This window comes from Ruegeria sp. P8 (assembly GCF_056534665.1).
The window spans coordinates 56660-114330 of record NZ_JBQERC010000005.1; the positions used below are offsets into that span (position 1 = coordinate 56660).

Here is a 57671-nt window from a genome sequence, read left to right on the forward strand (position 1 = left end):
CAAAAACCAGCCCGAGCGGTTACAATCTGTAACAGACCGTATCCGTACGAAACCGATCTCTGCCGGTGCTGTTGGACCTAGACCTCCGTATCCTCGTCCTGTTCCTTGTGCGGCATTTCTTCGATCAGGCGGGTTTCCAGCAATTGCCCGTTCCGATACAGGATCGGATAGGCCACTGCGGCGATGTGGCTGTTAAATTCACGGAACGCGCGCAGGGTTTCCAGGTGGATATCGCTGGTCTCAAAGCTTTCCGTACTGCCGTGCTGCAAGCGTTTGAGGTGGCGTTTGCGGCTGTCACGCTCGGCCCGTTTGATTTCGGTTTTCTCAAGGCTCAGCAGACGGGCGCTTTCCAGATCATCCGAGATCAGAACGTTTGAGGCCAGTTTGAGGTTGGCCAGGATGCCTTCGTGCATCTCAACCAGTTCCGACCAGCCCTCTTTCGAAAATGAAGCGCCTTTCTTCCGCATGTCGCCCGCCAGAACAGTCAGCCGCTTGGCAACAACGTCGCCCGCAGTTTCCAGGCGGATTGCGTATTCCATCAGGTCGCGCGCCACTTTTGCGTTCTGCTTTCCGAATGTCTCCTCGGGAATGGCGGCCACGAATTTTCGAATACCCGACAGGCAGTCGTTCACATCTTCGTCCATGTCCCTTACGGCGCGTATCTGGTCCTTGTCGCCGCTGCGGTACAATTCCAGTGACGGGCGGAACATCGACTCGACCAGATCGCTCATCCGCAGCAGTTCACGCTTGAGGCTGGACAGCGCCTGAGACGGGCTGCCGGCGGTGCGCACATCCAGCGCGCTGGCCGGGCGACCAGCCTGGGCCAGCGCGTTCGCAGATTTCGGGTCCGGAAAAAACTGCTCGAACGGCGCGCGCAAACGCCCGCAGAACGGCAGTGCCAGCAACAGCAACGAAGCATTGAATGCCAGATGCGCATTGACCAGCATCTGACCGCCCTGCAAATCCCCCAGAACACCGGCACGCAGTGCCGCAGTCGCTGCGAAAAGGGTGACAATCGCCCAGCTGCCGCGCAAGGCCAGGTTGGCAAAGGGTATGCGCCTGGCAGGCATTTCCATCCCCCTGCTCAGCCAAACAGGTATGAAAGCTGAACCGAAATTGGCCCCCAATACCAGCGACAGCCCGGCAGCAAATGGGATTGCGCCGATCTGGACCAGCGTCACACACATCAGGATCGCCGCGACCGAGGAATGCATAACAAAGGCCAGCGCGCCGCCGACCAGAAACGCTGTAATATAGTCGCGCGCCAAATACTCGGCGACGGCAGGCAAAAAAGCACTGTCCCGGATCGGGTCCATGGCTTCGCGCAAAAAGCGCAATGAGATCAGGATGAACGCAATCCCCATCAGGATGCGCCCCAATTGCCGGGGCTTCTTGGCCTCGGTCTTGACAAACAGATACCCACCAACCGCCAGAAGCAACGGTATCAGCCAACCCAGCTGGAACGACAAAACCTGAATGATCAGCGCCGAACCGAGATCAGCGCCCAGCACGATTGCAAGACCGGTGGGAAAGGTCAGGAACCCCCCAGCAGCAAAACCCGATGTCAAAAGGGCAACCGCTGCCGAGCTTTGCAGAACCACCGCCATTACAATGCCGACCATTGAAGCCTGCGCGTAATGGCTTTGGCCCGTCATGAGGCGCTGGAACGAAGCCCCATAGCTGCGCTCGATCCCTGTGCGGACCATCCGCACTGCGTAAAGCAGCAGCATCGTGGCTCCGGCCAGGCTGATGAGAAAGCTTACAATCGCCATGATCCTACCCGTTCACCAAATCCAGCATTTCCCCGTGTAGTTCGGGTGTTGCCGCTGAAATCACCCGGCCGTCAGAGTTCAGGTCAAGCGGCCGACCCTCCCAATCTGTCATCACCCCACCCGCAGCTTCAACCACGGCCATCACTGGCAGGTAGTCATAGGGCTGAAGGTCATAGTCGATCACAGCATCCACATGGCCCGCCGCCAGCAGGGCATGGGGGTAGCAATCATAGGCGAACCGTCTGGTCTGTCCAGACTGCATCAGCCTGTCGAATAACGCCGGATGATCGCGATAGATCTTGTCCCCTTCGTTTACAAAAAGAATGGACTGATCCAGCCGCGTTTGGGCCGAAGTCGTGATCTCACGGCCATTCAACGTGGCGCCCCGGCCAACAACGCCGGTGAAAATTTCATTTATCGCCGGCATGCCGATCACACCGATATCCGGTTTTCCGTCAACCAGATGCCCCAACAGAAATCCAAACAGCGGATGCCCGGACAGGAATGACCGGGTTCCATCGATCGGGTCGATGATCCAAACCTCGCGACAATCCTGACCCTCGAACCCATGTTCTTCGCCAAAGATGCCGTGATCGGGAAAATGCTGTCCAAGATAGGCGCGAACCTGCGCTTCAACACCCCTGTCGGCCTGTGTCACCGGGCTTTCATCCGACTTGAACTCAACCCCCAGCGCGCCACGAAAATACCCCCGCGCTGCTTCGCTGGCCAAGTCAGCTATCTTTACCGCATGAGACAGCAGGTCGGTGCTTTCATCGGTCTGTGACGTCTTTGGATTCAGCATTTGTTTCTATCCTGTTTAACGATGATTGCGATCCCGGAGCGGTTGCAAATCAGGAACGACCATTTGTCGGTCTCGTCTCGATCTCATCTCAACACATCCCACAATAATCCTAAAAATCAACAAAAACTCAAACAAAAAAACCCAAATATCCACGCTTTCACAAAAGTATGTGGATTTTGAAACATGATTCGATTATCAGAACATGCAGGCAAAGGCTGGCTACACGCAAACAGGCGCACCCAAAGGCCAGAGGGCTGCGACGAAAACAAGAGTGAGCTCCTGTGGACGTCCCGGCCCCTACACACTTGAAGACAAAGATTTAACTTATCCAGTAAACAAGTTTCCGGGCATCGTGCCGCCTTTAGCAGCATTTCGGAGCTGAGCAAAACCGCGACCGCCGAAAGCCGTGATTCCGAAGACCGACTCCAGACAGTTAAATACACTGAAATCTACCTAATGAATTGTCATGGAATACACTTCTAGGTAACGCGATCCAGCTATCTGAATTAAGGTCAGCAGTTCCAGGGTTGGCTAAGGTCTCTACATTTCGCTTATCCAGTGATCACTGTAAAGCGGGCCCAGGTCTCGGAGGGTCAGCGTCTTGCCCGACGACAGATCGATAACAGGCTTATCCAAAATAAGTTCTGCACGATCGAGCCCGCGAAAAAAGGACATTGCCATATTCTCATCCCGCGAGTCCCGGTGCCGGGATGGCCATGCGCGAAATGTATCAAGTTTTGATGTGATATGTGAGGCGAGGTCATCACGTACAAAAAATGCGTTCACGCCGGCCGAGTTTGTTCCGACAAATTGATACCCTTTCGCAGCGGCCAGCATTTTGAACGCACCCAGAGATGCACCATAATACTGGCCTGAATAATGTGCCGAGAAACGTTCGAAGCCCGGATCGTAAGGGACAGTCAGATTATGCAAATCACCAAAGATCGCGTTGTATTCAACAATCAGTATCGCCGGAGATACGGAGCTAATCGCATCCAGCACCCAATAGTCGTTGCCGTCAATATCGACACTAAGAATGCCAATTTCGCCCGACAGATCGTGCTCGATCAGCAGAGTGTCGATATTTTCCGCAGTAATAAAGGCTTCAACGGGCGTTATGTCATTGAAGACGTGGATTGGATCTGCCCGAACATACGCAATATTCGCGGCTGACCCATCCATGATCAGACCGCGCCACCCCCTGTGGCGCACCAAAAAGCGCGTATTCGCTTCGGTATAGTTTTCAACTCCAAACTCAACAAAGACGCGTGGTATGCTTGGCAGTTGCGAGACCAACCATTCGATAATGCCATCTTCCCCGAATTGAGAATGGATGCGGAATTCTGCGTCGGCGATACATTCAAGCCTTTCCATCGCCTGAACCTGCCGGGCAGCAACCTGCCCAGTGGCCAGCAGTAACCGTTCCTGGCGCTCCGCAATTTCAGCGAGATGAGCTGCAGTCATCTGCGGGGCCGGCGCAGACAAAGGCAGCGTTTCGGAAGAATGCAAGAAGCGCGATAAGACCCGACGCAGTTTCACGATAGGTTTCCGTAGTTGAATTGTAACAATGGTATCAAGAGCCTGTAAGATTTGGCATCAGCAAAAGATCAGTATGCGGAGAACCGGCCTTGGACTCGCCTTGCCGCAATGCCTCGTACATCTGATCAAGCGCATCAAGAGACAGCTGGTTTAGGCTATTCGGGTTAGATGTGCCAAGATCAATGACCTGGATATCGTCGCGTGATGCGATTGCGTCGCGTAACATTTTGTAACCCCCGGAACGCTCAAGACCATAGGGCCAAAACTCAAGCACAACCGGGCAACGCATTGTGGCCATTCTTTTTGCACAGGCCAGCACGTGACCTTCATGCCCTTGCGTATCGATCCAAATCAAATCGGGCCCGTCTTCCGGCAGCAGGCCATCCTCGACTAAACTGTCAAAGGTCCGAACCGGCACATCCTGAAGGATCCAATTGCCCTCATCATGTAGATTACTCGCGATGTCGCCTGAGACGCGAAGGCGATGGTCTCCGAAATTGGAAGGCGAGAGCTCCATCTGCATCGTGCCGTTTCTGTCCGATACTGCCATTTGGTGGCAGGACACCTTGTGATCTACGTCATGCAGGAAAGTGTTAGCGCGCAAAAGTCGAAAGTTTTGCGGGTCTGGTTCAAAAGCGATAACGCGGTCAAAACCACGCCGTGCCGCATGGATCGAATGGGAGCCGATATTCGCTCCGATATCCACGAAACATGACGTCGCGATTTCATGCCCATTTTGGGCAAGAATCTGCATTACATCATCAATGGCGTGCTCCTGGAACTGGCCAGTCTGACGAAGAGACCCGCCAATCACGGAATCATTTCGGTGCGTTATCCAGTGCCCTCCTTCGGCACCGCGCGACATGACGAGTTCCGAGTTTTGCACGAAGGGTTCGGGTGAAGCCCATTTTGTTGTCGAGATTTCAGCCCCCCCTGAAAGGAAAGATTCCCCGTTGCCATCGTCTTCTGAGGACTTAGGTGCTGCGTTCAAGCGTTGGCTCGTCGGCCAGTGTAGCGCCAGATATTCCGGGCTGGCCATCCATTGCTGGAATTGGTGCCGTGGAGATCCGTCGTGATTCAATACCCACCTACGAAATATCCCGCGCGGCTTACCGTTCGCGTGGAAGAGCAGCCTCCGCAATGTCCGGACTGGACGCCCGTTCGTTGTGCGGAACAGCTTTTTTTCAAGCGCTCCGCGCTTGGGTTGAACTTGGGTCATTGTGTGCGCTCTTTGCAGTTGCATGATATCACCGCGAAGGCTCGACACTTCCGTGGCGAGAGGTGGAACGTTGCCCAGCGCCCGGTGAATCTCTGATAATGCTCTGTCAAACCGGTAGACACCTTGGATCAGGTCCATCCCAATTCGAAGCGAAAACGCCTCATCCAGAGCACCGATCTCTGGTCCATCAACCTGTGCTACCACTGCATAATCAAGCGAAACATCTGTGAAAAGACTGATCAAATGAGCAGCTGTTTCCTCTCTTGGCTCACTGCCCTGCAAACGAAGAATCACGTTGCGCTCGAACCCGACATGCTCGGTGAGAAAACTGGTTAACCCCGGAGGCAGCGGTCGCAAGTGCGTAGGGTCAAGATGAAAATTGACCAAGCTAACAAGTGGATTTTCCGGATTGGGTGTTTCCAAAATCAAAAGCCCACCAGGGCGCAAAACACGGTGCGCCTCTGTTACCAGTTCGCGAATATCGTCAAAAGGCAGATGCTCGATCAAATGAAATGCGGACACTAGGGCAAGCGCGTTGTCTGGCAGCGCTTTCAACGCCGGCAGAGCCTCCATCTGTTCAACCGCCAGACCTTTTTGGTGAGCGATATCAAGCATCCCTTTGTCGATATCGACGCCACGTGCACTCAGGCCAGCCTCTTCCAGAATTTCCAGCCATTCACCTCGACCGCATCCCAGATCAAGCGCCTGTGCGTCCCCTTTCTGAGCGGCAAGTGGCGACAGGAAGGGTTGGTATACTCGCAAACGCTCTCGAATAAGAGAAGGATCGCCACGAAATCGTGCCTCGAAATCGCGATAGAAGGTGTCAGTCATACTCCGTACTTTCACATTTGCATGGTTTTGTCCGAGATGATCGCGCTTTTCTCGGATATTTACCTGATTGTTAGTACAAGTCAGGACAGAGGTCATCCCGTTTCTGGCTCGGAAATCACGCGTTCCTTCGCGTTACGTATTAGGTCAGAGGATCTGCCAGCTTAGGTGTGATCGGCGAAGGATCAAAACACCCTTAATCTGATATCACTCTGACCCCAAGCCGTTCTGGATCAGAAAATAGACGGCCATAAACGGTGATGTGAATCAGAGATCCAAGCACCTTTTCCTGCAGTTCATATACGATCCCGTTGGCGATGGTATCCGGATGCTACGGCCGATTGTTCTGCCAAGAACCTCTGGCGGCGGCAATCGAGATGCTTCAGGTCACTCCTTCAGCATCCATTTCAGCGTCTCTTCCAGAGTGTGACGGATGCCGATCGGGATCAGGTTTTCCAGAAGTGTGGGATCGCCCATCAGAACCTTGATTTCTTGTGCACGCATAAAGGCAGGATTAGACACCACCTCGATCTCATGGCCGGTTATGGTTCGGCACATGTCCAGAATCTCTGCCAGCGCGGTTGCTTTACCGGAGCAGATATTCACGGTTTCACCTTCGGGCGCGTTTTCCAGAAGCAACCTGTATACTCGCGCAACATCGCGTACATCGGAAAAGTCCCGCGCGACATCCAGGTTTCCCAATTCTATCTGTGGCTGCTTACGCCGGAAATGAGAAACGATCTTGGGAACAAGAAACTTGGGGTCCTGGCCAAGACCGGTATAATTGAATGGTCGGGCAATAACGACAGGAAGACGGTCGTTATACAGCCGGGCCATGTGCTCCATTGCAAGTTTTGAAACCGCGTAATCGTTAACAGGTGCCGGGGGGGTAGATTCCCCTATGGATGGCACGGCGGCGTTACCATAGATATTCGCGCTACTGGCCAGAACGACGGCTTTGCGGCCATGTCCGGTGTTGGCAAGCGCTTCTAGTAAGCACCGCGTCCCCATTAGATTGACCTGATAAAAGCTCTCGGCGGTTCCGTGTGCCACAAATGCGACCCCTGCCAAATGCAGCACCGCGTCCGGAGCGACATGGGTAATGACCTGCTCTAGACCCGATGAATCTGTCAAATCTGCTTCCAGATATTGGGAATCAGGCTTGGGGGCCGGATTTGTTCCGGTGCCCCAAACGTCCCACCCTGCTTCTGCAAGCTCTATTGCGGCATAGTGTCCGGTAAAGCCATAGCGTCCGGTAATCAGAACTCGGGGTGCCGGCATCAAAAGGACACACCCTTTTCGTTACGTGCAAGATCCGCCTCAACCATCATCTGGCAGAGTTCCTCCAAAGATGTTGTCGCCTCCCAACCAAGCTCTTGTTTTGCCTTGCTCGCGTCGCCAATCAGCAAATCCACTTCAGCAGGGCGATAGAATTTGGGGCTAATCCTCACAAAAACACGGCTGCCTTCGGCGTCCACCGCCACTTCTTTCTCACCTTCACCTTCAAAACGCAGCTCGATACCCGCGCTCTTGAAAGCCATGGAGACAAAATCCCGCACTGTCTCGGTGCGACCGGTCGCCAGTACAAATGTATCGGGTTCATCAGCTTGCAGCATACGCCACATGCCATCCACGTAATCCCGGGCAAACCCCCAATCGCGCTTTGCGTCAAGATTGCCCAGCTCAAGGCAATCAAGTTGACCCAGTTTGATTTTGGCAACCGCGTCAGTGATTTTGCGTGTTACGAACTCCAACCCCCGCAAAGGGCTTTCGTGGTTGAACAGAATACCTGAGCTGCCGAATATATCGTAGCTTTCTCGATAATTGATGGTCATCCAATGCGCGTATAGTTTGGCAACACCGTAGGGGCTGCGCGGCCAGAACGGAGTCGTCTCGCGCTGCGGCACTTCCTGAACCTTGCCGAACATTTCGGAAGTGGAAGCCTGGTAGAACCGGATTTTGGGGTTCACTATTCTGATAGCTTCCAGCAAATAAAGTGCGCCAACGCCGGTGATCTGCGCGGTTGTGTGCGGTTGTTCAAACGAGACGCCCACAAAGCTTTGAGCCGCCAAGTTATAGATCTCATCCGGTTCCACCTTCTGAATAAGCCGGATCATTGTCCCCATGTCAGTCAGGTCGAGTTCCGACAGATCCAGATTGGGATGGTTACGAATACCAAGCTCTTCAATGCGCCAGAAATTCGTGGAAACAACCCGGCGGAAGGTCCCCACGACGTTATAACCCTTATTCAGCAACAGCTGAGCGAGATAGGCACCATCCTGTCCTGTGATACCTGTGACGATTGCAGTTTTTGTCACTCTAAATCCCTTTCCGTTTTGTCTCTTGCCTGTCAGAATATCCTCGCCGACATGAGCAATGCTTTTTTGTCTACTTAGTCGTGCGTGCAAGACCGCTTTAGTATTAGTTTGCTTAAACAGGTCAATTCAAAGTTCCGCATTAGAGTTGAAACCTGAGAACCCAAGCACTGGACCATAAGCGCGGATATTTTGACGAAAGACTGGGCCTGCGCTAAGCCTTAACACACATCAATATGCATCGGTTTAGTTAGGTGCGTACATAGCCCGCCCCATATCACGAGCCACATCTGACCAACTGCGCAGTGGCGCAGTTTTGATTTTTTCTTCCAGCTCTGAACGGTGGGCAGCGTTATTGAGCCTTAAGACGGCCTCGCCGATGCTTTGGACGCTCATTGCATCACAATATTCAACAAGATCCATTCCTACTTCGACGAGCGAGCTATTCTGGGCGACTACGGCCGTTTTTCCGTAGGCCAACGCCTCGCCCACGGGCAGGCCCCATCCCTCGTAAACACTCGGCATCAGCACGAACTGGCAGTTCTTGTAAAGGACGCCAAGCTCCTCATCTGTTGGTCCGTCAACCATGCTTACATAGCCGTATATATCGCCTGTCCCCTCCAATAGGTTATCGAACTCGTCCGTAAGCCAGCCTTTGCGGCCGGCAAACACAAGCTTAGGCAGATCAACATGGCCCTGATCAACAAGGTACTTCCACGCCATCGCGGTGCGCCAGATATTCTTGCGTGGTTCGACCGTACCAACACAAAGCGCATAAGGCTCACCAATAATTTTCCGCAGGTGGACACTTAGCTGGCTGGCGTCTTCAAGATGGGGGAAAGCGTCGAACGAAATCCGCGAAGACACGGGCCCTTGTTTCTGGGCATTCTCGTCTTCGAGCCCAATCTTGGACAACCCCGCCTGCGCCAAGGGAACAGCGGTCGCATTTCTCTGGATATCGTGTGCTTGAAAAAAGCGTAAAAGATCCTGCCGGGTCGCCTCAGAGATTGTCATGTAGCGGCTTGTGTACTCCCGACTGTCTAAAAGCCAGTCATAAAATACATAAGGCATGCTTCCAGCTGTAAACTGTGGTGCCACGATAGGGATCAGATCGTACACCAGCGAATGTACTTCCATCCCACTCGCTTTCGCCTTTTTGAACGCCTGAGTGTGGCGCGCCAGCCAACTGCTGTCCAGAAGCACAAGATGGTCACCTTCTATTGCCACATCGAACAAAGGTTGCTCGGTTCGGCGAGACCCCGAGGTTTCGATTGGTGCTTTCTTCCGCCGGGCCGCGCGCCACATCTCTGATGACATGTCCTTTTTTCGAAATACGGACTCTCTTCTGAGAAAGCTCATCACATCCAATTTGGTGCGGTGGAAGAAATACTTTGCAGGGCGGTTCCGGTACCCGTCCAACATTGGAAGATTTGAGCGCGCGGATTTCCAAGGATAGAAAATCTGCCGCAGCTTAGCTGGCGACGTAAGGGTTTCTCGACCCATTTCCTCCAGAAGCAAACAGCGCTGAACACCGGAGTTTGCATCGCACCAACAAAGGTAAACAAGCTTTGGATCGCTTAGTTTAGAAAACTCTGAGATCAACTCAACAACAACACGCTGAATGCCCGAGTAGCGATCAACTTTTTTGATATAGTCGATTAGTCCTGAGATATCGAAGAATACTTTTTTGCCATCTTGGTTAAACGTAGGGGCGTTCATAGCTTACTCTCCATGCAGTCTGCCAGATGAAGTGGTCTCATCTTCTTGGATTGTTTCGCAGTAATACCGAAGTGTACTGATTTTAAGGGCTTTTGCGACTAACTCGACTTCATGAGCAAGTAATCGCGCTTTTCTGGAAAATTGAGGTTCACACAACAGAAGGGCTGACTCTTGACGGCGAGTGTGGCGTCTGCCTGACAGAATGCCGAGTAATGCTGAGACCTGCGCGCAGCGCCGAGGTCGATTGGACCAAAACCACGTGACATTTTAGAGGGGAATTGCCAGGCATGACAGTCCTTTCAAAGTTTATGGGCTCTATTGCCGGGATGGGTAACGGTCCCGTTAGTCCAGTCTTTGCAATACCGCTCGCACGTCCGCTGCAACGTTCGACCAAGTGCGAAGCTGCGGTTTATGCGCAGCAATGCGTGCGCGAAGGTTCTGAGCGAACTCCGGATCTGTCAGCAGCCTTGTGATATGGTTTGCAAGTTGATCAGGCCGATCTGGATCGAAATAGACACCAAGATCTCCGCACACTTCTTTCAGAACCGCCGCAGTAGAGCAAAGCGCTGGTGTACCGAACCACAAGGCTTCACCGGCGGGTAAACCCCAGCCCTCCATTCGGCTAGGCATGACAAGTGCCAAAGCATTCTTGTACAGGTTTACAAGGTCTGTCTGATTGGGGTTCTCGCGGAAGACCACGTGCTCACGGATCGTTGTGCATTCGTCTGATTGCAGATAGGTGCTTGTTTTGTGACGCAACGCCCCTGCCAGAACCAAAGTGGGTACGTCTTTCCCGTCACGCTTCAGAATGCGCAATGCTTCGAATACGACATCCAGGTTCTTGCGGCCCAGCATCGATCCAACTGTCATGATATATGGATTATCCGGAATATCTTGCTCGGATTGCTCGGTTCCCTCGGGGCATTCATGAACCAAGGGGACTGCGTAGACCTCTGGCGCTTCCGGCAGAACACCTTTTTCGGAGAAGTCCAGAACTTCCTGTCGCGTAAATTCGGAGTTTGTTAACAGCGCCTTGGCGCGGGAAACCAGCAGTTGGTTATCCCCTATGAAGTTGCGCGGGAAACTTGCCAGCTGGTGTTCAAAATCGTGCATGGGGATCATGTCATGCAGCAATGGAATGATATCGCAAGACACCCCTTTACGATCCAGAGTGCACAGGATTTCAACGATCAACTTGGGCCGCCCACAACTCACCAACGTCTTTCCAGACATGTCGATGGGCGTCATGTCTGGGGCTATCGCCTCCCAGGCTTTGCGGTTTCTGCGCCCGACCAGCGGTCTGACGGCCGCCAGCACCAGATCCCTCATAATTGACTTGGTGTAGTGGTGACTGCGAACGCGCAATTGCCGGATACCGATTGGAACGTTCAGGTCAACGCCACCATCTGCTCGTATGGTTGGGAATACTTCTAGAAGTTCATTATGACCCTGCGAGAAAACGGCGAATCTGACGGACGCGTCCTGTTTTCTGAGCTCAGCGCCAATCTCGGCAACGACCCTGGCGATCCCGTAATAACGCAGCTTACCGGTCGAGGCTAAAAGCACCTCGGTCAGGTCATAGACAACCTGCCGCTTCTTGGCTGCATTGAGATCGTTTTCCATTTCCGTTTTCCTTCGGCCACCCGGTCAGTCTAAAGCGGTTATCCAACCGTGTCCTAGACCCTGGAATAGACGTCCTCATAGCGGATGATGTCATCTTCGCCCAGATAGCTTCCGGTCTGCACTTCGATCAGCACCATTGGAACCTTGCCTGGGTTTTCCATGCGATGCACAGCGCCAAGCGGAATGTATACGGACTGGTTTTCAGTGACCAGCTTGACGTCGTCATCGACGGTCACCTTCGCGGTTCCCTCAACAACAATCCAGTGTTCGGACCGGTGGTGATGGCTTTGTAGCGATAGTGCTGCGCCGGGGTGTACATGAATACGCTTGACCTGAAAACGTCCGCCAACCACCAGGCTTTCAAACCAACCCCACGGGCGGAAATCCTTGGGAAAAATGGTGGCCTGGCTTGCGCCCTTGACTTTGAGCGCCTCGACAGCCTTCTTCACGTCTTGCGCACGGGATTTGTCCGCCACCAAAACCGCGTCGGATGTAGCCACAGCGATTATGTCCTTCAGGCCGATGCCGACCACTTCCAAATTACCCGCCTCAGAACGCAAAAGCGTGTCATTACAGTCTATTGAGGTCGCATTACCTGTGGCCACAACTCCGTTGTCATCCGGTCCTGCCTCACGCCAAACCGAACCCCAGTCACCCAGGTCAGACCAGCCAGCAGAAAATGGAACAACGCTCAGGTTGTCGGCCTTTTCCATCACCGCATAGTCGATCGAGATATCTTCGGCCTGCTTCCAGGCCTCTGGGTCCAGCCGTAGAAAACCCAAATCCGTTTTGGCAGCTTCGCAAGCGGCCCGGACCGGAGCCATCAGTGTCGGGGCGTGGGTTTCAAAAGCGGCGATGACGTCACACGCCCTGAAAAGGAAAATGCCACCATTCCACAGATGCTTGCCGTCGGCCAGCATCGCAGAGGCGGTTTCAACATCTGGTTTCTCGACAAAGCTGTCGAGTTTGACAGGAGCGGTGCCCTCCGGTGCTCCAGCCAGTTTAAGATAGCCATAGCCGGTCTCGGGCCGATCCGGTGTTATCCCAAAGGTCACCAACTGCCCGGCTTGGGCTGCTGGAACACCTGCAGCCACGGCTGCACGAAAGGCGTCAGCATCAGGTACAACATGGTCGGAGGGCTGAACCAGCAATAGGGCTTCGGGGTCGGACTTTGCCACATGGAGGGCTGCCGCCAGAACCGCCGGCGCGGTGTTGCGCCCCTCAGGTTCAATCAGAATCGTGCCTGGATCAATGCCAGCCGCCTGCAATTGTTCAGTCACGATAAACCGGAAATCAGATCCGGTCACCACTACTGGTGCATCATAGTCCGACCCTGATACGCGCCGGGCCGAGGATTGAAACAGGGCCTCGTCCCCGGTGATCGCTGTAAACTGCTTGGGATAGGATTTCCGGGACAGCGGCCAAAGACGGGTGCCAGAACCACCGCAAAGAAGAACAGGAGTGATGGACACGATCAGATAACCTTTGCCAATAAATGCAAGTGCCTAGTGTCAACTTAAGGGCGCAATTTCAAGGTTGTTCCACTACCACTGGGTACGTTTTGGCGAAAAAACGCTAAACACCTGCCCCCTGAGACCGCATTGTCCAGGCATTTCGGCCTCAATTTCCCAGTTGAGGTTCGATCGCCACGTGCCTCCAACGTGGCGTGCCTCAGACAAACCGCCACGCTTCCAGTTGGCAAAAGGGAAAAGCGGCAGTATCGGACCCGAGCTGCTACAAAACGTAACGGCTCAAATCTGCTGATTTGGTCAATTCACCCAGATTGTCGTCCACGAATTGTGCGTCGACAGTTATTTCTGTTCCGGCCCTGTCTGGTGCAGTGAATGACAGCTCTTCAAAGACCCGCTCCATGACAGTGTAAAGCCGCCGCGCACCAATGTTTTCAATGCTCTGGTTCACCTCGGCTGCGATCCGTGCCAAGGCGGCAATACCATCTTCGGTAAACCCAACCGTGACCTCTTCAGTGGCCATGAGGGCTGTATACTGCCGGGTTAGTGCGTTGTCGGTTTCAGTCAGGATGCGCACGAAGTCTTCCTCGGTCAGCGCACGCAGCTCTACCCGGATGGGCAGGCGGCCTTGCAGCTCGGGCAAAAGGTCTGACGGTTTGGCGATATGGAACGCACCGGATGCGATGAACAGGATGTGGTCGGTTTTCACCGGACCATGCTTTGTCGAGACGGTTGTACCTTCGATCAGGGGCAGCAGGTCGCGCTGCACCCCTTCGCGACTTACATCACCGCCACGCGCTTCTGTGCGGGCACAGACCTTGTCAATCTCGTCCAGAAAAACGATGCCATTCTGTTCCACCGATTCCAATGCGGTGCGGGTGACCGTCTCATCGTCCAGCAGCTTGTCTGCCTCTTCTCCGATCAGTACGTCATAGCTTTCGGCGACAGTCAGACGTTTCCTGACAGTGCGCCCGGCAAACGCCTTGCCAAAGATATCGCCCAGATTCATCATCCCCATCTGACTGCCAGGCTGTCCTGGGATATCGAACATCGGCATTGGGTTTGAACTGTCCGCGACGTCCAGTTCGATGACCGTTTCATCCAGTTCACCCGCCTTGAGCTTTTTGCGGAACATCTCTCGTGTGCCTTCACGGGCATCCGTACCAGCGATGGCGTCAATCACGCGGTCTTCGGCGGCCTGATAGGCTTTGGCCTTGACGTCTTCGCGCATGAATTCCCGTGTTTGCAGAATGGCGGCATCGGCCAGATCGCGGATGATTTGTTCCACGTCGCGGCCGACATAGCCAACCTCGGTGAACTTCGTGGCTTCGACCTTGATAAAGGGTGCGCGCGCCAGCTTGGCCAGACGGCGGCTGATCTCGGTCTTGCCGACACCGGTGGGGCCGATCATCAGGATATTCTTTGGATACACCTCTTCGCGAATATCGTCCGGCAACTGCTTGCGGCGCCAGCGGTTGCGCAGGGCAACGGCCACAGCGCGCTTGGCATCCTTTTGCCCGATAATGAATCGATCCAGTTCCGAAACAATCTCGCGCGGGGTCAGGTCGGTCAAAGGGCAATCCTCTCGGTCGTATTTGCGTGATGCGGTCTAGGTAATCATGGCTTTGACGAAAACAAGCAAACCGCGGGTCTTGGCCGCGTTGGTTAACAATGCCTCATGCGGTTTGCAAATCCTTTGCTTGGGGAAAACACGAACCCTCTGTTACGGTTGCGTCAGGGTTACGAGCGTCAGGAGCATACAGAATGACGAAGATTGCCAAGATTACCCTGTTGTTTGTGGTGTTTGTGGATCTGATTGGGCAAGGTCTGGTCTTTCCCATCATCAATTCGCTGATCATGGAAACGAGCTCGGGTTTTCTGCCGGAAAGCACGCCAGTGGGCCGTAGGCATTTTTACTACGGTCTGGTGATCGGATGCTTTTTCCTGTCGTGGTTTCTGGGTGTTGTTTATGTCTCGAAAGTGTCTGACTCGATCGGGCGAAAGAATGCGTTGCTGGTCTGCCTTGGGGGGGCGTTGGCCGGATATGCGCTGACCATTGTGGCGCTTTATCTCAATAACCTGCTTCTGCTGATCGTCGGCCGTTCGATTACCGGGTTCACTGCGGGCAATCAGCCCATCGCGCAGGCAGCGATGATCGATGGCAGCACTGACGCGTCTGACCGGGACCGAAACATGGGCTACATCGTGACAGGTGTCAGCTTTGGCCTTGTCGGCGGGCCGATCATCGGCGCAGTTTTGTCGGATTCGGCGCTGTTTGGCGGCTTTGCCACGCTGAAAACCCCGTTCTATGGCGCGTTCGTGTTGGTTCTGGTGGCGATATTTCTGGTGCTTCTGTTTTTCAAGGACACCCGAACCAGGCGCGAGCCCTTTGTGTTTCGTCCCCGCGATATTACCGACAGCCTGATCGCAGTTGGCGAACACCCGCTGGTTCTGAAAATCCTGCCGGTTTATTCGTTTTTCATGATCGCCAATGTCACATTCTACGTGTTTGTCGACAATTTCCTGACCAGCGCATTCGGGTATGGGGTCATCGGGGGCAGCGTGGCGATGGTTGTCATCGGTGTGGCGTTGGCCTTTTCCAGTACGTTCCTGGTGAAGCCTGCCCAGGAAAGGTTCAGCAAACACGCGATCATTTACACGTCGCTTGTGGTGATGGTCATTTGCGGGTTTGCCTTTGCCTTCAGCCCAAGCGGTGTATTCAGCTATGTCCCCGTGTTTTTCTTCTATTTCCTGTTCGGCATCGCCTATCCAACGCTGTTGGGCCTGTTCTCCTCAAGCGTGAGCGAGGCGGATCAGGGCTGGGCCATGGGCGTGGCCACCGCCGTGTTCTGTCTTGCGGGGGGGATCATGTCATTGATCGGTGGCGGGTTGATGAGCATCGATATCCGCGTGCCCTATTACATCGTGATCGTAGCGGCGGTCCTGGGGCTGGTCGGCATGCACCGTCGATGGAAAGGCAAAGAGATCAAGGCGCTTTTAGCCTGAGATCGTCTCAACCGTCAGGTTGCCATTGGTGTAGACGCAGATATCTGCTGCGATGGCCATGGATTGCCGGGCGATGTCTTCTGCGGATTTGTCGCTGTCCATCATGGCACGCGCGGCGGCCAGAGCGAAATTGCCTCCCGACCCGATGGCAGCCACATTGTGTTCGGGTTCCAGAACGTCCCCTGCCCCGGTGATGACAAGAAGATCTCTGCCGTCTGTCACGATCAGCATCGCCTCAAGCTTTTGCAGATACTTGTCGGTGCGCCAGTCCTTGGCGAGTTCAACCGAGGCGCGGGCCAGTTGACCGGGCGTAGCCTCAAGCTTGGCTTCGAGCCGTTCCAGCAATGTGAAGGCATCCGCTGTCGATCCGGCAAAACCTGCCACGACCTCGAACCCTCCGGGAGACAGGCGGCGCACCTTGCGCGCAGTGCCCTTGATCACGGTTTGACCCAGACTCACCTGACCGTCGCCGGCAATGACGACATGACCGTCCTTCTTGACGCCAATGATCGTTGTGCCGTGCCAACCGGGAAAGTCGTTATCTGCCATGATCGTCTCCGCTTTTGCTGGCGGTATATATGGGCCGGACCGGTTGTTGGCGCAACCCATTGCCAAACTGCCCAAAAGATATGCAAAAAATGCAATTCGGGGTTACCGGACCAGCAATTGTGAGTCCGGCCAAGCGGTACTAGATGAGGCTCACAACCGACGACGGGTCGGCTGTTTCTTCAATAAGGACTGCGCACATGGCAACTACAGCTAATATTCATGCGCCGCTCGGAGCAGCTACCATCCTGCACGTGGCGGACGTTTTCATCAATGCATTCGACAATGTTGTCGCATGGAATGAAGCCCGTAAAACACGGAACCTTCTGTCGGAACTCAGCGACACGCAGCTGGACGATATCGGTCTGAGCCGCGCGGATATCGCTAAAATCTGATCCAACCGACAGATCGTCAAACCGAACCAGCCGCCCGGATTTCCGAGCGGCTTTTTCGTTGCTCAGCCCTGGGCGTATTTCCCGGCAAGATCGGGTAAAAAGGCCTCGACCGCGGCAGTTGCAATGACGTGCAGAGTGCCAGCTTCTTCATCGGCGATATCCATACCACCTTTAACCGCGCGAACCTCGGCCCGGCCCCGTGGCAAGTCGACAGCAACCAACTCGCAATTCACCTGTTCCGGATTCTGAACGCCGATTGTCACGCGCACGCGCATTTCGTTGTGATCGATCCCCAGTTTTGAAAACAGCGTGATGGATGAATGATGCAGCGCGTCCTGAACCGCGCGGCGGGCTGCTTTGGTATAATCCTGACCATAAAGGTCATTGCCGGTGCCCATTTCCAGGATGATCCGCTTTTCACTCATTGCGCAGGGTCCATGTCGAAAGAAACGATCAGTGCGGCGTTGGCGATGACCGTGTGGCCGTCGCCATGCGGTTTTTCGATGTCCAGCCCACCCTTTGTGACAGTAATGTTGGGCTGGCCATAAGGGAAAACGGCTTTGAGGGCGTCTGTATCCACTTGATCCGGCTGCTGCACGCCGATCTCGGCATCGATGATCATCACCTCTTTCGGGAAACCAAACAGCTCGGCCATATTGACCGAGTTGTGCCACAGCGCGTCTCTGATCGCCCGCAGCGACGCCTCGGTATAGTCCATCCGGCGCAGGGATGTGCCCATCCCGAACTCTACAAGAACGCGCGTTTTTGCCATTGGCTTCCCCGCTGCTTCAACAAAAAAGGCGCCCCGATCTGAGACGCCTTTCGAACAATCTGTTATCGCCAGATCAGATGGATTCGTCGATCCAGCTTTGCAGCGCGGCTTTGGGGGCAGCGCCTGCGCGATTCGATACAACCTGACCGTCCTTGAAGATGAACAGCGCCGGGATGCCGCGCACGCCCATGGCGGCGGCAGAGTTCGGGTTGTTGTCCACGTCCACCTTGGCGATCTTGACCTTGCCGCCATATTCAGCGGCCAGCTCTTCCAGTGCCGGACCAATCTGCTTACAGGGTCCGCACCATTCGGCCCAGAAATCCACTACAACTGGAACGTCCGAGTTCTTGACTTCGGCGTCAAAGGTTTCGTCGGTGACGGCTACGGTCGACATATTATGTCTCCTGAATGAAATGCGCTTGGGCTGTGAAGGTAGGGGCGGCAGTAGGTAAGGTCAAGATATCTGGGTGCAGGCCACGGCATCCGTCACAAGATCGTGTGGCAGCCACATAAGATTTGCCGTTCTTGTCCAGAGGATTGCGGTGCGTATCTTATGGTTTGGATAGATCTGCGACAGGGCCTGCGCATACGCGCCCATTTGGCGAAGCAACCCTTCGGGGCAATCTTTGACCCGGTTCGGAACGGTGGCATTTGATTTGAAATCAATCACATGGACTTCGGTGTCTGTCACGATCAGGCGGTCGACAATCCCATACATTCGCTGCCCGTTCAGGTCGGCAGTAACAGGTATTTCGGCCAATGTGTCCGGCGTGAAAATGTGTCGCAGGCTTTCGGATGTCAGCACGCCTGTGACTTCGGTCAGCAATGCGTTCTGATCCTCGTGCCCCATGTCGGGCAGCAGGCGGGCGCAAAGCTCTGGCCAGTGGTCCTGTGTGACTTTGGGCAGATGCTCAAGCAGCAGGTGCACACGGGTTCCGCGCAGTTTGGCAGCGTCTTCATCCAAACCAGCGTCACCCGGCAACGCCTTGGCACCACCCATAGCCGAAGGGCTGATAGAGGCCGCCGGTACAACTGGTTCTGGTGCGGGGTGCAGGAACATGTCGGGCAGTTCTGCATGTTTGGCCAATGCAACTGACTGCTCGACCAATGGCAACCCATCCCAGTCGCCATGGGACAGCCGACGTTTATCTGAACCAGGCAGTTGCGTTGCCCCGGCCTTTTCCATCGCCGCTTCGACCATCTGGTACCAGCTGTTGCCATCATTACCCAAATCACCCGCCGCCGCCACGATCAGCCACTTTTCGGCCCGTGTTAGAGCCACATATAGCAGGCGAAGCCGTTCGTTTTCCTCGCGGGTGCGCGCCTCTGACCGGGCGTGAGTGATCAGGTTTGGCGATTGGTCTGCCGAAACCTTCCACAGCGGTGTCCCGTCTGCCACCATGATTTCGGCGTCGCGTGGCGGCTGACGTTTGCCGGTATCCGGCAGAATGACGATCGGAGCCTCCAGACCTTTCGAGCCGTGCACCGTCATCACCCGGATCATATTGCCGACCCCGCTCATCTGTCGTTTGATTTCCAGATCGTCGGTCTGCATCCAGACCAGAAATCCCGTCAGGCTGGGGATATCCGTCCGCTCGTAGGCCAACGCCTGCGACAGCAGGGCATTGATACCGTCTTCTGCCTCGGGTCCCAGTCGGCCCAACAGGTTTCGCCGCCCGTCATGTCGGGTCAGAATGCGTTCGATCAGGTCATAGGGGCGCAGAAAGTCGATCTGACTGCGCAGATCGTTCAGCACGGCCAGGGTTTTGGGGAAATCGTCGGCGCGTCTGCGCAAAGCAGCCCACAGGAATTGCTCCTCCCGCTTATGGGCCAGATCGAAAAGCTGCTGCTCGGACCATCCAAACAGCGGGGATTTCAGAACTGTCGCTAGCGACAGGCTGTCTTCGGGTGTGGCCAGAAAGCTAAGCAGCGCAGCCAGATCCTTGACCGCAAGTTCGGCACCCACTTTCAGCCGGTCCGCCCCGGCGATGGGAAGCCCGGCAACCTTGCAGGCGCGAATGATTTCGGCAAACAAGTCGGACCGGCGTTGCACAAGGATCAGAAAATCACCCGGTTGCACTTTGCGTCGAACAAACTGGCCCTGCGTGTCCCCGTCTTCAGGGATCGTTTCGCCGTCATCGATCATTTTTTTGATCGTCTCAGCCACCCGTTCGGCCAGAATAACGGTATGATGCCGCGATCCGGGCCGGTCCACCGGATCGGTCCAATCCCCCTCTTCCGCGTCTTCGACTTTCTCGACGACGGGCCAAAGATCAACCCGACCGGGCAAATCGGATTTGAAGGCGCGGTGCTGGCTTTCCTTCTGAAATCCCGCATCGGCGCGGTTCTCAAAATGCGTGTCGACCAGAGACAAGATCGCGCTGGAGGATCGGAATGAATATTCTAGCGTCGAATCCCACAGTTTAGAGCCTGATTCAGCGAGTTTTCGGTCAAACTCTTCCTGCATCCGGTCAAAGGCTTGCGGGTCGGCGCCCTGAAAGGAATAGATCGATTGCTTTTTATCGCCGACCACGAAAATCGTGCGCTCGACCCCTGATCGGGCCCCTTCCCCACTGGTGAATTCCTGAGCCAGTTTTTCGACCACATCCCATTGATCGGGGCTGGTGTCTTGCGCTTCGTCGACAAGAATGTGGTCGATACCCCCGTCTAGACGGTACAGCACCCATTCGGCCACCGCCGGGTCATTCAGAACCTGACGTGCGCGCAGGATCAGGTCGTCGAAATCCAGCCACCCCCGCAACTGCTTGCGGCGTTCATATTCCGGTAGGAATGCAGCGGCAAAGCGGTGCAAAACGGCGGTTTTCTGGGTGGCAACCAGCGCCAGTCGGCGTTCACGCGCGGCCTCGACCCGCAGCATGAGAGCTTCGAGTTGAGGCATCCGGTCCGCCAGCGCACCTTCGCGAAGGGGTTTGGTGGGAAAGCCGTTGATCTTGGCGGTAAACGGTTCTTTTGCGCCTTTTCCGGTCAGCAGCACGTCTTCCAGCATGGGCAAGTGAGCCAATCGTGCGTCGGTGAACCCTGCCAGCCTTGCCGCAGCCTTGGCATTATTGCCGCCACTTTCGAGCAAAACGGGCAGCATTGATTGGATCAGCTGGACCTCACCACCCTGAAAAACGCTTTGGAACAACGCATTATCGTCGAAATGCGAGGGCAGTTCGAAGCGTTGCAGAAGATCAGACCAATCCAGTTGCTGCGCGAACAGGTTGCGTTTCTGGGTGATCGCCGCAGTCAGCTTGTCAAAGCCTGTATCGGTGACAAACTGGGCCACGTCTTCGATCAGCCTGGCCTGCGGGCCTTCTGCGAAATCTTCAACAATTTCTTCCCTTAGCAAAGCTGCCGCACGGTCTTCCATTTCCGAAAACTGCGGGCTGACCCCGGCCTCGAGCGGGAAACGACGCAGCAACGAGGCGCAGAACGAGTGAATTGTCTGAATCTTCAAGCCGCCTGGCGTCTCGATGGCGCGGGCAAACAGGGTGCGCGCTTGTGCCAACCGGTCTGAATCGATAACGCCGGTCACGCCCAGTTCGGCCAGGTCCTTTTGCAGCCTGGCATCTTCCAGCATTGCCCATTTGCCAAGACGGTCAAACAACCGGTTCTGCATCTCGCTGGCAGCAGCTTTGGTATAGGTCAGGCAAAGTATGTGCTGCGGTTGGACGCCACCCAGCAGCAGGCGCGCCACCCGATCGGTCAGAACCCGTGTCTTTCCTGACCCCGCATTGGCGGCCAGCCAGGTCGAGGCATCGGGTCGCGCGGCCTGCACCTGCCGTTCGGTTGCTTCGTTGCGCGCGCTCATGTCAAATCCTCGGGGCGCGTTTCGGCTGTCCGGTCCCACTCGCCGAACCTGGCCAGATGATCATAGTCACCGATATCCGTATCCTTGTGTAGCATTCGGCGGGACGAATACCCCTGATCAGATTCTAAATAAGCCGAAATCAGCTCTTTCAGCTCGGCTAGAACCTTGTCGGCGGGTTCTTTCAGCAGCGGCGCGGGCACCTCTTTATAGGCACCACCCATCCCGATGAAGATCGCCTCTGCCACCGCCATCGGGTCAAGCCCTTCGATACCGCCCTGCTCGGCCATTGCGGCCTCGATCAGCAATTGCTTGTCGAATTTGGTCTGCTGGCTTTCTGTCGGAGGCGCGCCGGTTTTATAGTCGATGATCCGCAAGGCCCCCCGGCTGTTGTGATCGATCCGGTCGGCGCGCCCTGTTATGGTGAAATCCAGCGGGTTCAGCACCAGCTTCATCGCCGCTTCAAAGGCCACTGGCCCGCCATCACCCCGGCGCGAAAGTTCGGCGCTGATAAAGTCGTCTGCGTTCCGTTCCAGTCGCGCAAGCCACAGGTGCCGCGCCGTGGGCCAGGCGACATGCTGCTCCAGCAATGCGTGCGCGCGCTTCAGGAAATTCTCACGCGTCAGCAAGGCGTTGTCGAGCACGCTATCCTTGACGAAATGTTCGAGGATTTCGTGGATTACGATCCCCCGCAGCAACGCGTCGGGTGCCTGGACAAGCGGGTCGAGAGGTTTCAAACGCAGCACATGCTTGGCATAGATGGCATAAGGATCGCGAATTAGCCGCTTGATTTCCGTTACTGACAGGTGACGTGGACGCGCGGCAACTGGCGGGCGCGGGGATGGGCGTTGCGCGGGGTCAATGCGCGGCGCGTCTTCCAGAGCGTCGGACCAATTCAGCCAGTTTTGGCCACGGGCGCGCATTTCGGCCAGCGCTTGGGGGCCACCCTGCTCAGGCAGGCCTTGCAACAGGTTTGTCAGCCGGTTCACCCAACGGGACGGCACCGTTTCCGCATCGTCCGAGCGGGTTGCGCGGGTTAGCCAGACCTCGGGCGCGCCGATGGCCTGTTGAAAATCATGCGCCGACAGGCCAATCCGCCGTTCGGGCAGCAACAACCCCGCTTTGTCACGCATCTGCCGGTTCAGCCAGGGGTCAGGAGCCGGAGCTTCTGGCCAACTGCCTTCGTTCAATCCGCCAAGGATCAACAGGTCCGCACCTTGTACCCGCGCTTCGAGTGTGCCCCAGATCATGATATGCGGATGTGGCGCGTCGCGGTCGCGGACCTCTTCCCCTGCAAGCAACGCGCCCAGAAGATCGGCAAAATCATGGGCTGTCATCGGCCCGCCATGTTGCGCCTCATCCCTGAGGGAATTCAGCACTGCCAGCGCTTTTTGACCCGCGTTCTTGTCCCAAAGCGTGCCGGTTTCACCTGCACTGCCGGCCGAGATCGCCTCGGCAAGTGTTGTGAGCCGATCTACCCAGTCGGAAAGCGCCAACTCGCCACAGATCTGTTGATCGCAGAAGTGGTGAACAACCCAGTGGGCCCAGCTTTCGGGGGCTTCTTTGCGTACTGCAAATGCTGCGAGGCTGGTGCCATCCGGAAATGGCGGGCCATTGCGGCGCAGGTCCAGTTCCAGATCACGCGTGTGCAGCAAATGGTTACCGCGTTCACTGCCGTCATGGCACAAAGGGTGTTTTAGCAAGGTAAGCAGCGCCTCGCCCTCCAGACGGCGCGTGAACAGACCAGCCACATGTCGCAGAAACCGGCCCGGAGGCGAGAGTTGCAGCGGCAGGCCGGCGCTGTCATCCGCCAGAATGTTCCACCGGTCCAGCGCGGCGCTGACCTGACGGGTCAACATGCGATCGGGCGTGATCAGGGCGGCGGTCTGACCGGTTTCAGCAGCCTGTCGCAGGCGCAGGGCAATGGCCAAAGCCTCGTCCCGCGGTGATTGCGCCTCGACCAGTGTCAGGTCTTTGGTTGCGCCGAGTAGATCAGCCAGTTTCGGGCCTTCGCTCATCCAGGCATCGGTGATCGGGGCCGGGCGCAAAGCCAGGGAAACCAGACGGTTACGGGCAGGCGAGGGGGCGTTCAGGTCTGTCCAGGGGGTGATCTGGCCGGGTGACAGGCCCAGCCCGCGCATCAACTTGCGAAACCGGTATTGCGGATGATCTTCCGAAGTCAACGCATCATCCAACCCTTCCCAAACGTGATCCGGCTGGTCGAAATCGTATCCGGGCAGTACCAGCGCCCCCTGCGGCAAGCGCGCGACGGCGTCCATCAGCATCAGCGTGGTGCCGCGCGAACCGGTTGACCCGGCCAGAATAACCGGATGCAGGGGGGGGGCGGTCTGCCAGCGGGCGATCAGGTTTTCGACCACGCGACGTTGGCGGGCTTGCGCATCCATCACCTGCGAGCCCGTGTCAATGAAATGATCTGCGATACCGATAAAGGTCTGAGCCCGCGCCCAATGGCCGGACATGTCGCTGACATCCAGCCCCCGGATCGTGTCCGGTGACACACCTTCGCCCTGCATTTCGTCAATCAGCGCCGCCAGACTGTCGGACAGGTCAAAAACCGACGACCGCGCGGCCAGATCTGGTTGTTGTTCCAACAATTTGGCTACCAGCTGCGTCAGTTCCAGACGCCGCCGAAGGGGCGGAATGGCAGGTGGAATATGGGCCAGATCAGCGCTGTCCCCCAGATCGGTTAACAGCGAGATGCGGGGCAGCAGGCAAGGTGGCCCCTGATTGAACAGATCACGTACGCGCCGCTCCATGCGTCGCGTGTTCAACACCAGTTCCACCCGCGCCAAAGCCTCGGGCGGGCCTGAACAACGCCGCTTCAGACCGTCGACCAACGCCTTGGGGAAATCCGTACCGGGCGGAACAGCGAAGACGCGGGGAAGGGGTTCGGGGTCAAACATCGGCAAGCAAATCCTCGGCCAGAGCGATCCCATCGGGGCGACCCACATCACACCAGCGCCCGGGATACTCGATACCGAACAAACGCCTCTGGTCGTGCATCTGGTTCCAAAGCAGGTTCAACGAAAACGCCGGCTGCGAGATGGCGTGCAGCCCTTGTGTCTTGAGGATCTGCGCGCCCCCGTAAACCAAGCCGGGCCCACGCGTGATCCGCCCCGCCCGATCAGCGGTAAAATCACCGGGCCCGTCGTGACCTATGGCCTGCGCAGTTGGAACACACATCAAAAGCGCATCCATGCGGGCCGGATCCCATGCGTTTTGCAGCAGTTTCAATGGATTTGGGCCGGACCAGATTGCGTCGGTATTCAGGGTGAACACTGGGTCGGTTCCCAGCAATGGCAGGGCTGCGCGCAACCCGCCGCCGGTTTCCAGGATCTCCGGCTCCTCCCGCGATATCAGAATGCCTTTAGGCCCGAGATGCGCGTCGAGCTGATCGGCGTGGTAATGCACATTTGCCGCTGTGCGAACAGGGCCAAGGTTGTCGACAAGATCCAGCGCATGGTCGATCAGGGGGCGCCCGGACACTTCGATCAGCGGTTTGGGTCGGTCCTTGGTCAACGCGCCCATACGGGTGCCAAATCCGGCGGCAAACAACATTACGGCAAAGGGTGATCCGGTCATTGCGGCCTCAGCCTGGCCAAATTCTGAGGTGTTGGTCGGGGCAGAGCGTCGTGCAGCAGCGAGGCCACCGAAACAAGGGCAGGGTGTTCCAGATCCCGCATGAGGTGCGACCAGACCGCCGGGATCATGTCCAGATATTGCGGCTTGCCGTAATCGGTTGCCAGCCGCGAAAAACCGCCAAGGATGCGAAGATTTCGCTGCGCGCCCAATACGCTGTACGCGGTCCGAAACTCGTGATCATCCATACCTGACCCTGCAATATAGCGGTTGATCATCTGCATTTCTGTCCCGACCGAAACATCGCGGCGAATGTCCTGAAGCAAGGACACCAGATCATAGGCGGGGTGCCCCAGCATGGCCAATTGGAAATCCAGCAATCCGACGCGCCTTATGCCGTCGCGCTCGGGCAGCCAAAGAAGGTTTTCCGCGTGATAGTCCCTTTGAATGACAACTTTGCCCCCAGAGGTTTCACGGTGCAGAATATCGGCAAACCGAAGTTCGAACCGGTCCAGAACGTCCTGATCAACATTGCCCTGAATTCCAGCGGCATATTTCGTAAGCGCCAGCGCCGCCAGGTCCGTCATCAGGGCCGGGTCGTAGGACGGTAGCGACAATAATGGGGCCTGATGCAGGTGAAGCAACACGTCTGTTGCGGCCTCGTACAAAAGGCGTTCTTTGGACGGGTCTTTTTTCAGAACACGTGCAAACAGATCATCACCCAGATCTTCCAGCAGCAGAAATCCATATTCAGCGTCTTCTGCGTAAGTCTCGGGCGCACTCAGTCCAATCGAACGCAGATAGTCGGCAATGCGCACAAACGATTCGACGCTTTCGCCCTTGTCAGGTGGCGCATCCATCAGGACAGCCGTTCGCCCACTGACCGGATCGGTCACACGTTCGTACCGGCGGTTCGATGCGTCGCCGGCCAGTGGTGCACGCGTTGCCCCGGCCCAAGGAGTTTGTGCAATAAGGGCTTCTGCCAGGACTGTCCTGTTTGTCATCCGGCATTCTCCAGCTTTTTTACCCATTTCGGATCGGCCCATGACAAGGACACGTGGCGGGTATCTTCTGTGTCAGGGTCTGTTTCGAAGGCCAGCTTTAACGCAGCGGCAGGGGCTAGTGCGCCCAGCTTTTCCGGCCATTCCACAAGGCAGATTGCTGTGTCAAAGGCATCGACCAAACCCAGTTCATCCACTTCCTCTAACGCGTTCAGCCGATAAAGATCGCAGTGCCAGATCTCACCGGCCGGGGTGTCGTAGGTCTGAACCAAAGTGAATGTGGGTGACGGCACATCTTCCGGTTCAGGCATGAGTGATTGAATGAGGCTGCGTGCGAAATGCGTCTTGCCGCTGCCGATTGCACCACTAAGCAACAGGACATCCCCGGCATCAAGCGAAGACCCGACACGGGTCGCAAAATCTGCGGTTTCATCGGGCGATCTGAAGGTCAGGGTTTGGGGGGGCGTCGTCATGGCGCCACAATGACGTTCTGCCCAATCGGCTGCAACCCCGGTTCAGGCGCTGATCTGTTTCATCGGAGCTGTTTTTGTCAGAATATCCACGGGTGCAAACCGCACGATCGTCGCACCGTTATGAACCGGTGAAACCGTGCAGTCCAAAGTGATGCCCGACCGCATCCGGATTTCAGCCGTCCACTCCGCCCGGTTATCCCGCATTTCGACGAAATCCCGGATCTCTCCCAGAATCGGCGTAGCAACACAATGGTCCTGCCACCGCCGCGTGACATCGGTGACCGTGTCGTTCTGAAAGCCGATTTCCTGTGCGTCGCCCCAAAGTTTTTCGTAGGCGTAGTTGGTAAGGGCCAGGGTGCCATCATCGGCAAATACAGCGATTGCATCGGCCAGCTTGTCCAATATGGATTGCATAAGATCCATCTCGGACCGGAAGCGGCGCGTCAACGTGATTTCTGCCGTAATATCTTCGAACAGAAACGCAACAGCCCCGTCAGGGTGCGGCCTGCCGCTTACAGAATAAACCGAGCCGGAGGGAAGCGACCATGTTTCGTGGTAATTGCCGCCCTCGGCTGCTTCGAGCAGGTCGTTCATCTGACGCCGCCATGTACGGTAGTTCTTGGGCTCTGGCATCATGTGCTGATCCCTTAGCCGGTCGAAGAAACTGCTGATATTCGGGCGGCAGCTGAGGAAATCCGGCGGCAACGTGGTCAGATCGATCAGGGCCGGGTTGAACAGCGCCAGTTGCCGGTTGCGATCGAAAATGGCCAGGCCGATCGAAAGTTGAGCAAACGTCTTGGTCATGGTCTGCACGAACTTGCGTTGCGCGGTTTCCGCTTCGACAATGGCGTTGATGTCTGTGGCGTAACATAACCGCCCGTCTTCCTGTTCGATCTGCGTCAGATCGAACCACAACTTGCTGTTGGACCCAGTCACATCTACCGAAACCCTTGATTTTCCAAGCGACGGCGCATCAGAGGTGCCCGGAAACAGCGGGGCAGTCAGATCGGCATCCTGACCACGCGCCCGGCGAACAAGCGTGACATAAGCCGCATTGCACCATTGCACCTGGCTGTTGTGATCCAGCAACCATACTGGATAGGGGGCCTGTTCCATGGCCAAACGGCTCGGTTCACTCAGCGTGCTTGACCCAGTCGGAGGTACTCTGGCCGGTTCGTGCAGACGCACGCGGACAATCCCGTCGATCCATTCACACACGACTTCGCGTTCGACTGTGCAATCAATGGCCGAGATTACCAATACATTTTGATCGCGAACCTTTTCGGGTGTTTCGGGGAAGGTGGGGAAATCCCTTTGCAGCAGGCGGCGCAAGTCCTGCCAGCTTCCAACATGTTCGAACCCGGCAAGCGCGATATCGGAGTGACTGATCAGGTGATCACCATCAAACAGGAATACCGCATCAAACAGGGATGTTGTTGAAAACAAGCCAAAGACATCGTCGCGTCGCGTCTGGCGTGGCAATAACCACTGTACGGCAAAGCATCCCGATACCAGGCTGATCGCGGCCAGAATGATCCAGTCGGCCATTAATTTCCCCAAGGTAGAACCAAACCCCGGCTGACTATGGGCAGGATAGGTTAACGGCTCCTTAACTCATACTTGAATGCGTTTGTTGGAACCGGATGGAACCGGAGTGTCACCCTTTTGCGCGTCAATCAGGTTGCGCGGCCACGAGACCTTGACGATTGCACCTGTCCTGTCTTTTTGATCGGTCAGGTGCTGATACGGGTCCGTGCCATTTGCGAATTTCAGTTCGGCCCCGCTGCGTTCCAGCAACGTTTTTGCGATGAACAGTCCCAACCCCATGCCTTCGTATTCCGGGCGGGTTCGCAAGTCGGCTTCGGCCCGTCTGCGGCGCATGAAGGGATCACCGATGCGTCCAATCATGTGCGACGGGTAGCCGCGCCCGTCATCCATGATGCTGACGGTGATCCTGCTGTCTGTCCATTCGGCTTCGACCCAGACATTGGCGCGGGCAAAGTCCACGGCATTCTGGATCAGGTTGCGAAGCCCGTGAATAATCTCGGGCTTTCGCAGAATCGAGGGTTGCAGCACATCTCCGTCCTGCGCCGGGCCTTCCGAAAAATGAACGACCTTGCCCCGGTCAACATGCGGTTCGGCGGCTTCGTTCACCACCGTTGAAAGTGGAGCCTGCCGCAAATGCAGGTCATCTTTTCCGGCACGACCCATATCGCGCAAAATGTCGCGGCACCGATCGGCCTGTTCGCGGATCAAGGCCGCGTCTTCCTTGAGGTCGGGACGGTCGTCCAGCTCTTCGATCAGTTCCGCACTTGTCAGTTTGATCGTGGCCAAGGGGGTGCCCAACTCGTGCGCGGCAGCGGCTACCACGCCGCCCAGATCGGTCAGTTTTTGCTCGCGGGCCAGCGCCATATGGGTGGCAGCCAGCGCTTCGGACATGGATTGAACCTCGGAACTGACGCGGTGAGAATAAGCACCGATAAAGACGATGGCGATAATGATAGCCGCCCAGTTGCCAAACAGCAGGATTTCCGGAATGTCCAGAAACACTCCGATGTTGGTCCGCAGCGGCAGGTGGAATTCCGCCAGCAAAGTGGTCAGAACAATCGCAACAGCCCCAACTATCAAGGTCGACCGTGTGCTCATCACATTGGCGGAAATCGTGACCGGCCCCAAAAGCAGAAGGGCAAAGGGGTTGTTCAGACCGCCCGTCAGATACAACAAGATCGACAGTTGCAGCAGATCGAACAGAACCATCAGGAAGTTTTCGAACTCGGACATCCGCTTGTTCTGTGGAAACAACATAATGGCAGTCAGGTTACCCATGACCGAGATCCCGATGGCCAGATAGCACAGGCCCAGTTCCAGCTGCACGTGATAGTATTGCTGGGCCACGGTGATGGCGGTGATCTGACCAAAAATGGCAACCCATCGCAACAGGATCAGGGTGCGCAGGCGGATCCAGCTGCTGCGTTCCTGGCCGCGCCAAAAAGTCTGATTGGAATCTGCCATCGGTCGCTTATGTCCTGTTGCAAAGGCTGGTCATCTTGATAGGTGTCCCGGCCGGAACGATCAACAACCCCTTGCGACCGGAAAACCGAAATGACCCGCCTATACGCAATTCTTGCAACTCTCGTTCTGGCTATTGGCCTAGGTGCGATGTGGCTTTTGACGCGTGGGGGCGGATCCGGCGACCAGTTTGCACAGTGCCGATCCGGGCAGATCGCCGGGGGGACCGCTGCTATCGGCGGGCCGTTTGAACTGGTGAATGGCAAGGGTGAGACGGTGACCGACAAAGACGTGATCACCGAACCCACACTTGTCTATTTCGGCTATACATTCTGCCCCGATGTCTGCCCGTTTGACATGTCCCGCAATGTTGAGGCCGTGGATATCCTGAACCAGCGCGGGCAGTCGGCCACTGCGCTGTTCATCTCGATCGATCCCGAACGGGACACGCCCGAGGTTGTGGATGATTATGCCTTCAATCTTGGCGGCAAGACGATTGCGTTGACCGGTTCGCCCGAACAGGTCAGGGCGGCCAGCAAGGCTTACAAGACCTATTACAAGGCACAGGATAAAAGCGACGAATTCTACCTTGTTGACCATTCCACCTTCACCTATCTGGTGACGCCCGAACATGGTTTCCTTGAATTCTTCAAGCGCGACGACACCGCCGAACAGATGGCGGACAAGGTCGGGTGCTTTCTGGAACAGGCTGCGCCTTAACAAGGTTGTTTGACCTTTGTTTCTGCGCTGCTATTACTCATGTTTAAGCCAAAGGCATGAAATAGCGGAAAGACCTAACATATGGCAGACAGTTCTCAGCTTGATATCGGCCCTGATAAATCCCTGCTTTTGGTGGATGATGACGAGCCGTTCCTGAGACGTTTGGCCAAGGCCATGGAAAAGCGTGGGTTCGAGGTTGAGACCGCAGGCTCCGTCGCTGCAGGCCGCGCAATTTCCACCGCCCGCCCACCGGCTTACGCAGTTGTTGACTTGCGACTGGAGGATGGCAACGGTCTGGATGTGGTTGAGGTTCTGCGCGAAAAGCGCCCTGACAGCCGGGTTGTGGTTCTGACCGGGTACGGGGCGATTGCGACCGCAGTCGCCGCGGTAAAAATCGGCGCAACCGATTATCTGTCGAAACCCGCCGACGCCACCGACATCACCAATGCGCTGCTGGCCAAGGGTGACGAATTGCCCCCGCCGCCGGAAAACCCGATGAGCGCGGACCGCGTGCGTTGGGAGCACATCCAGCGGGTTTATGAGCTGTGCGACCGGAATGTCAGTGAGACCGCACGGCGGCTGAACATGCACCGCCGGACCTTGCAGCGGATACTGGCTAAGCGCAGTCCGCGTTGAGACTATAACCTAATCACCGCAAAAAACCCCACTCAGCGTCACTGAAGGGAACACTTTATTTCAGCGCAAAGCTGCTGTGTCAGGTGACGATAACCGATTGGATTGGGGTGTAGGCCGTCCGATGTCCACTTGTCGATGTTATCACTATACCCGGGAGGGGAGTTGAGAAACGTGCAGTTTCCCATCTCCAAGCAAGCTTGTTGTGCTGCAATGTTGTAGGTGGTTCGAAACGTTTCGTTTTCGATAGTCCAAGTTTCGCTTGCGACAGGCAGAACGGCACGCCAGATCAATCTGTCTACGGAGGTGAACACATCCGCTAACTGCTTAACATATTTCGGAACCTCCTCCAGAGGTGTGTCGTTCAGGGCGTCATTAACCCCAACACCCAAGTACCAGACCGGAACATGAGTGATGAGCTCCGGGTGTACCCTTGCTATTAAGCCTTGGGTTGTGTCCCGACTGATTCCCAGATTCAATGCGTTTGAAACGATGTTGCTGGTTAGCCATCCCTCGATGATGGAATCACCAATAAATGCGATTTGAATATTCGGCGACGCTAGAGCTTGGGAAATCGGTCGTTTGTGCAGCCACACCATTGTCTGATAGTGTTTAGTTTCTGTGACGGGAGTATGCGCTCCGGTAAGCTTGCGTACTGTCTTCGCCAGATACCCAGTTCTGATCAACACGGCTGCTAGCGCCAGGATCAGCACCAAATTTGTTGCAAGCAAGATCCGGTTCCCAATCGGTCGTTTCGCGCTCATTTCACCATTACCTTTAGCTGTTCAGGTTGCACGTCGCTAAAGTAGCGCGAGAAGCACTGTGTGCCGATCTGTGTAGGCTTTCCTTACTTCGACCGGTGGTCTCAGCGTAATCTCCAATCCCTCCATCACCGCTTTATCCGGGCGACCAAAGAATTTCGTTGCCTCAGCGTCAGAAAACCCTGCGATTTGGGTGGCCTCCATCCAGGCGCTGATTTTGTCGGCCTTCTTGATCTGCCGTTTCACCGCTTTTGGCACCTCAGCGGGCAGGCCGAACCGAATGTGGATCGCCGCCGCCAGCCGGTCGTCCAAGGCGCCGTAGCCGGGGCCGACGGCGGATTTGACCGGGGAAATCATGTCACCGATCACGTATTCCGGCGCGTCATGTAACAGGGCTGCCAACCGCCATTTGACGGGTGTCTTGGGGGCAATTCTGCCAAAGAGCTCCTCAACCAACAGGGAGTGCTCGGCGACTGAATAGGCGAAATCGCCGCGTGTCTGCCCGTTCCAACGTGCCACAAAAGCAAGCCCATGCGCGATATCTTCGATCTCGATATCCACCGGGGTCGGATCCAGCAGGTCCAGCCGACGCCCCGATAACATGCGCTGCCATGCTCTGGGTTGTGTTGCCATTTTGCTATGCCTCGCCTGACCGGACGCGATTGCGCCATATTTTTGTGTTATGATGTACCTGTCTGGATCACTTGCTGCCAACAGTTTCTTGAGCATTTGTGCTTTGAAACGGCGCGCCATGATCCCGACATCAAAACCGAGGGGGGCACATGCTTCTCCCGGTGTGCTCCTCTCGACCGTGAAACGCGAAACGATAGGAGTTTGTCATGTTCAAGCGTTTATTCGCCATTGCCCTGACCTTTGGAATGGCCGCGACCGCCCCACCAGCTTTTGCCCGAAGTTGCGCAGATCGCGACGATATTGTCGCCAAATTGCAGGAAAACTACGCCGAGGAATTGGCCTTTGGCGGTTTGCAAAAGACGCGCGACGCGCAATCTGTGATGGAGGTCTGGGCCTCGAAGGAAACGGGCAGTTATACCGTTTTGGTAACCAATGCGAACGGGATCAGTTGTATTGTTGCCGTTGGCACCGATTTTTTTGAAGCGATACCAAAGATAAAAATCGAAGGCACGCCAAGCTGAAAGCGGCCAGCAGGCTTCCGGTAACAGTCTTCAAAGTTGCCACCTGCCCCAAGGAGTGCTAGGGGCAGCCGGGACTGTGATTTACCGAAAATGGAGCGCCTGATGGCCGTGGACTATATCGTTAAAGACATTTCGCTGGCCGGGTTCGGCCGCAAGGAATTGGACATTGCCGAAACCGAGATGCCGGGGCTGATGTCCCTGCGTGCGGAATATGGGGACAGCAAGCCTCTGACAGGTGCGCGTATCGTTGGGTCGCTGCACATGACCATCCAGACCGGCGTTCTGATTGAAACGCTGGTTGCGCTGGGTGCGGATGTGCGCTGGGCGTCGTGCAACATCTTCTCGACTCAGGACCATGCCGCCGCCGCGATTGCCGAGGCGGGCATTCCCGTCTTCGCCATCAAGGGTCAGACACTGGAAGAGCATTGGGATTATCTGGATAAATCCTTCCTGTTCGAAGACGGTCCGAACATGATCCTTGACGATGGTGGCGACGCGACCCTGTACATCCTGCTGGGCGCGCGTGCTGAGGCAGGCGAAGACGTCATCCCTGTTCCGGGTTCGGAAGAGGAAGAGGTGATCAAGAAGCAGATCGCCAAGCGTATGGCGGCCAGCCCCGGTTGGTTCACCAAGATGCGCGACCAGATTCAGGGTGTGTCCGAGGAAACCACCACCGGCGTGAACCGTCTGTATCAGCTGGTGAAAGACGGCCACCTGCCGTTCCCGGCGATCAACGTGAATGACTCGGTCACAAAGTCGAAATTCGACAATAAATACGGATGCAAGGAATCGCTTGTTGACGGTATTCGCCGCGCCACCGACACCATGATGGCCGGTAAGGTTGCCGTGGTTTGCGGCTATGGCGACGTGGGCAAGGGCTCGGCCGCCAGCTTGCGCGGTGCAGGTGCGCGCGTGAAGGTGACCGAAGTTGACCCGATTTGCGCGCTGCAGGCTGCGATGGATGGGTTCGAAGTGACCTTGCTGGAAGACGAAGTTGCCAGCGCGGATATCTTCATCACCACCACCGGCAACAAGGACGTGATCCGCATCGAGCATATGCGCGAGATGAAGGACATGGCCATCGTTGGCAATATCGGTCACTTCGACAACGAGATTCAGGTGGCTAGCCTGAAGAACCACAAGTGGACCAACATCAAGGAGCAGGTGGACATGATCGAGATGCCTTCGGGCAACCGTCTGATCCTGCTGTCTGAAGGCCGTCTGCTGAACCTTGGCAATGCCACAGGTCACCCGTCTTTCGTGATGTCGGCTTCGTTCACCAACCAGGTTCTGGCACAGATCGAACTGTTCACCAAAGGTGACCAGTACGAGAACAAGGTCTACATCCTGCCCAAGCATCTGGACGAAAAAGTGGCCCGCCTGCATCTGGATCGCATCGGCGTGAAGCTGACGAAGATGGATGCGGATCAGGCGGCGTACATCGGTGTCAAACCGGAAGGTCCATACAAGCCGGAACACTACCGCTACTGATTGTCGTCTGACGATGACGCAGAACAACGGTCGCCGCCGGTTTCTTTACTCGGCGGCGTTCTTTGTTTTCAGGGTTCTGGTTGTGGTGATCGTGCTGGGCGGCGGCGGCTGGGTGCTGTTGGCGCATCCAAAGACACCGGTGCCATCGCACTGGAACCCGTTGCGCGACCTGAAAGTCAGCGCGCCGGTCACGCCGGTCACCAGGTATCAACTGAACCGCGCCGTGGCGGACGAAACCCAGTGTCGGGCTACGTTGGCCGAAGCGGGGGTTCATTTCGAGGCGATGGAGGATCTGGTCATTGACCAGAACTGTGGCATTGCCGCACGCGGCCTTCTGACCCGACTGGCCACCTCGCATATCGAAGCCGTTGAAACCAGTTGCGCCACGACATTGCGGCTGGCGATGTGGGAACACCATGTCGTGCAGCCGGTCGCGCACGAACTGCTTGGAACCGGTATTGCCCGATTGCGCCATGTCGGAAGTTACAATTGCAGGCGCATGCGCACCCTGAAGGGTGAAAACAACGGATGGAGCAGCCATGCCCGTGCGGACTCGATCGATATCATCGGTGTAGAGACGAGCGATGGCCGCGTGCTGACCCTGTTAAAGGACTGGCAGGGCTCTGGCGCCGAACCCGCGTTCCTGCGACAGATCTGGCGGGGCGCGTGCGACTGGTTTCGTGTGGTTCTGGGCCCGGACTTCAATCGCTTGCACGCGGATCATTTCCACCTGCAAGGTTCTGGCTGGGGGTACTGCAGATAGGTCTTGCATCCTGTGCCTTCCAGCCCCCGTTAAGGGGGAGGAAACGCAGTTTTTTGTCCTTTTTGGCAGACCTGTGACACGTCTAATCTCGGCTATCGGTGATTGGTGCCGGATTAACGGATTAAGGAGATTAGGACATGGGCAAGCGCGACGAGCTGATCGCCAAATACGCTGAAGATCTGAAAAACAAGTGTGGGATGAACCCCGATATGGACCTGCTGACCAAGGTCACAATCGGTTGCGGCCCGGCGATTTATGACGCAGATGCGGCAACTGTTGCAGCCAGCCAGGAGTCCGAGTTGGAAACCGTCAAAAACAACTTCCTGATCAAGAAACTGGGCTTGTCCGATGGTCCCGAGCTGATGGCAGCGATCAACAAAGCCATGGAAACCTATGGCATGTCCGAGCGCAACAAATACCGCGCCGTGGTCTATTACATGCTGACCAAGCATTTCGGAAAAGAAGCCGTTTACGGCTGATCTTTCCGCGCATTCCTGAAACGCCTGTCGTCTTCCCGGCGGGCGTTTTGTATTTGAGTTGTTTTTTAAGGACTTGGCATTTGAAACGTCGGGCACGGTTGGGCTAAGGTCGAACCGTGACCAGGACGGTCAGAACCAGACATTTCCATACGCGTGTGGTGAGTAGGGAGCACGCGGGGGTAGGGAAGGTTCTGCATCGTCAGGGCCTTCCCTCATTACTCATCTGAACTCTTTTAGGATACGCGCGATAAGGTTTTCTGCGCTGTCAGGCTGAACGGTTGAATTGTCGTCCGCATTTCCGCCGCTGCCTTCCAGATAAACCTCGATCCGCCCCGGGCGCGTCTTGCTGCCCGAGCTTGTGAAGTCCCGTGCGATACCCCCAAGTGCATCGGCGGCCATCGCGGCGTTTTCGGCGTCATCGGGATGGTAAAACCGGACCTGGGTTTCTCGGACCCGGTATCCCACCCGAGCTGTTGCCACCACTGTTGCCTGACCTCGGGCAAGCAGTTCCAATGCCCGGTTGCTGGTCTCTTGCGAAACTCTCGACGGTACAAAAAGCGAGACCTCCAGACCAATGGCTGGCGCCAAAAGAAGCGGTTTCACCTCGGTGTAGGGTCGATTGGCGGGTGTGTCGATCTCTTGCGGAATGGGATCATGGGCTATCTGTGATGTCTGCGATAATCCGCCCTTGTTCAGCGGATTGAGATTGCGAAATCGTGGATCATACAAGGCAGGAATCGCGGCTTGAATGTCTGAAGCAGTTGCGACGGCCAACATGGGTTCCATCTGGGCAGGAATGAAAATCTTGGGCGGCGTTAAGGAAACTTCCGGCTTCTCCGTTGCCGCTTCAGGATTCGGGCCGGTTGCAAACTCGCTTTCCGGCATGACAGTGTTTTCCGGTTCCTGGGCGGGCGTTGCATCGGATTGATCCAAAATTACCGGATCGACGGACTCGCTATTTGGCTTGTCCAAGGGTTCGCTGACGTCGGCGGGGATTGAGAAAGGCTCAGGCTCGGAGGGCCCTGAAACCAACAGATCCTCTGGCGTAGGGGCGTCATTCGGGTCCGGCAGGCTGGTGGCTGCGGCCTCAGGCGGTTCTTCGGGGGCCAGAAAGGTTTCAGAAAGCGCATTCAGAACGGCCTGATCTTCTGCGTCTGCGGTTGGCCAGTCATCTAAAAGATTTGCAATGACCCATTGCAAGGCGGCCCCGCACAAAAGGGCAACCAGTACTAACGCGACCCGAGTTTTCCGTTTTTTTCTGACGCGTGGCTTGTCCAGATTTAGCGAGCGGACCCGTTCGGAAACGATCTGCTCAGTATCTGTATCGTCCGGTGGGGGCAGAACGTCCGATTGCGCAGAGGTCGAAGCAGGTTCTTTCAGCGCCTCTTCTTGCGCCCCCGCAAGCACCGACGCGCGCTTCTCCCGCGCCTCTTTGAGGCGCGCTTCCCAGGTTCTCGTGCTTTTCGCAGCAACGGTGTTATCGAGTGTCCCGTTGCCGTTTTCAGTGTCAGACACGGGGTTCAAACTTTCAAAACATATCGAATTTATCCGAACAACACCAAGCGGTTACGACCAGAGCAATTATAACCTTCAGGTCCCTACCCGGCGTAGCCCTTGGAAACATAACACCTTGCCGGGCGTTTGAGAAGTTTTGCACCTTGTACAGGACGGCAGGTCAATCCGGCTGCGTTTCACCCAAGGCGCATATCGCCTTCCATTGATCGTCAGTTACCGGCTGCACCGATAAACGAGAGTTTTTCACCAACACCATTTCGGCAAGCCGTTCGTCGGCCTTGATCTGGTCCAGTGTCACGGGTTTGGAAAAGGACCGGACGGCCTTGATATCCACGCATTCCCAGCGCTCATCATCGGTGGAATTGTCGGGATGTGCCTCGGCGCATACTTCGACAATACCAACAACTGACTTGTCCTTTTGAGAGTGGTAGAAGAACCCCCAATCCCCAATGGCCATCTGACGCATGAAATTGCGCGCCTGATAGTTGCGCACACCGTCCCATTCCTCGCCCTTATCCCCCTTGGCCATTTGCTGTTCCCAGCTCCAGGTCGAAGGTTCGGACTTGAATAGCCAATATGCCATCAGCCGATCACCTTTTTCCAGGGAATCAGTTCAACCGACTGGAACAATCCAGCCTTCGCATAGGGGTCATTATCTGCCCAGTTTTGCGCAGCAGCTAGATCTTCGACGTCGAGCACAACCAGCGAACCGATCATGGCGTCGCCATCCAGCAGCGGCCCTGCCTGCGATACAACACCCGTTTCTTCGATATAGGCCAGATGGGCCGCGCGATTGTCCAACCGGGTTTGCAGTGCCCCGGCTTTGTCACGGGCGATGAGTGCGATCAGCATGTTATTCCTCCTTGAGTGGGCGATTGAGCAGGTTTTGGATGGCCTCGGTCACACTGTAGGCACCATGGCTCAGATCCGCCACCGTTGTACTGATGGGCATGTCCAGCCCTTCCTTAACGGCAATCTCTGACATGGCGCGCGCGGTGGCGACGCCTTCGACAGTAGTATGTTGGTCAAATGGTTGGTTCAGGCCCAAACTAAGACCAAAACGGTAGTTTCGGGACAGCTCTGAGGAACAGGTCAACACTAGATCTCCAAGCCCGGACAAGCCCATCAGGGTGTCAGGACGCGCGCCACGCAGGGCGGCAAAGCGCTGCATTTCCGCAAAACCGCGAGTCATCAACGCGGCACGGGCGCTGTCCCCCAGCCCCGCGCCGATTGCTGCGCCGCAACCGATGGCCATGATGTTCTTCAGCGCCCCGCCAAGTTCAGCACCTATGGTGTCAGTGGTCCGATAGAGGCGCAGGTTCGCAGTGGCCAGTTTGATCTGCAATGCTTTGCCAAGATTCGTATCACCGCAAGCCAGCGTTAACGCAGTGGGCAAACCGCGCGCTATGTCATCAGCAAAGCTGGGCCCTGTCAGCAAAGCGATCGGGGCGTCGGGGACAACATCCCTGATGACCGCAACGGGCCCGAGGCCAGAATCCAACTCTATCCCCTTACAGCAAGCGACCAGTGTCTTGCCGCGCAGCACCGGGGCGTGATCCTGCAAGGCGCTTCGCAATTGCTGCATAGGAACGGCCAAAAGCAGAATGTCAGCCTTCGACGCCTCAGCGATATTTGCGGTTACGGCGATGTTCGTGGGTAAGGAAACTCCAGGCAGCCGGGTGGAGTTTTCGCGCGTCTCGTACATCTGCCGCGCCTGATCGGCGTTTCTGGACCATAGCGTTACTGGCCCGTTGCCTGATAGCGAGATCGCCAAAGCGGTACCAAACGCGCCGGATCCCAGGACAGATATGTTCATGCCTTGGCCCCTTTCTTACCGCTGCCCAGCATGGCCGGGCTGTGTTGATCCAGCGGCCAGCGGGGGCGGGCAATCAGGTCCAGACCGTCGCGCGCGCCGGTGCGAAAGCGTTCAAGACCCGCATAGGCAATCATCGCGGCATTGTCCGTGCACAAAGCCAGCGGAGGTGCCGTAAACCGAGCGCCTTGCTGGGCGCAAACAGACTCTAACGCTGTCCGAATGGCCGAATTCGCTGCCACCCCACCTGCGACCGCGACAACGGGATCAGCAGGGTTGTGATCAAGATACAGATCAATCGCGCGGCGGGTTTTCTCGGCCAATGTGTCCACTATGGCCTGCTGGAATCCTGCGCACAGATCAGCACGGTCCTGACGGGTCAACCCACCCTTGTCGGCCACGATCTGGTCGCGCATCCGCATCAACGCTGTTTTCAGCCCCGAAAAAGACAGGTCACAGCCGGGCCGGTCGAGCAGTGGCCTGGGAAAGCGGAACCGCTGGGGATTACCATCACGGGACTCAGCCTCGACAGACGGGCCGCCGGGTTGCGACAGGCCCAGCAGGCGAGCGGTCTTGTCAAAGGCTTCCCCAGGTGCGTCGTCGATTGTACCGCCCAGGCGGGCAAACTGCTCGGGACTATGGGCGATCAGGTATTGGCAATGGCCGCCCGACACCAGAAGCATGAGGTAAGGGAAGGCGATGCCGTCCGTCAGGCGGGGTGTCAAGGCGTGACCGGCAAGATGATTGACGCCAATCAGCGGCAAGCCCGTGGCGGCGCTCAGCCCTTTGGCGCACATGACACCGGACATGACCCCTCCGATCAGACCGGGCCCGGAGGTGACGGCAATAGCGTCCATGTCGCGAAGTGACAGACCGGCGGCCTCCAGCGCCTGCATGACACAGACATCCAGCTTTTCGGCATGCGCACGGGCCGCAATCTCGGGTACGACACCGCCAAAGGCGCTGTGCAGATCGGTTTGACCGTGCACCACAGAAGACAGGATCTCGGCTTTGGCACCTTCGGTCTGGCGCACGACAGCTGCGGCTGTGTCGTCACAGCTGCTTTCCAAACCCAATACGGTAAGTGTTTGCACCATCACCCTGATCCGTTGCATCATGTATATACGGCGGGGTATCACCCTGCGCGGATGCAAACAATCCTGAAGGGTCAAGGCGCCACACGTTGTTTTTGTTGATGACCCGCCCCCGCTCCGCCTCGGAAAGGTTTGTCGAGCAGCTGCCAACCCGCGTCAGATCCCGGGTTCAGGTCCTCTATTCGCCGATCATGGAAATCCGGCCTCTGCCAGTTGCGGTGGATACCAAAGGTGTAAAGGGGTTGATCTTTACTTCGGCCAATGCGGTAAATGCGGCGGTCTCGAAAGGTGTTGACCGCACTCTGCCGGCCTATTGCGTGGGACCCGCAACAACCGGTACCGCGAAAGGGCATGGGTGGCAGGCCAAGATGGTTGGAACCACGGCAGAAGAATTGGTCGGGCATCTGCTCAAGCATCGGCCCAAAAGCCCCCTTTTGCACCTGCGGGGTGAGCATACACGGGGCAATGTCGCTGGCAGCCTGACCGAATCTGGTCTGACCGTTCGGGAACAGCCAGTCTATCAGCAGCGGTTGTTGCCGCTAACACCCGAGGCCACCGAGGCCGCCGAAGGAAATCTGCCGATAATTGCTCCGCTTTTCTCGCCGCGCACGGCGCGACATTTTGCCGATATTTGGGCCGGATCAGCCCCCCTTTGGCTGGTTGCGATCAGCCAGGCTACGGCTGACCCCCTTTATTCTTTGGACTATGAGCACCTGAAGATTGCAAAACATCCGACACCGAAGAAAATGCGTAAAGCTGTTAAAAAGCTTGTGAAACATGTGTTGCGGGTTGAGGGTGGCGAGGTCCCCGATTAACTTAACCTGGGCTGTTATTAATCTGAATTTGGATTCGATAAGGGGAATATTGCGGTGGCTGGTAAGAAGAAATCCGATCAAAAGCCGGTGGAACCCCTCCTAGCGGATGATGCAGTCGAAACTGATCTGCGGCAGGACGATACGCCTGTTGACCCGGCTGAACCTGTAGAAGAAGACCTGTCCGAAGCCGAAGCCGAAGCCGAAGCCGAAGCCGAAGCCGAAGCCGAAGCCGAAGCCGAAGCCGAAGCCGAAGCCGAAGCCGAAGCCGAAGCCCCGGTCACTGAAAAGACCGTCGAACGCGTAGTTGAAAAACGTGGCGGTTTCGTTCCGGCCCTGTTGGGGGGCGCGCTGGCTGCCGTTGCAGGTTTCGCGCTGGGCAACGGAGGGCTGCTGCCAACCAGCCCGGACAACTCGGGAGCGCTGGCAGAGCTGGAAGCAAAGCTGACAGAGCAGTCGGACCAGATCGCCAAACTGTCACAGGCGCTTGCAAACAGCCCTGATGTGTCTGGACTGGCAGATCAGGTCAAAACGTTGTCGGACAAGCTGACACCGGTTGAAGGCGACCTGAGCACGGTAAAATCCTCGGTTGATGCGCTGTCCGGTCAGGTCGCGCCATTGACGGAACGGATCGCTGCGCTGGAAAAAGCCCCGATTGCCTCCACTGCCTCGCCCGAGGCAACCGCCGCGTTTGAGGCGGAACTGAAGAAACTTCAGGATTCGCTGGCAGCGCAACGGGCTGAAGTCGAAAAAATGGTTTCGGACGCTCAGGCCCTTGAAGCGAAAGCCTCGGCAGAAGCACAAGCCGCAACGAATGCTGCCACTCTGGCGCGCCTGCGTGGGCAGCTGGATACCGGCCAGCCTTTTTCGGAATTGGTTGCTGAATTGAAGGCAGGCGGCGTGAATGTGCCGGACGCCCTGTCCGGCCCGTCGGAAAAAGGCGTGGAAACACTGACCGCGCTTCGGGCGTCGTTCGAGCCTGCGGCGCGAAATGCATTGGCCGAGGCGCGCGAGGCTGACAAAGGAACGGGTTTGGTCGCCTTCCTGCAACGTCAAACGGGCGCCCGTTCCGTCACGCCTCAGGAAGGTGATGGTCCAGACGCTGTTCTGTCGCGCGCGCAGGCTGCGCTGGCAGATGGCGACCTGACCAAAGCTTTGAATGAACTGAAATCACTTCCCGAAGTGGCGCAGGCTGCGATGGCCGATTGGGAGCAGGCGGCCGGGGTACGAGCCGCCGCCGTTGACGCCGTGAATACGCTGGCTTCCAGCCTGAACTCGAACTGAAGGACCTGCCATGCTGTGGTCATTGTTTAAGATCCTCGTTTTTGTTGCGATTATCGGCCTGCTGGCGCTGGGCGGTCACTTCCTGATGCAAACCAGCGGTGGGGTGCAGATCACCGTCGCGGGCACGGAATTCACCCTTGGGCCGCTTCAGTCGGTGATTGCGTTGGGTGTTCTGGTGCTTGCCGTCTGGCTGTTCTTCAAACTGCTCAGCCTGTTGGTTGCGACGCTCAAATTCCTCAACGGCGACGAAACCGCCTTGTCGCGTTATTTCGACCGCAGTCGGGAACAGCGCGGCTATCAGGCGCTGGCCGATGGGTTGATGGCGTTGGCCTCGGGCGAAGGGCGCATAGCCATGACCAAGGCCAGTAAGGCCGAAAAGCTGTTGAACAAGCCGGAACTGACGGATCTTCTGGTGGCCCAGGCTGCCGAGATGACGGGTGACACCAAGAAAGCTTCGGACACCTACAAGAAACTGGTGACAAACAGTGCGACCCGGTTTGTCGGGGTGCGTGGTATCATGAAACAGAAGCTTGCCGAAGGGGATGATGAAACCGCCCGCAAGCTGGCCGAAAAGGCACTGGCCATCAAACCGCGCCACGAAGAAACACAGGATGTTCTGCTGAATTTGCAGACCAAGGCGCAGGATTGGGCCGGTGCCCGGTCGACGCTGACGTCCAAATTGAAAGCAGGGTATCTGCCGCGCGACGTATTCAAACGCCGCGATGCGGTTCTGGCACTGTCCGAAGCCAAAGGAATCCTGGATGAGGGCGCAACTGTCGAGCAACAGGAGCGCGCGATCGAAGCCAATCGCCTGTCGCCCGATCTGGTGCCTGCCGCCGCAATGGCGGCCCGCGCGTATATCGCCAAGGGGAAGTCCCGGGCAGCGACCAAGATCCTGAAAAAAGCGTGGGAGGTTCGTCCGCATCCGGATCTGGCCCATGCCTTTGCCGAGATCGAGCCGGATGAAACCCCGGAACAAAGGGTCAGGCGTTTCACGGCACTGACCCGCGTTCATCCTGAAAACATGGAAACTCGTTTGATCCTGGCCGAGCTGAACATTGTGGCCGAAGACTTTCCCGAAGCCCGCCGTGCCTTGGGTGATGTTGTCGAAAAACGAGGTGATGCGCGGGCCTATACATTGATGGCTGCCGTTGAGCGCGGCGAGGGTGCCACGGACGCTGTTGTCCAAGGTTGGCTTGCCAAGGCACTGAACGCGCCGCGCGGCCCGCAATGGGTGTGCGACAACTGTCATGACATTCAACCCGAATGGGGACCTGTCTGTCAGAACTGCCACAGCTTCGATACGCTCAGCTGGCAGACGCCACAGACACCCGAGATTTCAACAGCAACTGGGGTTCACATGTTGCCCCTGATCGTCGGTGCACTTGAAAACCAGACTGAAGAACCCGAAACAGTCGAGCCTGCGGAAGACGACGATGTGGTTGAAGTCACAGTGGATGCCGTAGAGGTCGCGGACGATGCAGAGGCTCAGAAACAGGTCTGAGCCCTGCTGTTGCTAACTGTGAATTGTCGCAATCAATTCGGTTTGCTAACGTCATCCTCGCGTCGGGGAGGGCGTTCAAATCCAAATGCTGGACTACTCTCACAACACTTGGTTGGTGGTGGCTTCGCTTGCCGTGGCGCTCATGGCCGGGTTCACGGGTCTGTACCTGACGCATGGCGCGTCCAGGCTGGATAGCCAGCGACGCAAGTTCGTGGTGGCATTGGCCGCTGTCATTCTGGGCGGCGGCATCTGGTCGATGCATTTCGTGGCGATGCTGGGGCTGCAACTGCCAATCCTGTTCTACTATGATGCCCTGATCACCCTGATGTCGGCACTGGTCGCGATCCTGATGGTAGGGCTGGCGTTGCTGCTGCTGCATTTCCGACCGCGTTCGGTTCAGACGATGATCGGATCTGGTGTGGTTGTCGGACTGGGCATCGTCGCGATGCACTATGTCGGGATGGCTGGTATGCAGCTTTGCCGCCCCGTCTATGATGTTTTCGACGTTGCTCTGTCAGCGCTGGCATCGGTAATCTTGTCGGTGTCTGCAATTTGGGTGGCTTATGGCAACCGGACTCAACGAAACATCCTGCTCGGCACGGTTTGTTTCGGGCTGGCGGTGTTCACCATGCATTTTGTTGCCACGGGCCTTACGGATTTCGTCGCGAGCGACAGCCTCGGTGGTGCGGGTCCTGCGCTGGATAATCAGGTTTTGGCAATGGGGGTGACGGTATCCGTCTTTCTGATCTGTGGTGCTTTCCTGTTGACCGGTATCACGTTCATAGAGCCAAAGCCCGTGACTGCACTTGCCTCGGGACCTGTGTTGGAACCCGCCCCAATGCGCGCTGGTGTTCCGTATGAGCGCGAAGGCCAGACCTTATTTGCTCATCCCGCGCGGATCGCCGCAATTCGGGCCGAAGGGCATTACACGGTACTCTATATGGATGCAGAGAAACTGTTCTGCCCCTGGTCGATCACCGATGCGGAAACGCGGCTTTTGCCCGAAGGGTTCCTGCGGGCGCATCGCAGTTATCTGGTGAACCCGAAACACGTCTCGCGATTTGAACGTCACAAGGACAACGGCACCTGTTATTTCGATGGTGTTGACGCGCTGAGCAAGGTGCCGGTCAGCCGGTCCCGCCTGACAGATATTCGCGAGGCACTGGGGGTCTAGGCGCAACTCGTGCAGTTCTTTCGCATTTCGTGAAACAAGCCGCGCGCTCCGTTTTCCTTAACTGGATCAGTTAAATCCGCCGTTCTTTCCTTACCTCAGGTCCCCCAAGGCATATCGCCCGGACCCAGGGAGGAAAAACATGATACCAGCCGGCTTTGAGTATCACCGGCCAGGCGACATTGCCTCGGCCATCGGCATTCTACAGGAATATGGTGACGAGGCGCGCGTGATCGCGGGCGGGCATAGCCTGATCCCGATGATGAAGCTTCGCATGGCCGAGATGGGTCATCTGGTCGATCTTCAGGCCATTGAAGAACTCAAGGGGATTGAGGTCGGACCTGACACCGTTACTTTGGGTGCGATGGTCACGCAGCACGAGCTGATCACCCACAGCGGTCTGGCCGAAGCCATTCCGTTGATCCGCGAGGCGGCGCTTCAGATTGCGGATCCGCAAGTGCGGTACATGGGCACTGTCGGTGGCAATGTAGCCAATGGTGACCCGGGCAATGACATGCCGGGTCTGATGCAATGCTTGAACGCCGCGTTCGAGTTGTCCGGCCCGGACGGGAACCGGACAGTTGCCGCGCGTGATTTTTATGAGGCCGCGTATTTCACCGCCCGCGAAGACGAAGAAATCCTGACCCGGATTTCGATCCCTGTGCCGGGTGCAGGCGTGGGGCAGGCCTATCAAAAGCAAAAGCGCAAGATAGGAGATTATGCGACCGCCGCCGCGGCTGTGATGGTTGGCAACGGTCAGGCCTCGGTTGCGATGACCAATCTGGCCGACACGCCCATCTGGTCGGATGAGGCCAGCACCGCGCTGGCCGGAGGTGATGTCGAAGGGTGCGTTGCCGCAATGCTAGACGCGATCGATCCGGTCGCTGATAACCGCGGCCCCGTCGAATTCAAGAAACACGTGGCAGCCGTGGTGCTGCGCCGCGCCATCGACCGTGCGCAAAGCCGCGCGGGCTGAGGGGGAGGGAACCAATGTCGAAAATGCATGTCAAACTGACCGTAAACGGCAAGCAGGTTGAAGGTCTGGCCGAGCCGCGCACGCTGCTGATCCACTTCCTGCGGGAAGACCTGAAAATCACCGGCCCACATATCGGGTGTGAAACCAGCCACTGCGGTGCCTGCACCGTGGATATCGACGGCAAGTCGGTCAAATCCTGTACCGCCTTTGTAGCGCAGGTAAACGGTGCTGAGATCACAACCGTTGAAGGCCTGACCAATGACGATGGCAGCCTTGGAGTGTTGCAGGAAATGTTTCGCGAACATCACGGGCTACAATGTGGGTTCTGCACGCCCGGTATGATCACCCGGGCGCATCGTCTGTTGCAGGAGAATCCGAACCCGACCGAGGAGGAAATCCGTTTCGGCATGGCCGGAAACCTGTGCCGCTGCACCGGATACCAGAATATCGTTAAGGCCATCTCGGCTTCGGCTGATTTGCTCAATGCTCAGAAGGAGGCCGCGGAATGAACGACCAGACTCTGACCCCCGAAGAACGCGCTGCCAACCTCAAAGGTATGGGCTGCGCCCGAAAGCGCGTCGAGGACGTGCGTTTCACCCAAGGAAAGGGTAATTACGTCGATGACATCAAGCTGGACGGGATGCTGTTTGGCGATTTTGTGCGCTCTCCCTATGCTCATGCCCGCGTCGTCAGCGTGAACAAAGAGGCGGCCTTGGCACTGCCCGGCGTGATCGCCGTTTTGACCGCCGAAGACCTGTCTCCTTTGGGATTGCACTGGATGCCGACACTTGCCGGTGACAAGCAGATGGTGCTGGCCGATGGCAAGGTGCTGTTCCAAGGCCAGGAAGTTGCCTATGTCGTCGCCGAAGACCGCTATGTCGCGGCGGATGCCGTTGAATTGGTCGAGGTCGAATACGAAGAGCTTCCTGTCATCACGGACCCGTTCGAATCGTTGAAGTCGGACGTGGTGCTCCGCGAAGACCTGGAAGGTCAGACCGAAGGCGCACATGGACCGCGTAAACATCACAACCACATCTTTACGTGGGAACAGGGCGACAAGGACGCGACCGAAGCCGTGCTGGCCGAGGCTGACGTGGTCGCCGAAGAGATGATCTATTACCACCGCACCCACCCGTGCCCGCTTGAGACCTGCGGTTGCGTGGCGTCGATGGACAAGGTGACTGGCAAGCTGACGCTTTACGGGACGTTCCAGGCCCCTCATGCAATCCGGACAGTAGTGTCGCTGATTTCGGGGCTGGCCGAGCATAATATCCGCGTGATCAGCCCCGATATCGGTGGTGGGTTTGGCAACAAGGTGGGGGCCTACGCAGGCTATGTGTGTTCGGTGGTGGCCTCGATCGTTACCGGCAAGCCGGTGAAATGGGTCGAGGACCGGATGGAAAACCTGATGTCCACTGCCTTTGCCCGCGACTACTGGATGCAGGGGAAGATTGCTGCCACCAAGGAAGGCAAGATCACTGGATTGTGGTGTCACACCACTGCGGATCATGGCGGTTTCGACGCTTGTGCCGACCCGACCAAATTCCCTGCCGGGTTCATGAATATCTGCACCGGGTCTTATGACATCCCGACTGCCTATCTGGCGGTGGATGGTGTCTATACCAACAAGGCGCCGGGCGGTGTGGCCTATCGCTGTTCCTTCCGCGTGACCGAAGCCGCCTATTTCATCGAACGCATGATCGAGGTTCTGGCCATCAAGCTGAACATGGATGCGGCCGAGTTGCGTCGGATCAACTTCATCAAGGCAGATCAGTTTCCCTATCAATCCGCGCTGGGCTGGGAATATGACTCGGGCGATTATCACACCGCTTGGGACAAAGCGCTGAAGGCTGTGAACTATGAGGGTCTGCGGGCGGAACAGGCGCAGCGGATCGCGGATTTCAAGGACGGAAAAACGCGCAAGCTGCTGGGCATCGGCCTGACGCATTTCACGGAAATCGTCGGAGCCGGACCGGTGAAGAACTGCGATATCCTCGGGCTGGGGATGTTCGACAGCTGCGAGATTCGCATTCATCCGACCGGATCAGCGATCGCGCGGCTGGGGACGATCAGTCAAGGGCAGGGCCATGCCACAACCTTTGCCCAGATCATCGCCAGTGAAATCGGCCTGCCCGCCGATGACATCACGCTGGAAGAGGGTGACACGGATACCGCGCCTTACGGGCTTGGGACCTATGGATCCCGGTCCACTCCGGTCGCTGGCGCGGCCACGGCAATGGCGGCCCGCAAAATTCGGGCAAAAGCCCAGATGATCGCGGCCTATCTGCTGGAGGTACACGACAATGACGTCGAATGGGACGTGGATCGCTTTGCTGTCAAAGGCGCGCCGGAGCGGTTCAAGACCATGAAGGAAATCGCATTCGCCGCCTATAATCAGGCCATTCCTGGGCTGGAGCCGGGTCTGGAGGCCGTCAGTTACTATGACCCGCCCAATATGACTTATCCTTTCGGGGCCTATATCTGTGTCATGGAGATTGACGTGGATACTGGTGAATGGGAAGTCCGGCAGTTTTATGCGCTGGATGACTGCGGCACCCGGATCAACCCGATGATCATCGAGGGTCAGGTCCATGGCGGTGTGACCGAGGCGTTGGCCATCGCGATGGGTCAGGAGATTGCCTATGATGACATGGGCAATGTGAAAACCGGTACGCTGATGGATTTCTTCCTGCCAACCGCGTGGGAGACGCCGAACTATACCACCGACCATACGGTGACCCCGTCCCCGCACCATCCGATTGGCGCAAAGGGTGTGGGGGAAAGCCCAAATGTCGGCGGTGTGCCCGCGTTCTCGAACGCAGTGCATGACGCGTTCCGACCCTTTGGACTGGTGCAGAGCCATATGCCGCACGACCACTGGCGGATTTGGAAGATTGCCAATGGTCTGGGGATGCATGGGTGAATGGGATCGGACCGGCTGTTGCCGGTCCGACCGACGGAGGGGGCTCTGCCCCCTCCGAATCTCCCCCGGGATATTTGGGGCCAGATGAAGATAGGATCCTGGTTTTGACCTTGAAAGATGTGCAGAACGGGTTGGTCGCGCAGGGCTATGTTGCCGATGATCGGTTGGCCATGGCGTTGCATCTCGCGCAACAACTTGGGCGCCCGTTGTTGCTGGAGGGGCCGGCGGGTGTGGGGAAAACCGAAGTTGCGAAAGCGGTGGCAGCCTGGCGCGATACGCGATTGATACGTCTGCAGTGCTACGAAGGTCTGGATGCCAGCCATGCCATCTATGAATGGAATTATCAAAGACAGCTATTGGCGATCCGGGCGAGCGAAGCGCAGGGTGGCGTCGCGGAGGCGCAGCTGTTTTCGGATGAATATTTGCTTAAAAGGCCTTTGTTAGAGGCTATCTCGGAAACAAAACCTCCGGTTCTGTTGATTGATGAGATTGATCGGGCGGATGAGGAGTTTGAAGCCTACCTTCTGGAAATCCTGTCAGACTTTCAGATCACGATACCCGAGCTGGGAACTGTGCAGGCACAAGTTCGGCCTGTCGTCATTCTGACGGCCAACGGGACGAGGGATATGTCGGATGCGCTGCGCAGAAGATGTTTGTACAGCTTTCTTGACTATCCTTCGAGGGAGACCGAACTGGCAATCCTGCGGGCGCGACTGCCTGAAATTGAAGGGATTCTGGCGCGTCAGATCATCGGTGTTGTACAGGCGCTGCGTCAGGAAGATCTTGAGAAGAAACCGGGCATCGCCGAAATGCTGGATTGGGCCGCAGCCCTGTCCGGGTTGGGTGTCAATGATCTGGCCAAATCCCGCGAAGACGTGCAGGCTACGCTGGTGTGTTTGCTGAAAACTGCCTCAGATTACAATGCGGCACCGCCCGAGGTGATGGATCGCCTGATTGGAAAGGTCGCGTGATGCAGGTTACGCGCTTTCCCTCTCGGGCCTCGGGTCTTGCCGACCGTATGTCGGGTTTCATAGCGCATTTGCGAATGAACGGTATGCAATTGGGGGCGTCGGATGCGGCGGACGTGCTTGCCGCCTTGTCCGAAGTGGATGCAACGGATGCCAAACAGGCCCGGCAAGCCATGAGCGCGATATTGACCGGAGATGCGGAAGATTGGCGCCGGTTTGATGAACTGTTCGACGCCTATTGGTTCAACGCTGGCGCACAGCGTTCGGGAAAAGCGAAAAACAAGCATGTGCGGGTGCAGTCCGCCAAGCCAATGATCTGGCAGACCAGAACTCAGGGTGAGGACGAACCACGATCCGGGTCGGAGCAAGAGGCCACTCTGCCTGACTGCGGTGAAGGGGAAGCCGAAGGGGTGGACGGCAAGTTGATCGCCACGCGAACGGCCAACCTGTCACGCCGGGACTTGCGAGAGTTGATGGACGAAGAGGCCCTAAAACAGGCTGAAACAGCCGCGCTGACCTTGGCGCGGGCATTTCGGGACAGGCGATCGCGCCGCCGGAAACGGGCGTTGCGCGGGGCTGTTCTGGATATGCGCCGAATACAGCGCGCCAGCCTGGCGCGTGGCGGTGAGCCGCTGGACCTGTATCGCCGAGCGCGGCCACCGCGTCCGATGCGGATTGTGGCATTGTGCGACGTGAGTGGTTCGATGACCGTGTACTCACGCGTGTTTCTGGCCTTCCTGAAAGGGTTGATCGGCAGCGGGATCAAGGCGGATGCGTATTTGTTTCACACACGATTGATGCGGGTTACAGATGCGTTGCGCGACCATGACACCCTCCGGGCTGCGGGTCGGTTGTCGCTGATGGCCGAAGGCTTCGGCGGCGGTACCGATATTTCCGGCAGTCTGGAGCGATTTCTGTCGGGATACGGCGCGCGGGCACTGAACGGGCGTACTGTCGTCCTGATCCTGTCGGACGGATATTGCAGTTCTGATCCGCAGGCTCTGGGGGATATGCTGGCGCGTATCAGGCGCAAGGCACGCCGGATCGTCTGGCTGAACCCCTTGAAGGGCTGGAAGGACTATCAACCTATTGCGGCAGCGATGCAGGCGGCTGAACCCTATCTGGATGCGCATTTGCCGGCCAATACACTGGATGCATTGGCGGCGCTTGAGCCGCAGTTCCAAAAGCTGTGAAAGGAGTCTGACCTTGGCGAATTTCGACATTTTTGACACTATCGATCAGCTGCGCGGAACCGGAGAGGCCTTTTGTGTGGCGACGGTTTTGCGCACGGCGGATGCGACCTCGGCCAAAGCTGGGGGGAAGGCGGCGATTACCCGGGCGGGTGAAATTCTGGGGCATCTTGGAGGGGCTTGTGTGCAGCGCGCAGTCCGGGCAGCGGCGCAACAGGCTTGGGCGTCCGGGGCACCGCAGATTATCCGTGTCAAACCTTCGGAAAAGGTGGTGAACATGACGGATCCCGATGGTGTTCAAACGTTCAAAAGTGGGTGCCCGTCCGGTGGTACAGTCGATCTTTTGGTCGAACCCTATCAACACGCGCCCCGGCTGGTGATTTTCGGCGAGGGGTTGATTGCCAAAGCTCTGGCAGCGCATGGATCGCTGGCCGGATTTCGCACGGCTGTCGAGGATGGGCTTGATATTGCTGGAAACCATGTGCGGTTTGCCTTGGCACATGTCGATGCGCTGGGTGTGGAGCCGCGGGACTTTGTCGTGGTGGCTGCGCAGGGGCGCAGCGATGCATCCGCTTTGAAGGCTGCATTGGAAACCGATGCGGCACGCGTGTCGATGGTGGCCAGTCGCCGCAAGGCAGCTACGCTGACTGCAAAGCTTATCGCCCAGGGATTGGACCCTTTGAAAGTTGCGCGCCTGAAATCCCCGGCGGGGTTGGACATACATGCCATAGATCCGCATGAGATCGCCCTGTCGATTTTGGCCGAGATTGTGATGTGGCGGAACGGTGAAAAGGCAGCAAAGGTGTCGCATGATGAAAAGCTTGCTTGAACACCTTTGCCACATGTGGCCTGCGTTGCTGGCTCAAAGGATAGAAACGGCTGCAATGCGCCTATTTCCAAGATGTTGTTGAACAAAGGAAAGACCTGAATGGAACTGACTGATGAAATCCGTATTGCAGCGCCACGCGACGTCGTTTACCGCGCGCTTAACGATCCCGACATTTTGATGGAATGCATCCCGGGATGTGAGGAACTGACGCAGAAATCACCAACCGAGCTTGAGGCGAAAGTTGTTCTGAAAATTGGCCCGGTCAAAGCGCGCTTTGCGGGTGAGGTCACATTGGACACGGCCAATGCACCAAACGGGTTCTCTTTGATGGGTGAAGGCAAAGGCGGGGCGGCTGGATTTGCCAAAGGCGGCGCAGACGTTTCGTTGACCGAAGAAGGTGATGAAACCGTGCTGAAATACACGGCGAAGGTTGATGTTGGTGGCAAGATTGCTCAGCTCGGCAGTCGGCTGATTGCGGGAACCGCCAAGAAGTTGTCGGCAAAGTTTTTTACGCGGTTCGGAGAGATCGTGTCAGAGCAGTCGGCTGCATGATCCGGGGCCGAGAGTTTGTCAAAGCAGGGACCACTGTCGACAAGGCGGGGGAACCCGCCATCAACCGAAGGTGTGGCAATCGGCGGTGACTGCAAATACTCAGTCAGGACAACACCCTTCAGCGAGAGCTGCGAATACCCCTGTCAACGGGGGGTTGAAAATCGGGTTCTGCCCATAAAAAATTGGCTTTTCCCGAAATAACCGGTAGATTTTCTGCAAAAGGTGGAAAACACCGGAGGCAGTAAGAGAGCAGATGTCACAGGCAAAAACTCGTGTTTTGCGGACCACGATACCTGCCGGTCTTGTCGGCAAACGAGACGGTCTTTTTTTCTTGTGGGGCGAGATTGAGCGCGCCCGTTTGAAAATTGAAGACGGAGCCCACCACGACTCTGCAACGCCAGATGGGCAAAGTGCAAACATGGCTGGCGCAGCAAGGCGACTGCTACAGGTGCCGGTGGACGAGTTCATATTTTATTGATGGGCAGCGTCTGGATGGGAATAGCGGGATCTATTCTTTTTCAAAGATCAGGATAACTTCGCCGAGGCGTATGCCAAAGCGTGAGACGTAAGCACGGTTTAACAGACGGTCCTCGGTCAGCAACCACATCCAGTCGTCAAAGCTGACGCGCATCGTGCCATCTTTGACAGGCAGGTCTATTTTGTATTTCCAGTTGAAGGTGTCGCCCCTCTCGGTCCCGCTGGCGGTTCCAAGCACACCGGGCGCAGTACCAGTCCACGTGTCATCGCCAGTCTTTGTCAACGTCCAGATGCGCTGTTCGGTTGCGCCGTCGTCGTAGATAAAATCCTCGACCAGTGTCAGGGTTTTCCCGTCCCATGTGCCGTCGATATCGACTTCAAATCTGCGTGGAACGTTCCCCAGTAAATCCTGAAACTGCCCGTAAGCCACGGTCTTTCCGTCGAAGAATTCCTCGAGGTTCAGCTGCCGTTCAGACAGAAAGGTTGTCGGAACCTTCGGTTTGCCAGAGCAGGCAACCAGAAGTGCAAAGCTTGCGACGGAAACGCATGTAATCAGAGAGCGACCTGTGATCATTGCACCATCCGCCTTTCTGAAGTGATGCTATACTCATTTGCGCCACCGACGTGGATCGGATGTGATTTGGGGGTTGGGCGCATTGTTGCAACGAGCTCAGCAACCTTGATGCCAAACTTACGCATCTCGGAACGATTCATGATGACGCCCTGTTCTGTTAAATACATCCAGTCTGTAACATCCAGCGTGTGTCCTCCTGCGTCTTTGGGCAGAATGATCCTGTAGGTCAGCTTGATCGTTGCGCCGGATATCGTGCCGTGACCTTCGCCAACGATATCCTCTGCTGTTGCCGTGAACGTATTTCTGGTGCCAAGCGTTAGATACCATTTACGGTTCATCTTTTTGCCATTTGAGTACGTGAAGAACTCGGAAAGTGTGCCGGTGTTCCCATTCCACTCACCGACCATGCGGGCCACAAAGCTGTTCGACATCCTGCCATTGGGGCCATAGATCAGACCCTCGGACAGGATTTCACCGTTCAGATGCCTTTTCAGCGAAAAATTGGGCCCGGTACCGGCATAGTCTGACGGGGTCTGCGCACGAAAGCTCAGCAGTCGGGCGCGGACAAACATTGCAATCAGCAGAGCCAGCAGGATGATGGCGACAGCATTCATTTGCTTGTGACCTCGGTTGGCAGGGTCAGGACCATTCCAAAGGCCCCAAGTTTCAGGATGCAGGGCAGCACCGCGTAGGCGAGATTGAGTGTATCAAGCGCTTGGGCGGAATTGGTTTGACCGGGGGTGAAGCCACTGCGCTCCAGCAATGGCAGGGTAAAAAAGGCTGCCAGGGCCAGGCCCAGCTTGCCAGCAAAGGACCAGATACCAAACGCTGTGGATGCGTTAAGACCGGCTCGGGTCAACGTGACCGAAAACATGGCGGGCAGCACGACCATATCCGCGCCCAGAGCGGCACCCGAGGCGAGGCAAATCACCGCAAAACCGGTGAGGTTCCCAGCGCTCAGTGTGGCGGCACCGATAAACCCCGCGATGGAAAGCGGCATTGCAATCATCAGTGTCTGTTTCGAGCCAATTTGGTTACTGAGCTTAGCCCAAAGCGGCACGCTTACGCCTGCGCTGAGGAAAAACAGGATCAACAGCGGCCCGGCCTTACCCTGCAATTGCAATCGGTCCTCTACGAAAAAGAGAAACAGGGTCGATGTAATGGCCACGGGTAGGCTGTTGATCAAAGCCAGCACCAAAAGGCGCAAACCTCCGGCCTGGCCAAGGCTTGCGAAAGACAGACCGGATCCGGTGATTGCGGGCCGCCGCCAGATCGGAACAGTCAACAAAAGGGTTGCGACCGATAGCAGACCCAGAAACAGACCAAATGCGGGATAGCCTTGCGCGTGGGCTCCGGCGGCAACAAAAAGGGCAGGGGCACTTGCCGCGATGATAACGCCTGTCAGTTGTCCGCCTTCCCGATAAGCGGCGAGGGTCATCAACTCCTTCGCGTCTGCGCGTTTTGCTAGCGTCGCACTACGCCCGTAGAGCAGGATAGTCCCCAGGCTATAAGCCGAAAACAACAGTATCAGAAGAACAATCAATGTCAGTACATCTGCGCCTTGTTGCAGGCTGAACAGCGCCGGAAATCCAATGGCAAGGCCGAGAGCTGCCATGGACGCAAAGACAAGCTGGCCACCGGGCCATCTGTCAATCGCCCAACCGATCAGTGGGTCCTGTACCAGATCGACCAAACGGATCACCAGCAAGACGGTACCGATCACCCCCAGTCCAATGCCCAGATTCACCGCCGCAAAACGCGGCAGATGAATGTATAGCGGGATACCCGCCGCAGCGAGCATCAGCGCGTATAAGCTGACCCGAGGGTAAAGCATCACTTTCCCTGAAGCATTTGGGTGAAGGACGCTGACCGTGTGTTTTCGCCGAGGAAAACCGACATGAAACTGCGTTTGATGCCCGGATATGCCATTGTGCAGGTCTTTCGACCGTTCAGCCAGAAACTGACCTTGTCTGGCCCGTCGGACACCGCCAGATAGCTGTCACCCTTGGTGACACCCCTAAAACACACGTCCAGTTGGTCGCCGACCGGGGCAGGGTGGCCGACGCGTTTCATCTCGCCGAGCGTCGAGTTGACCAGCGCATTCTTCTTGATGCTTTTACGGTATGTCAGCTGAAGCCCGAAATCTTCACTCCAACTGAACGAAGCACCTTTGGGTGTGTAAAGCTTGGCGTCGTAGATCGGAAACCCGAGATAGCGGAAGGTTGCAGTTCCGCGAAGTTGTGCACCATCCAACTCTTCCGTCACAGGCGACGCGATCAACCCAGTGGGGGCCAGCAAGGAAAGGCTCAAAAGGGTCGCGCGCAGCATCCCGCTATTCGGCGGCAACAGAGATGGCCGGATCTTGTCCAAGAATGGCATATTCAGCTCCGATTGTTTGCGGGGCACCATTTATCCGCTCAACAACATGCATCGCGCTGGCGATCCCGTCTTCGTGAAATCCGTGCCGGTTATACGCACCGGCGAACCAGGTTCGGTTCTGTCCTTGTATCTCGCGAATATGCCCCTGTGCTTTCAGGGCGGCTTTGTCGAATACCGGGTGGGCAAATTCGACCTGATCATAGATTTTATCCGCTGGAATATCTGTCGAGGCGTTCAGCGTCACAAAAAGCGGGTCGTTGTCCGGTATGTTCTGTAGTCGATTCATCCAATATGTAACGCCTACGTCTCCGGCCTGTGATCGATAGGTCCAGCTGGACCAGCATGCACGCCGCTTTGGCATCTGGCCAGGATCACAATGCAGGGTGGCGGTATTGGGTTGGTACCGAATTGCGCCCAGTGCAGCGGTTTCCGCCGGGGTGGCATTCCCGCCCAAAATGGCAAGCGATTGGTCAGAGTGGGTAGCCAGGATGATCTCATCAAACTGATCCACCGCACCCTGACTGCGGACCGTAACACCTGTCTCACTCCGGGAAATGTTCTGAACCGGACTGGCCAAACGGATTGCCGCCCCTCGTGCCCGTAGGGCGGCATCGATCCTGCGGACATATTCGATACTGCCACCTTTAACTGTGTACCACTGGTGTTGATTTGCGCGGCCACTGGCCAGAAGGGCGTGATTTCGAAAGAACTGCACCAATGAGCGTGCAGGGAACTGATCCACCAGTTCAACCGGAGTTGACCAGATCGCCCCACACATTGGCATCAGATAGTTGTGGCGGAACCAGTGTCCCAGACGAAGCTGATCCACCAACTCACCAATCGTGGTGTCGTCATCTCTTGCAGCCTCCGGAGCCTTTTTGCCAAAGCGCAGAATGTCGGCAATCATCTTGTAATAGGCAGGGCGCGCAAGATTGCGCCTCTGCGCGGTCAGGGTGCGCAGATTGTTCAAACCATATTCGATACGACCATTGTCGATTGTCGCGCCAAAACTCATTTCGCTTTCGATCACGGGAACATTGAGCTCATCAAAAAGTCGGGTCAGAAAAGGATAGGTTGCGTAGTTGAAGACGATGAAACCAGTATCCACCGGTTGATCGCCGTTCTTCCCGGCCATGACTGTGCGGGCATGGCCACCTAACCGCGGTTCCGCCTCATAGAGGGTCACGTCATTGTTTTCTGAAAGGTAGTAGGCGGCTGAAAGGCCTGAAATACCTGCACCAACAACTGCGATTTTCTTCCGTACGCCCTGGGTTTCGTCGAACATTCCAGCCTCGTTAAGTGGTTCTTAGAATGAAATACGCGGGGTAGGTGCAGCTGGATCAATCCGGTTGGAAGTTTTGTCAGAAGCGCGATCGCATTTGATCCAACTACGTCACGGGCCCGTAGAATATGAAACATGACTGAATCGGCCCGCGCATGAGCAGCTTTGACGGAAAAACCTATTGGATCATCGGCGCAAGCGAAGGTTTGGGTCGTGCTTTGGCTAAGGCGCTAAGCGACAGGGGCGCGCATTTGATCTTGTCGGCGCGTAGTTCTGAACGTTTGGCTGACATCTGCTCCGAGCTTCCCAATGCCCGCGCGATCCGGTGCGATGTCACTGATTTAGACTCTGTTCGCGGGGCTGTGGCCGAGGCGGGTCTGGTCGATGGGCTGGTTTACAATGCCGGCGCGTATGACCCCGTGCGCTCG

General features: G+C 56.7%; 54 protein-coding genes (1 of these 54 cut by a window edge). 21 read left to right on the forward strand and 33 right to left on the reverse strand.

Annotated elements, in window-relative coordinates:
• Positions 1-77 precede the first annotated feature (77 nt).
• The 10 genes from ACR0BZ_RS09085 to hslU all read right to left on the reverse strand — a co-directional run bounded on the left by ACR0BZ_RS09085 (position 78) and on the right by hslU (position 14859).
• Complete coding sequence (locus ACR0BZ_RS09085; protein WP_480898707.1) at positions 78-1772, reverse strand: Na/Pi cotransporter family protein; 1695 nt, start codon at positions 1770-1772, stop codon at positions 78-80.
• Between the two features lie 4 nt (positions 1773-1776).
• A complete protein-coding gene (locus ACR0BZ_RS09090; protein WP_480920053.1) occupies positions 1777-2574 on the reverse strand; it encodes an inositol monophosphatase family protein in 798 nt (265 codons plus the stop codon).
• A 540-nt stretch (positions 2575-3114) separates the two neighbouring features.
• Positions 3115-4113 carry a hypothetical protein gene (locus ACR0BZ_RS09095; protein ID WP_480482564.1) on the reverse strand — a complete coding sequence of 333 codons (999 nt, stop codon included), beginning with the start codon at positions 4111-4113 and terminating at the stop codon, positions 3115-3117.
• A 34-nt stretch (positions 4114-4147) separates the two neighbouring features.
• Positions 4148-6163, reverse strand: coding sequence for an FkbM family methyltransferase (locus ACR0BZ_RS09100; RefSeq protein WP_480920054.1), 2016 nt, complete (start codon positions 6161-6163; stop codon positions 4148-4150).
• 384 nt (positions 6164-6547) lie between these two features.
• A complete protein-coding gene (locus ACR0BZ_RS09105) occupies positions 6548-7441 on the reverse strand; it encodes an NAD-dependent epimerase/dehydratase family protein (RefSeq protein ID WP_480482568.1) in 894 nt (297 codons plus the stop codon).
• The gene (gmd, locus tag ACR0BZ_RS09110) at positions 7441-8478 is read right to left on the reverse strand and encodes a GDP-mannose 4,6-dehydratase (RefSeq protein WP_480920055.1); all 1038 of its coding nucleotides are present in this window, start codon (positions 8476-8478) and stop codon (positions 7441-7443) included. The genes ACR0BZ_RS09105 and gmd overlap by 1 nt, the downstream gene beginning before the upstream one ends.
• A gap of 243 nt (positions 8479-8721) precedes the next feature.
• Positions 8722-10194, reverse strand: a complete 1473-nt coding sequence (locus ACR0BZ_RS09115) for a glycosyltransferase family 4 protein (protein WP_480920056.1) — start codon at positions 10192-10194, stop codon at positions 8722-8724.
• A 342-nt stretch (positions 10195-10536) separates the two neighbouring features.
• Positions 10537-11817, reverse strand: a complete 1281-nt coding sequence (locus ACR0BZ_RS09120) for a glycosyltransferase family 4 protein (RefSeq protein ID WP_480624777.1) — start codon at positions 11815-11817, stop codon at positions 10537-10539.
• A 53-nt stretch (positions 11818-11870) separates the two neighbouring features.
• Positions 11871-13289, reverse strand: a complete 1419-nt coding sequence (locus tag ACR0BZ_RS09125) for a mannose-1-phosphate guanylyltransferase/mannose-6-phosphate isomerase (protein ID WP_480920057.1) — start codon at positions 13287-13289, stop codon at positions 11871-11873.
• 262 nt (positions 13290-13551) lie between these two features.
• Positions 13552-14859 (reverse strand): ATP-dependent protease ATPase subunit HslU, encoded by a 1308-nt coding sequence (hslU, locus tag ACR0BZ_RS09130; protein ID WP_480559150.1) that lies wholly within the window; start codon positions 14857-14859, stop codon positions 13552-13554.
• A 191-nt stretch (positions 14860-15050) separates the two neighbouring features.
• Here hslU and ACR0BZ_RS09135 point away from each other — a divergent pair, with 191 nt between their 5' ends.
• Positions 15051-16292, forward strand: a complete 1242-nt coding sequence (locus tag ACR0BZ_RS09135; protein WP_480920058.1) for an MFS transporter — start codon at positions 15051-15053, stop codon at positions 16290-16292.
• Here the strand turns inward: ACR0BZ_RS09135 and hslV are convergent.
• Positions 16284-16841 (reverse strand): ATP-dependent protease subunit HslV, encoded by a 558-nt coding sequence (hslV, locus tag ACR0BZ_RS09140; RefSeq protein ID WP_480474424.1) that lies wholly within the window; start codon positions 16839-16841, stop codon positions 16284-16286. The two genes, ACR0BZ_RS09135 and hslV, sit on opposite strands and share 9 nt — an antisense overlap.
• A 197-nt stretch (positions 16842-17038) precedes the next feature.
• Between hslV and ACR0BZ_RS09145 the strand changes: the two genes are divergently transcribed.
• Positions 17039-17233 carry a DUF1127 domain-containing protein gene (locus ACR0BZ_RS09145; protein WP_209505251.1) on the forward strand — a complete coding sequence of 65 codons (195 nt, stop codon included), beginning with the start codon at positions 17039-17041 and terminating at the stop codon, positions 17231-17233.
• 62 nt (positions 17234-17295) lie between these two features.
• On the opposite strand, the gene ACR0BZ_RS09150 is transcribed toward ACR0BZ_RS09145, so the two are convergent.
• The 10 genes from ACR0BZ_RS09150 to regB form a co-directional block, all read right to left on the reverse strand.
• Positions 17296-17658, reverse strand: coding sequence for a Lin0512 family protein (locus ACR0BZ_RS09150; RefSeq protein WP_480482586.1), 363 nt, complete (start codon positions 17656-17658; stop codon positions 17296-17298).
• Complete coding sequence (locus tag ACR0BZ_RS09155; protein ID WP_480506841.1) at positions 17655-18005, reverse strand: Lin0512 family protein; 351 nt, start codon at positions 18003-18005, stop codon at positions 17655-17657. Before ACR0BZ_RS09155 ends, ACR0BZ_RS09150 begins: the two co-directional genes overlap by 4 nt.
• 73 nt (positions 18006-18078) lie before the next feature.
• Entirely contained in the window at positions 18079-18399 is a 321-nt protein-coding gene (trxA, locus tag ACR0BZ_RS09160) for a thioredoxin (RefSeq protein WP_209505247.1), read from the reverse strand.
• A gap of 60 nt (positions 18400-18459) precedes the next feature.
• Positions 18460-21819, reverse strand: coding sequence for a double-strand break repair helicase AddA (gene addA / locus ACR0BZ_RS09165; protein WP_480920059.1), 3360 nt, complete (start codon positions 21817-21819; stop codon positions 18460-18462).
• A complete protein-coding gene (gene addB / locus ACR0BZ_RS09170) occupies positions 21816-24740 on the reverse strand; it encodes a double-strand break repair protein AddB (RefSeq protein ID WP_480920060.1) in 2925 nt (974 codons plus the stop codon). Before addB ends, addA begins: the two co-directional genes overlap by 4 nt.
• Positions 24733-25419: a nucleotidyltransferase family protein gene (locus ACR0BZ_RS09175; protein ID WP_480920061.1), complete on the reverse strand. Its 687-nt coding sequence runs from the start codon at positions 25417-25419 to the stop codon at positions 24733-24735. The genes addB and ACR0BZ_RS09175 overlap by 8 nt, the downstream gene beginning before the upstream one ends.
• Complete coding sequence (locus ACR0BZ_RS09180) at positions 25416-26420, reverse strand: aminoglycoside phosphotransferase family protein (protein WP_480920062.1); 1005 nt, start codon at positions 26418-26420, stop codon at positions 25416-25418. Before ACR0BZ_RS09180 ends, ACR0BZ_RS09175 begins: the two co-directional genes overlap by 4 nt.
• Complete coding sequence (tsaE, locus tag ACR0BZ_RS09185; RefSeq protein ID WP_480474435.1) at positions 26417-26890, reverse strand: tRNA (adenosine(37)-N6)-threonylcarbamoyltransferase complex ATPase subunit type 1 TsaE; 474 nt, start codon at positions 26888-26890, stop codon at positions 26417-26419. The genes ACR0BZ_RS09180 and tsaE overlap by 4 nt, the downstream gene beginning before the upstream one ends.
• Before the next feature lie 42 nt (positions 26891-26932).
• Positions 26933-28438 carry a PAS-domain containing protein gene (locus ACR0BZ_RS09190; RefSeq protein ID WP_480920063.1) on the reverse strand — a complete coding sequence of 502 codons (1506 nt, stop codon included), beginning with the start codon at positions 28436-28438 and terminating at the stop codon, positions 26933-26935.
• A gap of 66 nt (positions 28439-28504) precedes the next feature.
• Entirely contained in the window at positions 28505-29902 is a 1398-nt protein-coding gene (gene regB, locus ACR0BZ_RS09195) for a sensor histidine kinase RegB (RefSeq protein WP_480920064.1), read from the reverse strand.
• A 90-nt stretch (positions 29903-29992) separates the two neighbouring features.
• Here regB and ACR0BZ_RS09200 point away from each other — a divergent pair, with 90 nt between their 5' ends.
• Positions 29993-30619, forward strand: a complete 627-nt coding sequence (locus tag ACR0BZ_RS09200) for an SCO family protein (RefSeq protein ID WP_480546092.1) — start codon at positions 29993-29995, stop codon at positions 30617-30619.
• An 81-nt stretch (positions 30620-30700) separates the two neighbouring features.
• Positions 30701-31255, forward strand: coding sequence for an ActR/PrrA/RegA family redox response regulator transcription factor (locus ACR0BZ_RS09205; protein WP_050604676.1), 555 nt, complete (start codon positions 30701-30703; stop codon positions 31253-31255).
• Positions 31256-31293: 38 nt separating this feature from the next.
• Here the strand turns inward: ACR0BZ_RS09205 and ACR0BZ_RS09210 are convergent, their stop codons facing one another.
• The gene (locus ACR0BZ_RS09210) at positions 31294-32016 is read right to left on the reverse strand and encodes an SGNH/GDSL hydrolase family protein (protein ID WP_480559136.1); all 723 of its coding nucleotides are present in this window, start codon (positions 32014-32016) and stop codon (positions 31294-31296) included.
• Positions 32017-32052: 36 nt separating this feature from the next.
• On the reverse strand, positions 32053-32646 hold the full coding sequence (locus ACR0BZ_RS09215; RefSeq protein WP_480506833.1) for an HD domain-containing protein: 594 nt from the start codon (positions 32644-32646) through the stop codon (positions 32053-32055).
• A gap of 206 nt (positions 32647-32852) precedes the next feature.
• Between ACR0BZ_RS09215 and ACR0BZ_RS09220 the strand changes: the two genes are divergently transcribed.
• The 4 genes from ACR0BZ_RS09220 to ACR0BZ_RS09235 all read left to right on the forward strand — a co-directional run bounded on the left by ACR0BZ_RS09220 (position 32853) and on the right by ACR0BZ_RS09235 (position 35900).
• Positions 32853-33167: a hypothetical protein gene (locus ACR0BZ_RS09220; protein ID WP_480486861.1), complete on the forward strand. Its 315-nt coding sequence runs from the start codon at positions 32853-32855 to the stop codon at positions 33165-33167.
• Between the two features lie 102 nt (positions 33168-33269).
• Positions 33270-34658, forward strand: coding sequence for an adenosylhomocysteinase (ahcY, locus tag ACR0BZ_RS09225; protein WP_480773112.1), 1389 nt, complete (start codon positions 33270-33272; stop codon positions 34656-34658).
• Positions 34659-34671: 13 nt separating this feature from the next.
• A complete protein-coding gene (locus ACR0BZ_RS09230) occupies positions 34672-35421 on the forward strand; it encodes an extensin-like domain-containing protein (protein WP_480920065.1) in 750 nt (249 codons plus the stop codon).
• 137 nt (positions 35422-35558) lie between these two features.
• Entirely contained in the window at positions 35559-35900 is a 342-nt protein-coding gene (locus tag ACR0BZ_RS09235) for a DUF2853 family protein (RefSeq protein WP_267366309.1), read from the forward strand.
• Positions 35901-36119: 219 nt separating this feature from the next.
• Here ACR0BZ_RS09235 and ACR0BZ_RS09240 read toward each other — a convergent pair whose 3' ends face one another.
• The 5 genes from ACR0BZ_RS09240 to tsaD all read right to left on the reverse strand — a co-directional run bounded on the left by ACR0BZ_RS09240 (position 36120) and on the right by tsaD (position 40325).
• Positions 36120-37415, reverse strand: coding sequence for a hypothetical protein (locus tag ACR0BZ_RS09240; protein ID WP_480920066.1), 1296 nt, complete (start codon positions 37413-37415; stop codon positions 36120-36122).
• 160 nt (positions 37416-37575) lie between these two features.
• Positions 37576-37998, reverse strand: coding sequence for an EVE domain-containing protein (locus ACR0BZ_RS09245; protein WP_480474453.1), 423 nt, complete (start codon positions 37996-37998; stop codon positions 37576-37578).
• Positions 37998-38267, reverse strand: coding sequence for a YciI family protein (locus ACR0BZ_RS09250; RefSeq protein ID WP_480482615.1), 270 nt, complete (start codon positions 38265-38267; stop codon positions 37998-38000). The genes ACR0BZ_RS09245 and ACR0BZ_RS09250 overlap by 1 nt, the downstream gene beginning before the upstream one ends.
• Before the next feature lies 1 nt (position 38268).
• Complete coding sequence (locus ACR0BZ_RS09255) at positions 38269-39231, reverse strand: NAD(P)H-dependent glycerol-3-phosphate dehydrogenase (protein ID WP_480920067.1); 963 nt, start codon at positions 39229-39231, stop codon at positions 38269-38271.
• Complete coding sequence (gene tsaD, locus ACR0BZ_RS09260) at positions 39228-40325, reverse strand: tRNA (adenosine(37)-N6)-threonylcarbamoyltransferase complex transferase subunit TsaD (RefSeq protein WP_480920123.1); 1098 nt, start codon at positions 40323-40325, stop codon at positions 39228-39230. The genes ACR0BZ_RS09255 and tsaD overlap by 4 nt, the downstream gene beginning before the upstream one ends.
• Before the next feature lie 98 nt (positions 40326-40423).
• Here tsaD and ACR0BZ_RS09265 point away from each other — a divergent pair, with 98 nt between their 5' ends.
• The 12 genes from ACR0BZ_RS09265 to ACR0BZ_RS09320 all read left to right on the forward strand — a co-directional run bounded on the left by ACR0BZ_RS09265 (position 40424) and on the right by ACR0BZ_RS09320 (position 53009).
• Positions 40424-41137, forward strand: a complete 714-nt coding sequence (locus ACR0BZ_RS09265) for a uroporphyrinogen-III synthase (protein WP_480482621.1) — start codon at positions 40424-40426, stop codon at positions 41135-41137.
• 54 nt (positions 41138-41191) lie between these two features.
• Positions 41192-42418 carry a COG4223 family protein gene (locus tag ACR0BZ_RS09270; protein WP_480920068.1) on the forward strand — a complete coding sequence of 409 codons (1227 nt, stop codon included), beginning with the start codon at positions 41192-41194 and terminating at the stop codon, positions 42416-42418.
• 10 nt (positions 42419-42428) lie between these two features.
• The gene (locus ACR0BZ_RS09275) at positions 42429-43922 is read left to right on the forward strand and encodes a heme biosynthesis HemY N-terminal domain-containing protein (RefSeq protein WP_480920069.1); all 1494 of its coding nucleotides are present in this window, start codon (positions 42429-42431) and stop codon (positions 43920-43922) included.
• Between the two features lie 85 nt (positions 43923-44007).
• Positions 44008-45096, forward strand: coding sequence for an MHYT domain-containing protein (locus ACR0BZ_RS09280; protein ID WP_480914829.1), 1089 nt, complete (start codon positions 44008-44010; stop codon positions 45094-45096).
• Positions 45097-45235: 139 nt separating this feature from the next.
• Complete coding sequence (locus ACR0BZ_RS09285) at positions 45236-46069, forward strand: FAD binding domain-containing protein (protein WP_480920070.1); 834 nt, start codon at positions 45236-45238, stop codon at positions 46067-46069.
• 14 nt (positions 46070-46083) lie between these two features.
• Entirely contained in the window at positions 46084-46578 is a 495-nt protein-coding gene (locus ACR0BZ_RS09290) for a (2Fe-2S)-binding protein (protein WP_480474462.1), read from the forward strand.
• Positions 46575-48992 carry an aerobic carbon-monoxide dehydrogenase large subunit gene (locus tag ACR0BZ_RS09295; protein WP_480920071.1) on the forward strand — a complete coding sequence of 806 codons (2418 nt, stop codon included), beginning with the start codon at positions 46575-46577 and terminating at the stop codon, positions 48990-48992. Before ACR0BZ_RS09290 ends, ACR0BZ_RS09295 begins: the two co-directional genes overlap by 4 nt.
• A gap of 104 nt (positions 48993-49096) precedes the next feature.
• Complete coding sequence (locus tag ACR0BZ_RS09300) at positions 49097-49963, forward strand: AAA family ATPase (protein ID WP_480920072.1); 867 nt, start codon at positions 49097-49099, stop codon at positions 49961-49963.
• On the forward strand, positions 49963-51153 hold the full coding sequence (locus ACR0BZ_RS09305) for a vWA domain-containing protein (protein ID WP_480920073.1): 1191 nt from the start codon (positions 49963-49965) through the stop codon (positions 51151-51153). The genes ACR0BZ_RS09300 and ACR0BZ_RS09305 overlap by 1 nt, the downstream gene beginning before the upstream one ends.
• A gap of 13 nt (positions 51154-51166) precedes the next feature.
• Positions 51167-51979: an XdhC family protein gene (locus ACR0BZ_RS09310; RefSeq protein ID WP_480920074.1), complete on the forward strand. Its 813-nt coding sequence runs from the start codon at positions 51167-51169 to the stop codon at positions 51977-51979.
• Positions 51980-52078: 99 nt separating this feature from the next.
• The gene (locus ACR0BZ_RS09315) at positions 52079-52531 is read left to right on the forward strand and encodes an SRPBCC family protein (protein WP_480474467.1); all 453 of its coding nucleotides are present in this window, start codon (positions 52079-52081) and stop codon (positions 52529-52531) included.
• Positions 52532-52784: 253 nt separating this feature from the next.
• Complete coding sequence (locus ACR0BZ_RS09320) at positions 52785-53009, forward strand: hypothetical protein (protein ID WP_480920075.1); 225 nt, start codon at positions 52785-52787, stop codon at positions 53007-53009.
• Positions 53010-53039: 30 nt separating this feature from the next.
• On the opposite strand, the gene ACR0BZ_RS09325 is transcribed toward ACR0BZ_RS09320, so the two are convergent.
• From ACR0BZ_RS09325 to ACR0BZ_RS09345, 5 genes are read right to left on the reverse strand one after another with little or no spacing between them, the layout of a single operon-like run.
• The gene (locus ACR0BZ_RS09325; RefSeq protein ID WP_480920076.1) at positions 53040-53582 is read right to left on the reverse strand and encodes a DUF3833 domain-containing protein; all 543 of its coding nucleotides are present in this window, start codon (positions 53580-53582) and stop codon (positions 53040-53042) included.
• The gene (locus ACR0BZ_RS09330) at positions 53579-54196 is read right to left on the reverse strand and encodes a DUF3833 domain-containing protein (protein WP_480920077.1); all 618 of its coding nucleotides are present in this window, start codon (positions 54194-54196) and stop codon (positions 53579-53581) included. The genes ACR0BZ_RS09325 and ACR0BZ_RS09330 overlap by 4 nt, the downstream gene beginning before the upstream one ends.
• Positions 54193-55416 (reverse strand): MFS transporter, encoded by a 1224-nt coding sequence (locus tag ACR0BZ_RS09335; RefSeq protein ID WP_480920078.1) that lies wholly within the window; start codon positions 55414-55416, stop codon positions 54193-54195. Before ACR0BZ_RS09335 ends, ACR0BZ_RS09330 begins: the two co-directional genes overlap by 4 nt.
• Positions 55416-55961, reverse strand: a complete 546-nt coding sequence (locus ACR0BZ_RS09340; protein WP_480920079.1) for a hypothetical protein — start codon at positions 55959-55961, stop codon at positions 55416-55418. Before ACR0BZ_RS09340 ends, ACR0BZ_RS09335 begins: the two co-directional genes overlap by 1 nt.
• Complete coding sequence (locus ACR0BZ_RS09345) at positions 55915-57246, reverse strand: NAD(P)/FAD-dependent oxidoreductase (RefSeq protein ID WP_480920080.1); 1332 nt, start codon at positions 57244-57246, stop codon at positions 55915-55917. Before ACR0BZ_RS09345 ends, ACR0BZ_RS09340 begins: the two co-directional genes overlap by 47 nt.
• Before the next feature lie 152 nt (positions 57247-57398).
• Between ACR0BZ_RS09345 and ACR0BZ_RS09350 the strand changes: the two genes are divergently transcribed.
• Positions 57399-57671, forward strand: partial view of an SDR family NAD(P)-dependent oxidoreductase gene (locus tag ACR0BZ_RS09350; protein WP_480506585.1) — the start only. It continues 453 nt past the right edge of the window; only the first 273 of its 726 coding nucleotides appear in the window; its start codon is at positions 57399-57401; the stop codon falls past the right edge of the window.

Bases quoted from the DNA above. Each gene is read 5' to 3' on its own strand.
- ACR0BZ_RS09335 (WP_480920078.1), bottom strand. From the start codon at position 55,416: ATGCTTTACCCTCGGGTCAGCTTATACGCGCTGATGCTCGCTGCGGCG.
- ACR0BZ_RS09085 (WP_480898707.1), bottom strand. From the start codon at position 1,772: ATGGCGATTGTAAGCTTTCTCATCAGCCTGGCCGGAGCCACGATGCTG.
- ACR0BZ_RS09315 (WP_480474467.1), top strand. From the start codon at position 52,079: ATGGAACTGACTGATGAAATCCGTATTGCAGCGCCACGCGACGTCGTT.
- ACR0BZ_RS09145 (WP_209505251.1), top strand. From the start codon at position 17,039: ATGGCAACTACAGCTAATATTCATGCGCCGCTCGGAGCAGCTACCATC.
- ACR0BZ_RS09180 (WP_480920062.1), bottom strand. From the start codon at position 26,420: ATGACAAACAGGACAGTCCTGGCAGAAGCCCTTATTGCACAAACTCCT.
- ACR0BZ_RS09340 (WP_480920079.1), bottom strand. From the start codon at position 55,961: ATGCCATTCTTGGACAAGATCCGGCCATCTCTGTTGCCGCCGAATAGC.
- ACR0BZ_RS09220 (WP_480486861.1), top strand. From the start codon at position 32,853: ATGTTCAAGCGTTTATTCGCCATTGCCCTGACCTTTGGAATGGCCGCG.
- ACR0BZ_RS09090 (WP_480920053.1), bottom strand. From the start codon at position 2,574: ATGCTGAATCCAAAGACGTCACAGACCGATGAAAGCACCGACCTGCTG.
- ACR0BZ_RS09235 (WP_267366309.1), top strand. From the start codon at position 35,559: ATGGGCAAGCGCGACGAGCTGATCGCCAAATACGCTGAAGATCTGAAA.
- ACR0BZ_RS09330 (WP_480920077.1), bottom strand. From the start codon at position 54,196: ATGAATGCTGTCGCCATCATCCTGCTGGCTCTGCTGATTGCAATGTTT.
- trxA (WP_209505247.1), bottom strand. From the start codon at position 18,399: ATGTCGACCGTAGCCGTCACCGACGAAACCTTTGACGCCGAAGTCAAG.
- ACR0BZ_RS09190 (WP_480920063.1), bottom strand. From the start codon at position 28,438: ATGGCCGACTGGATCATTCTGGCCGCGATCAGCCTGGTATCGGGATGC.
- ACR0BZ_RS09290 (WP_480474462.1), top strand. From the start codon at position 46,084: ATGTCGAAAATGCATGTCAAACTGACCGTAAACGGCAAGCAGGTTGAA.
- ACR0BZ_RS09155 (WP_480506841.1), bottom strand. From the start codon at position 18,005: ATGGCAAAAACGCGCGTTCTTGTAGAGTTCGGGATGGGCACATCCCTG.
- ACR0BZ_RS09200 (WP_480546092.1), top strand. From the start codon at position 29,993: ATGACCCGCCTATACGCAATTCTTGCAACTCTCGTTCTGGCTATTGGC.
- ACR0BZ_RS09265 (WP_480482621.1), top strand. From the start codon at position 40,424: ATGACCCGCCCCCGCTCCGCCTCGGAAAGGTTTGTCGAGCAGCTGCCA.
- ACR0BZ_RS09115 (WP_480920056.1), bottom strand. From the start codon at position 10,194: ATGAACGCCCCTACGTTTAACCAAGATGGCAAAAAAGTATTCTTCGAT.
- addB (WP_480920060.1), bottom strand. From the start codon at position 24,740: ATGTTTGACCCCGAACCCCTTCCCCGCGTCTTCGCTGTTCCGCCCGGT.
- ACR0BZ_RS09120 (WP_480624777.1), bottom strand. From the start codon at position 11,817: ATGGAAAACGATCTCAATGCAGCCAAGAAGCGGCAGGTTGTCTATGAC.
- tsaE (WP_480474435.1), bottom strand. From the start codon at position 26,890: ATGACGACGCCCCCCCAAACCCTGACCTTCAGATCGCCCGATGAAACC.
- regB (WP_480920064.1), bottom strand. From the start codon at position 29,902: ATGGCAGATTCCAATCAGACTTTTTGGCGCGGCCAGGAACGCAGCAGC.
- ACR0BZ_RS09215 (WP_480506833.1), bottom strand. From the start codon at position 32,646: ATGGCAACACAACCCAGAGCATGGCAGCGCATGTTATCGGGGCGTCGG.
- ACR0BZ_RS09285 (WP_480920070.1), top strand. From the start codon at position 45,236: ATGATACCAGCCGGCTTTGAGTATCACCGGCCAGGCGACATTGCCTCG.
- ACR0BZ_RS09255 (WP_480920067.1), bottom strand. From the start codon at position 39,231: ATGAACATATCTGTCCTGGGATCCGGCGCGTTTGGTACCGCTTTGGCG.
- ACR0BZ_RS09230 (WP_480920065.1), top strand. From the start codon at position 34,672: ATGACGCAGAACAACGGTCGCCGCCGGTTTCTTTACTCGGCGGCGTTC.
- ACR0BZ_RS09210 (WP_480559136.1), bottom strand. From the start codon at position 32,016: ATGAGCGCGAAACGACCGATTGGGAACCGGATCTTGCTTGCAACAAAT.
- ACR0BZ_RS09325 (WP_480920076.1), bottom strand. From the start codon at position 53,582: ATGATCACAGGTCGCTCTCTGATTACATGCGTTTCCGTCGCAAGCTTT.
- ACR0BZ_RS09135 (WP_480920058.1), top strand. From the start codon at position 15,051: ATGACGAAGATTGCCAAGATTACCCTGTTGTTTGTGGTGTTTGTGGAT.
- ACR0BZ_RS09275 (WP_480920069.1), top strand. From the start codon at position 42,429: ATGCTGTGGTCATTGTTTAAGATCCTCGTTTTTGTTGCGATTATCGGC.
- ahcY (WP_480773112.1), top strand. From the start codon at position 33,270: ATGGCCGTGGACTATATCGTTAAAGACATTTCGCTGGCCGGGTTCGGC.
- ACR0BZ_RS09320 (WP_480920075.1), top strand. From the start codon at position 52,785: ATGTCACAGGCAAAAACTCGTGTTTTGCGGACCACGATACCTGCCGGT.
- tsaD (WP_480920123.1), bottom strand. From the start codon at position 40,325: ATGGTGCAAACACTTACCGTATTGGGTTTGGAAAGCAGCTGTGACGAC.
- ACR0BZ_RS09305 (WP_480920073.1), top strand. From the start codon at position 49,963: ATGCAGGTTACGCGCTTTCCCTCTCGGGCCTCGGGTCTTGCCGACCGT.
- ACR0BZ_RS09250 (WP_480482615.1), bottom strand. From the start codon at position 38,267: ATGCTGATCGCACTCATCGCCCGTGACAAAGCCGGGGCACTGCAAACC.
- ACR0BZ_RS09345 (WP_480920080.1), bottom strand. From the start codon at position 57,246: ATGTTCGACGAAACCCAGGGCGTACGGAAGAAAATCGCAGTTGTTGGT.
- addA (WP_480920059.1), bottom strand. From the start codon at position 21,819: ATGAGCGCGCGCAACGAAGCAACCGAACGGCAGGTGCAGGCCGCGCGA.
- ACR0BZ_RS09175 (WP_480920061.1), bottom strand. From the start codon at position 25,419: ATGACCGGATCACCCTTTGCCGTAATGTTGTTTGCCGCCGGATTTGGC.
- ACR0BZ_RS09105 (WP_480482568.1), bottom strand. From the start codon at position 7,441: ATGCCGGCACCCCGAGTTCTGATTACCGGACGCTATGGCTTTACCGGA.
- ACR0BZ_RS09205 (WP_050604676.1), top strand. From the start codon at position 30,701: ATGGCAGACAGTTCTCAGCTTGATATCGGCCCTGATAAATCCCTGCTT.
- ACR0BZ_RS09150 (WP_480482586.1), bottom strand. From the start codon at position 17,658: ATGAGTGAAAAGCGGATCATCCTGGAAATGGGCACCGGCAATGACCTT.
- ACR0BZ_RS09295 (WP_480920071.1), top strand. From the start codon at position 46,575: ATGAACGACCAGACTCTGACCCCCGAAGAACGCGCTGCCAACCTCAAA.
- hslV (WP_480474424.1), bottom strand. From the start codon at position 16,841: ATGGCAGATAACGACTTTCCCGGTTGGCACGGCACAACGATCATTGGC.
- ACR0BZ_RS09280 (WP_480914829.1), top strand. From the start codon at position 44,008: ATGCTGGACTACTCTCACAACACTTGGTTGGTGGTGGCTTCGCTTGCC.
- ACR0BZ_RS09245 (WP_480474453.1), bottom strand. From the start codon at position 37,998: ATGGCATATTGGCTATTCAAGTCCGAACCTTCGACCTGGAGCTGGGAA.
- ACR0BZ_RS09100 (WP_480920054.1), bottom strand. From the start codon at position 6,163: ATGACTGACACCTTCTATCGCGATTTCGAGGCACGATTTCGTGGCGAT.